This window comes from Pedobacter immunditicola, assembly GCF_037482985.1.
GTDB lineage: Bacteria > Bacteroidota > Bacteroidia > Sphingobacteriales > Sphingobacteriaceae > Pedobacter > Pedobacter immunditicola.
In genome coordinates this window covers 1-57,671 of sequence record NZ_JBBHKC010000002.1, presented here as the reverse complement: position 1 = coordinate 57,671, position 57,671 = coordinate 1, and the positions used below count along the sequence as shown (strand labels likewise).

Annotated in this window: 47 protein-coding genes and 2 tRNA genes (1 of these 49 running past the window's edge); 16 read left to right on the top strand and 33 right to left on the bottom strand. The window is 40.9% G+C overall.

Annotated elements, in window-relative coordinates:
• Nucleotides 1-1,733, bottom strand: the 5' portion of a protein-coding gene (locus tag WG905_RS02810) for a glycoside hydrolase family 97 protein (protein WP_339590178.1). The gene continues 409 nt to the left of window position 1, outside the view; 1,733 of the gene's 2,142 nt are visible here — the first part of the coding sequence; the start codon lies at nt 1,731-1,733; the stop codon falls past the left edge of the window.
• Nucleotides 1,734-2,040: 307 nt separating this feature from the next.
• Between WG905_RS02810 and WG905_RS02805 the strand changes: the two genes are divergently transcribed.
• Together WG905_RS02805 and WG905_RS02800 are read left to right on the top strand one after the other, a co-directional pair.
• Nucleotides 2,041-2,205 (top strand): hypothetical protein, encoded by a 165-nt coding sequence (locus WG905_RS02805; protein WP_339590177.1) that lies wholly within the window; start codon nt 2,041-2,043, stop codon nt 2,203-2,205.
• Nucleotides 2,206-2,577: 372 nt separating this feature from the next.
• Entirely contained in the window at nt 2,578-3,330 is a 753-nt protein-coding gene (locus WG905_RS02800; protein ID WP_339590176.1) for a carbonic anhydrase family protein, read from the top strand.
• 75 nt (nt 3,331-3,405) lie between these two features.
• Here WG905_RS02800 and WG905_RS02795 read toward each other — a convergent pair.
• Nucleotides 3,406-3,479, bottom strand: a tRNA-Asp gene (locus WG905_RS02795).
• A gap of 289 nt (nt 3,480-3,768) precedes the next feature.
• On the opposite strand from WG905_RS02795, the gene WG905_RS02790 reads away from it, so the two are divergent.
• A complete protein-coding gene (locus WG905_RS02790) occupies nt 3,769-5,937 on the top strand; it encodes a DUF5916 domain-containing protein (protein ID WP_339590175.1) in 2,169 nt (722 codons plus the stop codon).
• Nucleotides 5,938-6,309: 372 nt separating this feature from the next.
• A complete protein-coding gene (locus tag WG905_RS02785) occupies nt 6,310-8,865 on the top strand; it encodes a TonB-dependent receptor (RefSeq protein WP_339590174.1) in 2,556 nt (851 codons plus the stop codon).
• A gap of 54 nt (nt 8,866-8,919) precedes the next feature.
• On the opposite strand, the gene WG905_RS02780 is transcribed toward WG905_RS02785, so the two are convergent.
• The 4 genes from WG905_RS02780 to WG905_RS02765 all read right to left on the bottom strand — a co-directional run bounded on the left by WG905_RS02780 (nt 8,920) and on the right by WG905_RS02765 (nt 12,611).
• On the bottom strand, nt 8,920-10,341 hold the full coding sequence (locus WG905_RS02780; protein ID WP_339590173.1) for a Gfo/Idh/MocA family protein: 1,422 nt from the start codon (nt 10,339-10,341) through the stop codon (nt 8,920-8,922).
• A 168-nt stretch (nt 10,342-10,509) separates the two neighbouring features.
• Nucleotides 10,510-10,583, bottom strand: a tRNA-Asp gene (locus WG905_RS02775).
• A gap of 94 nt (nt 10,584-10,677) precedes the next feature.
• Nucleotides 10,678-11,751: a peptide chain release factor 1 gene (gene prfA, locus WG905_RS02770; RefSeq protein WP_339590172.1), complete on the bottom strand. Its 1,074-nt coding sequence runs from the start codon at nt 11,749-11,751 to the stop codon at nt 10,678-10,680.
• Nucleotides 11,752-11,861: 110 nt separating this feature from the next.
• Nucleotides 11,862-12,611, bottom strand: a complete 750-nt coding sequence (locus tag WG905_RS02765; RefSeq protein ID WP_339590171.1) for a UDP-2,3-diacylglucosamine diphosphatase — start codon at nt 12,609-12,611, stop codon at nt 11,862-11,864.
• A 127-nt stretch (nt 12,612-12,738) separates the two neighbouring features.
• Between WG905_RS02765 and WG905_RS02760 the strand changes: the two genes are divergently transcribed.
• Together WG905_RS02760 and WG905_RS02755 are read left to right on the top strand one after the other, a co-directional pair.
• A complete protein-coding gene (locus tag WG905_RS02760) occupies nt 12,739-13,749 on the top strand; it encodes an NAD(P)/FAD-dependent oxidoreductase (RefSeq protein WP_339590170.1) in 1,011 nt (336 codons plus the stop codon).
• A 2-nt stretch (nt 13,750-13,751) separates the two neighbouring features.
• Nucleotides 13,752-14,084 carry a 2Fe-2S iron-sulfur cluster-binding protein gene (locus tag WG905_RS02755; RefSeq protein WP_339590169.1) on the top strand — a complete coding sequence of 111 codons (333 nt, stop codon included), beginning with the start codon at nt 13,752-13,754 and terminating at the stop codon, nt 14,082-14,084.
• A gap of 195 nt (nt 14,085-14,279) precedes the next feature.
• On the opposite strand, the gene WG905_RS02750 is transcribed toward WG905_RS02755, so the two are convergent.
• From WG905_RS02750 to WG905_RS02730, 5 genes are all read right to left on the bottom strand, one after another.
• Nucleotides 14,280-14,495 carry a hypothetical protein gene (locus WG905_RS02750; protein WP_339590168.1) on the bottom strand — a complete coding sequence of 72 codons (216 nt, stop codon included), beginning with the start codon at nt 14,493-14,495 and terminating at the stop codon, nt 14,280-14,282.
• A gap of 182 nt (nt 14,496-14,677) precedes the next feature.
• Complete coding sequence (locus tag WG905_RS02745; protein WP_339590167.1) at nt 14,678-16,126, bottom strand: glycoside hydrolase family 10-like protein; 1,449 nt, start codon at nt 16,124-16,126, stop codon at nt 14,678-14,680.
• Between the two features lie 115 nt (nt 16,127-16,241).
• Complete coding sequence (locus WG905_RS02740; RefSeq protein WP_339590166.1) at nt 16,242-17,669, bottom strand: DUF4623 domain-containing protein; 1,428 nt, start codon at nt 17,667-17,669, stop codon at nt 16,242-16,244.
• Nucleotides 17,670-17,708: 39 nt separating this feature from the next.
• Nucleotides 17,709-19,517, bottom strand: coding sequence for a RagB/SusD family nutrient uptake outer membrane protein (locus WG905_RS02735; RefSeq protein ID WP_339590165.1), 1,809 nt, complete (start codon nt 19,515-19,517; stop codon nt 17,709-17,711).
• Between the two features lie 17 nt (nt 19,518-19,534).
• On the bottom strand, nt 19,535-22,936 hold the full coding sequence (locus WG905_RS02730; RefSeq protein ID WP_339590164.1) for a SusC/RagA family TonB-linked outer membrane protein: 3,402 nt from the start codon (nt 22,934-22,936) through the stop codon (nt 19,535-19,537).
• Nucleotides 22,937-23,175: 239 nt separating this feature from the next.
• On the opposite strand from WG905_RS02730, the gene WG905_RS02725 reads away from it, so the two are divergent.
• Both WG905_RS02725 and WG905_RS02720 read left to right on the top strand, forming a co-directional pair.
• The gene (locus WG905_RS02725) at nt 23,176-23,922 is read left to right on the top strand and encodes a DeoR/GlpR family DNA-binding transcription regulator (protein ID WP_339590163.1); all 747 of its coding nucleotides are present in this window, start codon (nt 23,176-23,178) and stop codon (nt 23,920-23,922) included.
• Between the two features lie 112 nt (nt 23,923-24,034).
• Nucleotides 24,035-25,177, top strand: coding sequence for an acyltransferase family protein (locus WG905_RS02720; RefSeq protein ID WP_339590162.1), 1,143 nt, complete (start codon nt 24,035-24,037; stop codon nt 25,175-25,177).
• A gap of 90 nt (nt 25,178-25,267) precedes the next feature.
• On the opposite strand, the gene WG905_RS02715 is transcribed toward WG905_RS02720, so the two are convergent.
• Entirely contained in the window at nt 25,268-26,803 is a 1,536-nt protein-coding gene (locus tag WG905_RS02715; protein ID WP_339590161.1) for a glycoside hydrolase family 10-like protein, read from the bottom strand.
• A gap of 175 nt (nt 26,804-26,978) precedes the next feature.
• Between WG905_RS02715 and WG905_RS02710 the strand changes: the two genes are divergently transcribed.
• Nucleotides 26,979-27,887, top strand: a complete 909-nt coding sequence (locus tag WG905_RS02710) for a DUF8428 domain-containing protein (protein WP_339590160.1) — start codon at nt 26,979-26,981, stop codon at nt 27,885-27,887.
• A gap of 21 nt (nt 27,888-27,908) precedes the next feature.
• Here the strand turns inward: WG905_RS02710 and WG905_RS02705 are convergent, their stop codons facing one another.
• The 4 genes from WG905_RS02705 to WG905_RS02690 all read right to left on the bottom strand — a co-directional run bounded on the left by WG905_RS02705 (nt 27,909) and on the right by WG905_RS02690 (nt 33,587).
• Entirely contained in the window at nt 27,909-31,550 is a 3,642-nt protein-coding gene (locus WG905_RS02705; protein ID WP_339590159.1) for a sensor histidine kinase, read from the bottom strand.
• A gap of 92 nt (nt 31,551-31,642) precedes the next feature.
• Nucleotides 31,643-32,527, bottom strand: a complete 885-nt coding sequence (gene fabD, locus WG905_RS02700) for an ACP S-malonyltransferase (protein WP_339590158.1) — start codon at nt 32,525-32,527, stop codon at nt 31,643-31,645.
• A gap of 6 nt (nt 32,528-32,533) precedes the next feature.
• The gene (gene folE / locus WG905_RS02695) at nt 32,534-33,196 is read right to left on the bottom strand and encodes a GTP cyclohydrolase I FolE (protein ID WP_339590157.1); all 663 of its coding nucleotides are present in this window, start codon (nt 33,194-33,196) and stop codon (nt 32,534-32,536) included.
• On the bottom strand, nt 33,177-33,587 hold the full coding sequence (locus tag WG905_RS02690) for a 6-pyruvoyl trahydropterin synthase family protein (protein WP_339590156.1): 411 nt from the start codon (nt 33,585-33,587) through the stop codon (nt 33,177-33,179). Before WG905_RS02690 ends, folE begins: the two co-directional genes overlap by 20 nt.
• Before the next feature lie 74 nt (nt 33,588-33,661).
• Here WG905_RS02690 and mqnB point away from each other — a divergent pair, with 74 nt between their 5' ends.
• Nucleotides 33,662-34,294 (top strand): futalosine hydrolase, encoded by a 633-nt coding sequence (gene mqnB, locus WG905_RS02685; RefSeq protein WP_339590155.1) that lies wholly within the window; start codon nt 33,662-33,664, stop codon nt 34,292-34,294.
• A gap of 34 nt (nt 34,295-34,328) precedes the next feature.
• A complete protein-coding gene (locus WG905_RS02680; protein ID WP_339590154.1) occupies nt 34,329-35,180 on the top strand; it encodes a menaquinone biosynthesis family protein in 852 nt (283 codons plus the stop codon).
• On the opposite strand, the gene WG905_RS02675 is transcribed toward WG905_RS02680, so the two are convergent.
• From WG905_RS02675 to WG905_RS02650, 6 genes are all read right to left on the bottom strand, one after another.
• Complete coding sequence (locus WG905_RS02675) at nt 35,177-35,554, bottom strand: hypothetical protein (protein WP_339590153.1); 378 nt, start codon at nt 35,552-35,554, stop codon at nt 35,177-35,179. The genes WG905_RS02680 and WG905_RS02675 overlap by 4 nt on opposite strands.
• Before the next feature lie 2 nt (nt 35,555-35,556).
• On the bottom strand, nt 35,557-36,789 hold the full coding sequence (locus tag WG905_RS02670; RefSeq protein WP_339590152.1) for an ABC transporter permease: 1,233 nt from the start codon (nt 36,787-36,789) through the stop codon (nt 35,557-35,559).
• A gap of 23 nt (nt 36,790-36,812) precedes the next feature.
• Nucleotides 36,813-37,448, bottom strand: coding sequence for an MBL fold metallo-hydrolase (locus tag WG905_RS02665; RefSeq protein WP_339590151.1), 636 nt, complete (start codon nt 37,446-37,448; stop codon nt 36,813-36,815).
• An 11-nt stretch (nt 37,449-37,459) separates the two neighbouring features.
• On the bottom strand, nt 37,460-38,218 hold the full coding sequence (locus WG905_RS02660) for a shikimate dehydrogenase family protein (protein ID WP_339590150.1): 759 nt from the start codon (nt 38,216-38,218) through the stop codon (nt 37,460-37,462).
• Between the two features lie 8 nt (nt 38,219-38,226).
• Nucleotides 38,227-38,994, bottom strand: coding sequence for a phosphosulfolactate synthase (locus WG905_RS02655; RefSeq protein ID WP_339590149.1), 768 nt, complete (start codon nt 38,992-38,994; stop codon nt 38,227-38,229).
• A 64-nt stretch (nt 38,995-39,058) separates the two neighbouring features.
• Nucleotides 39,059-40,462: a tetratricopeptide repeat protein gene (locus tag WG905_RS02650; RefSeq protein ID WP_339590148.1), complete on the bottom strand. Its 1,404-nt coding sequence runs from the start codon at nt 40,460-40,462 to the stop codon at nt 39,059-39,061.
• A 327-nt stretch (nt 40,463-40,789) separates the two neighbouring features.
• Here WG905_RS02650 and amaB point away from each other — a divergent pair, with 327 nt between their 5' ends.
• Entirely contained in the window at nt 40,790-42,328 is a 1,539-nt protein-coding gene (gene amaB / locus WG905_RS02645; RefSeq protein WP_339590147.1) for an L-piperidine-6-carboxylate dehydrogenase, read from the top strand.
• 354 nt (nt 42,329-42,682) lie between these two features.
• Entirely contained in the window at nt 42,683-45,580 is a 2,898-nt protein-coding gene (locus WG905_RS02640; protein ID WP_339590146.1) for a DEAD/DEAH box helicase, read from the top strand.
• Here the strand turns inward: WG905_RS02640 and aat are convergent.
• Nucleotides 45,573-46,217, bottom strand: a complete 645-nt coding sequence (aat, locus tag WG905_RS02635; protein ID WP_339590145.1) for a leucyl/phenylalanyl-tRNA--protein transferase — start codon at nt 46,215-46,217, stop codon at nt 45,573-45,575. The genes WG905_RS02640 and aat overlap by 8 nt on opposite strands.
• 77 nt (nt 46,218-46,294) lie before the next feature.
• Here aat and WG905_RS02630 point away from each other — a divergent pair, with 77 nt between their 5' ends.
• Both WG905_RS02630 and WG905_RS02625 read left to right on the top strand, forming a co-directional pair.
• Nucleotides 46,295-47,725 (top strand): DUF1800 domain-containing protein, encoded by a 1,431-nt coding sequence (locus WG905_RS02630; RefSeq protein WP_339590144.1) that lies wholly within the window; start codon nt 46,295-46,297, stop codon nt 47,723-47,725.
• 18 nt (nt 47,726-47,743) lie between these two features.
• Nucleotides 47,744-48,946 carry a DUF1501 domain-containing protein gene (locus WG905_RS02625; RefSeq protein ID WP_339590143.1) on the top strand — a complete coding sequence of 401 codons (1,203 nt, stop codon included), beginning with the start codon at nt 47,744-47,746 and terminating at the stop codon, nt 48,944-48,946.
• A 2-nt stretch (nt 48,947-48,948) separates the two neighbouring features.
• Here WG905_RS02625 and WG905_RS02620 read toward each other — a convergent pair whose 3' ends face one another.
• Entirely contained in the window at nt 48,949-49,923 is a 975-nt protein-coding gene (locus WG905_RS02620; RefSeq protein WP_339590142.1) for an App1 family protein phosphatidate phosphatase, read from the bottom strand.
• Between the two features lie 60 nt (nt 49,924-49,983).
• Between WG905_RS02620 and WG905_RS02615 the strand changes: the two genes are divergently transcribed.
• The gene (locus WG905_RS02615; RefSeq protein ID WP_339590141.1) at nt 49,984-50,862 is read left to right on the top strand and encodes a diacylglycerol/lipid kinase family protein; all 879 of its coding nucleotides are present in this window, start codon (nt 49,984-49,986) and stop codon (nt 50,860-50,862) included.
• Here the strand turns inward: WG905_RS02615 and WG905_RS02610 are convergent.
• The 9 genes from WG905_RS02610 to WG905_RS02570 all read right to left on the bottom strand — a co-directional run bounded on the left by WG905_RS02610 (nt 50,859) and on the right by WG905_RS02570 (nt 57,595).
• The gene (locus WG905_RS02610; RefSeq protein ID WP_339590140.1) at nt 50,859-51,509 is read right to left on the bottom strand and encodes an energy transducer TonB; all 651 of its coding nucleotides are present in this window, start codon (nt 51,507-51,509) and stop codon (nt 50,859-50,861) included. The genes WG905_RS02615 and WG905_RS02610 overlap by 4 nt on opposite strands.
• Before the next feature lie 17 nt (nt 51,510-51,526).
• Entirely contained in the window at nt 51,527-52,174 is a 648-nt protein-coding gene (locus WG905_RS02605) for a peptidoglycan DD-metalloendopeptidase family protein (RefSeq protein ID WP_339590139.1), read from the bottom strand.
• 71 nt (nt 52,175-52,245) lie between these two features.
• A complete protein-coding gene (gene rbfA / locus WG905_RS02600; RefSeq protein ID WP_339590138.1) occupies nt 52,246-52,620 on the bottom strand; it encodes a 30S ribosome-binding factor RbfA in 375 nt (124 codons plus the stop codon).
• An 18-nt stretch (nt 52,621-52,638) separates the two neighbouring features.
• Nucleotides 52,639-53,829: a GTPase HflX gene (hflX, locus tag WG905_RS02595; RefSeq protein WP_339590137.1), complete on the bottom strand. Its 1,191-nt coding sequence runs from the start codon at nt 53,827-53,829 to the stop codon at nt 52,639-52,641.
• A gap of 23 nt (nt 53,830-53,852) precedes the next feature.
• The gene (gene trpC, locus WG905_RS02590; RefSeq protein ID WP_339590136.1) at nt 53,853-54,644 is read right to left on the bottom strand and encodes an indole-3-glycerol phosphate synthase TrpC; all 792 of its coding nucleotides are present in this window, start codon (nt 54,642-54,644) and stop codon (nt 53,853-53,855) included.
• Nucleotides 54,628-55,212, bottom strand: coding sequence for an anthranilate synthase component II (locus tag WG905_RS02585; protein ID WP_339590135.1), 585 nt, complete (start codon nt 55,210-55,212; stop codon nt 54,628-54,630). The genes trpC and WG905_RS02585 overlap by 17 nt, the downstream gene beginning before the upstream one ends.
• 60 nt (nt 55,213-55,272) lie before the next feature.
• Nucleotides 55,273-56,679: an anthranilate synthase component I family protein gene (locus WG905_RS02580; protein WP_339590134.1), complete on the bottom strand. Its 1,407-nt coding sequence runs from the start codon at nt 56,677-56,679 to the stop codon at nt 55,273-55,275.
• 219 nt (nt 56,680-56,898) lie between these two features.
• Nucleotides 56,899-57,342 carry a cytochrome B gene (locus WG905_RS02575; protein WP_339590133.1) on the bottom strand — a complete coding sequence of 148 codons (444 nt, stop codon included), beginning with the start codon at nt 57,340-57,342 and terminating at the stop codon, nt 56,899-56,901.
• Nucleotides 57,343-57,379: 37 nt separating this feature from the next.
• Nucleotides 57,380-57,595 carry a hypothetical protein gene (locus WG905_RS02570; protein WP_339590132.1) on the bottom strand — a complete coding sequence of 72 codons (216 nt, stop codon included), beginning with the start codon at nt 57,593-57,595 and terminating at the stop codon, nt 57,380-57,382.
• Between the last annotated feature and the right edge of the window lie 76 nt (nt 57,596-57,671).

Below are 57,671 nucleotides of genomic sequence, written 5' to 3'. Positions count from 1 at the left end.
TCCGCAGCCATTTGAAGGGGACTATACATGGTTAAGTACAAAGCCAACTGATTGGCGATGGTGCTGTTCACATGTGAATTATTAGCTGGATTAATTTTAGTCATATCCATTTCAAAGATGCCAGGTGTATAATCCATTGGCCCACCTATTTGACGGGTAAAAGGTAAAACAGTCACATGGTTAGGCTTAGAACCACCGAAAGCCTGGTATTCAGTGCCCCTTGCAGATTCATTACTGATCAAATTAGGGTAAGTACGACCAATGCCAGTCGGCCGAACTGCCTCATGTGCATTCACCATAATTTTATAAGCCGCCGCTTTTTCCAGTGCATACTGGTAATGGTTCACAATCCACTGGCTATAATGATTTTCACCTCGCGGAAGGATATCACCCACATAACCACTCTTTACCGCATCGTAACCATTATCCTTCATGAATTGATAAGCCTGATCCATGTGGCGTTCGTAATTACGGATCGAAGATGAAGTTTCATGGTGCATGATCATTTTTACGCCTTTAGATTTGGCATAATCCCTGATCCCTTTTAAATCAAAATCCGGGTAAGGAGTAACGAAATCAAAAACATAGTCTTTCGAATTGCCAAACCAATCTTCCCATCCAATGTTCCAGCCTTCCACTAAAACACCATCAAAACCATGTTTAGCCGCGAAATCTATATATTTTTTAACATTAACGGTCGTAGCGCCATGCTTGCCATTAGGTTTTGCTTTTGTATAATCAGTAACACCCAACTGTACCGAAGGATATTCATCTGTATAAGCCCATGAACTTTTACCAACAATCATTTCCCACCATACACCAACATATTTCGTTGGTTTAATCCAGGAAGGATCTTCTATTTTACTGGGCGCATTCAGGTTATAGGTCATTTTTGAGGCAAGGATGTTACGGGCATCATCACTTACGATAACGGTGCGCCAGGGAGTGGTAAAAGGAGCCTGCATGTAACCTTTATCACCATTCACATCTGGGGTAAGCCATGACTCAAAAATCATATTTTTATCATCGAGGTTAAGGTGCATCACCGCATAATCCAACAAGGCAGCTTCATGCAAATTGATGTACAAACCATTGTCGGTTTTCATCATCAATGAGGTTTGAACACCTGTAGGAGAAAATGAAGTCTGGGAAATATTTGCTGTTACTGCTTTGGTAGTCAGGCCCCTGATTTCAGATAACTTCGAAGTGGTATAATCATACTCCTGGGTATCATAATCGCCAGCGATCCAGAAAGCAGTATGGTCACCAGCCATCGCAAACTGCGTTTTTTCTTCCTTGATCACAAAGTAAGTAAGGTTTTTTTGTGATGGAAATTCATAGCGAAAACCTAGTCCGTCGTTAAACAGCCGGAAACGGATGATCATTTTTCTGCCCGTTTCTTTTTGATCAAGGGTTACCGCCAGTTCATTGTAATGATTGCGGATGGTTTTCACTTCGCCCCATACGGGGCTCCATGATTCATCAAAAGTGACTGTTTTAGCGTCTGTGATGGTAAAATCGTTTAACAAGGACTTTTTATCGTTTTTTAACTCCAGTCCGAGTTTACTGGTTTTTACCACCGCTTTATCTTTATAGGTGAGGCTGTAGCTGGGCACACCGCCGCTTTGCAGAGAGAAAGTCATGGACTGTTTCCCATCTGGAGATTGGAGTTGCTGTGCTATTGCTATACCAAAGGAGCATGATAAAAATGCGATGAGGATAAGTTTCTTCATATTTATTTTATTGAGTGTTTATTCGTTTTGGGACCCCTGCTTGTTGACCAGGGTATAAAAGGCAAAGCTAAGGGAATTTTAATCGCTAGTTGTTAAACGGAAAAAATTCCTTTGTAACACTTGATCATCAGGTAAAGGTGGAAGCATATTGGGTGAAGGGTGAATGTAGGGTGGACTCAAGGTAGATCCACCGTAGATTCATTAGGGGCCGAGGTTCATGTTATGCTAATAACGCTTCAGTTACCATAGCAAGGCACAAGAAACCGAGACTACTGCTAGTCTGGACAACACTGCCATAAACGAAGCGATGATGGTACGGGAAGAGCAGCAGAAAAGGATTGATTCACTAGTCAAAGTACAATTGCAGCGGGAACTGGCAACGGTATCCGGGAATTTGAAACGGACAGCGGAACTAGAGGCCAGGCTGCGTAAAATTACAGCGAGCGACTCCTTGCGGGCTATTTCACAATAGTAAAATCTGAACGCGAAGATCGTATTTCCATACTGCTGCCTTGCTTAGCTAGCGTAATATCAGTGGTAATATAATTGTAGTGGGTAAAAATTTTACCATAAATTCCATTCTTCTAAAGTGCTAAAGGTCTCGAATAATTATCACCTAAGATTCTTCCTACAATTTGCTCATGCCGTGGAACAAAGTTCAACCATTCCATCCAATTGATCATACTGTAGTTGCTACATGAACACATACTGGATGAAAGTTTTAGAACACACCTGGGAAAATGGTCTATTTATTTCTTTGCAATGCGTTGACAATTAGGTAATTTGCAGAGGAATAACAACCATCACCTGACCAGCTAGATTTCTCTTTATCTTAAAAAAATCTATGAAAAAGTCACCGAAAAACACCCTGCTGCATCTTGGTCTACTGCTCTTATTTTTTTGTGTATCCTGCACAGGAGCCTCAAATCAGGAAAACGGCAGCATCACCTTATCTGAAGATGACGTTATAGAGGACCAGTTCCTCACTGAAACGTTCCAGTCAAAGCTTACGCCAGATACGGTGCTAGCCATTCTGAAGATGCGCAACGGAGAATATGTAGAAGATAATCTTACTGTGCGCAATACGTCAGAAAGGATAAGAAAGGCCTCACTCGGCCAATATCCTGCTGCTGTTATCCTTTCATGCCTGGATTCCAGGGTTCCTGTAGAGGATGTGTTCCATTCTGGTATAGGTGACCTTTTCGTGGCCAGGGTAGCGGGGAACATTTCTAATGAAGATATTCTGGGTAGTATGGAGTACGGTTGTAAGGTTGCAAAAGCAAAACTGATCGTAGTGCTGGGACACGAGCACTGTGGAGCGATAAAATCAGCTGTTGAAGGTGTCGAGCTTGGAAATATCACCGCTCTGTTGGCCAAAATCAAACCCGCCATTGAATCACTGAAGGATTTTGAAGGAGAACGGAGTTCCAAGAATCCGGCTTACCTGGAGGCCGTGACCAAACAGAATGTCAGGGCTACCGTAGCAAACATCCGCAGCAACAGTCCGATACTGAAGGAGATGGAAGCCAATGGCGAGCTGAAGATCGTCGGGGCAGAATATCATATGGAAACGGGTAAAGTAGAATTCTTGCAATAGAGAAATATTTTCGGTGAGCCGGTAAAACGAAAAGCCTGCAATCTTGTGATTGCAGGCTTTTCTAATGTTAGTTAGCGGACCGGACGGGACTCGAACCCGCGACCTCCGCCGTGACAGGGCGGCATTCTAACCAACTGAACTACCGGTCCGTTGATCTTATTAAGATCTTTTGTCCCTTTCGGGATTGCAAATATATGGCGAATATCTCAATAACAAGCTCTTTTCTTAATTTTTATTTTCAGCCTCAAAATTACTTCTCTACCATCTTCCCTGCGTACAAGTGTATCAATCGACAACAACTTCAATAATTACGAAAATCAAATATTTCTGATTTTAAAGAATTAACGCTACGCTATTTACTTCCCTTAAATTTAAAAGGATTGGATAGAAATTTCATGGTAATAGTTATATTGTGATACCAATATAAACCCTCCCTTCATGATGTTGCGAATTTTTTGCCTGCTCTCCTTTTGCCTATTTATAAATGTTTCTGTATTTGCGCAAAAGAAGAATGCCGGCTACCGCTATTTGATCAAACGGGCAACCTCATCGATCAATATTGATGGCGTATTGGATGAGCAGGCCTGGCTACAGGCAGATTCTGCAGATAATTTTTACATGGTACTGCCCATGGATACCAGTGCTGCCAGGGTACGTACGCATGTGCGTATGACTTATGATGATCATAACTTATACATCATTGCTGTTTGTTACAACCTGGTTCCGGGCCCTTATATGGTGGAATCCCTGAAAAGAGATTTCAACTTTTCAAAGAACGATAACTTCCTGTTGTTTATGGATCCTTTTGATGCCCGTACCGATGGCTTTAGTTTCGGGGCAAATGCTGCTGGCGGCCAATGGGACGGCAGCATGTATGAGGGCAGCAAGGTTGACCTCAGTTGGGATAACAGGTGGTTTTCTACAGTAAAAAATGATGCTGAAAAATGGGTATGGGAAGCTGCAATTCCCTTTAAGAGCATCCGTTATAAAAAAGGAATTCGTGAATGGGGAATTAACTTTAGCAGAAACGACCTTAAAACTGCTGAAAAGTCTAGCTGGACACCTGTTCCACGCCAGTTTCCAACAGCTTCACTTGCCTACACAGGAACCTTGGTCTGGGACGAAGCACCCCCAACGGCCACCAGCAATGTTTCCATCATTCCTTATGCCCTTACCGGCTTTTCTAAAGACTATGAGCATAATGGCAGCAGTGATTTCCCTTATGACTTTGGTGGTGATGCAAAAATATCTTTAACTCCCTCCCTTAATGTTGATTTAACGGTAAACCCCGATTTTTCCCAGGTAGATGTAGACCAGCAAGTAACGAACCTCGACCGCTATGAACTGTTTTTCCCGGAGAAAAGACAGTTCTTCCTGGAGAATGGCGACCTGTTTTCAAACTTTGGCTATGCTGGTATACGCCCTTTCTTTTCCCGGCGCATTGGTTTAAATGCCCCAATTGCATTTGGCGCTCGCATTTCAGGGAAGATCAATCAAAACTGGCGCATTGGCGCCATGAATATGCAAACCCGCAGCGATGCCGCCATTTCACAAGCCGCACAAAACTATAGTGTGGTTACCTTGCAACGGCGGGTTTTTGCAAGATCTAATATCGGCCTGCTGTTTGTAAACAGAAATGCCACCGGCTCTTTGGCTAATGCGGACGATAATAATCCTTATAACCGGAACATTGGACTGGAATACAACCTTGCTTCATCAAATAACCTCTGGACAGGTAAACTCTTAGGGTTAAAATCTTTTTCACCGGGTCTTAAAGGTAATGACGCAGTCGTATCCGGGCATTTACAGTATTTAAGCAAGCACTGGACGTTGTACCTCCAGCAAGAATATGTCGGTAAAAATTACAATGCGGAAGTTGGTTATGTACCAAGAAAAGGCTATATAAAGTTGAGCCCCATCGTGCAACGCAACTTTTTCCCCAAGAGTGGAAATATTCTGGCGCATAGTTTGCAAATCGCCTCCACCTACTTTTTTGATCCATCCTTTAACCGTACCGACAACCAGAGTACGCTCTCTTATTTGCTTACCTTCCGTAACCAGAGCACCCTGACCTTCTCGGGGATCAATGATTATGTGATGTTGCTGCAGCCTTTTGATCCAGTGAGGATAGGCAGCGGGATGCTTCCTGTAGGTTCAAAACATAACTGGAACTCGGCGGCAGTCAAATTTGTTTCTAAACCACAAAATGTTTTTACTTACTTGATCGATGCAAGCTATGGGGGATACTATGCTGATGGCATCCGTAAAAGCCTGACCAGTCAGGTCGGCTACCGCTTCCAGCCTTACGTAAATATAGCACTAAACGCCTCCTATAATGACCTTCGCCTGCCTGAACCTTTTGGTCATCATACTTTCTGGTTAGTCGGGCCACGGGTAGATGTAACCTTTAGCAACAAGCTGTACCTCACCAATTTTATTCAGTACAATGAACAAATCAAAAACATGAATATCAATACACGCCTGCAGTGGCGGTATAAACCTGCTTCTGACTTCTTTATTGTTTATAGTGATAACTCATTACCCTCTCCCTTTACGGTGAAATACAGGCAACTGGTCGTCAAATGGACTTATTGGTGGAATATTTAAATTTCTTCAAAAATAATTTGATTTTACAAATATATCTCTACATTTGTAATGTCTACCAAAATGGTAGACATTAATCATATGACTCAAAGGCAACACCGATTTCCCGTATCCCGAATGCGAATGCCCAGCCCCAAAGGGGCATGTTGTTGCTGTTGTTAGTCCATAACTCCGCAAGCTAAAAAGCAACATCCGCAGCGGGCTTAACTCAACATTCTATTTCATTTTAAAAAGTCACTAATGGGGGATTTACATCCTTAAAACCTAGTGAAGAGCTACCATTATGCCTATAATTTATTAACAGTTTTTCATATTAACACAACTGGATGTCTGGCAAAAACAGGCATCAACCATCAACCCATAAAATCTAAAATCATGAAACAAAGTATACTTACTGTCTTCTTCATCGTACTCTCGGCAGGCTACGCTTTTAGTCAAAACATCGTAAATGGCATCATTAAGGATAGTAAAGGGGTTACGATACCACATTCAACGGTGCTGATCAGGGGTACTAACATTTCTGTAAGTGCAGATAATAACGGTGCTTTTAGTATTGATCCAAAGCAAGAGGCACCATTCTACCTTCAGGTCAGCTCCGTTGGTTTTAAGCCTCAGGATTTTCAAATTCTGAAGTTTCAGGACACCCCAGTAGAGCTGGTGCTCATTGAAGATGCGTTGCTGGCTGAAATCGTAGTAACGTCAAGAAGGCGTTCAGAGAGTTTACAGGCGGTACCTATTGCTGTTTCTGTGGTCGGTGGCCCCCAGATCGAACAGTCGGGCGCATTCAACGTTAACCGCGTTAAAGAACTCATCCCATCGGTGCAGCTGTACACCTCGAATCCACGTAATACGGGTATCAATATCCGCGGGATTGGCTCACCGTTCGGACTTACCAATGATGGCCTGGATCCTGGGGTAGGTTTTTACGTAGATGGGGTTTATTATGCCCGCCCCGCAGCGGCAACGCTAGACTTTCTAGATGTGGAGCGCATTGAAGTATTGCGTGGCCCCCAAGGCACGTTGTTTGGTAAAAACACCAGTGCAGGTGCTTTCAATATCATCACCCGTAAAGCCAGCTTTATACCGGAAGCTACCTTCGAAACCAGTTTCGGAAATTACGGATATATCCAGGCTAAGGCTTCGGTATCTGGTCCGTTGAGTAAAAAATTTGCCGGACGGATTTCCTTTTCGGGAACACAGCGCGATGGTTTAATTGATAATGTAAGGACAGGCAGAGCGACCAACGACCTTAACAACCTCGGCTTTCGTGGTCAATTACTTTACAAGCCCGTGGAGAATGTTTCCATTACACTTGCAGGGGATTTTACCGACCAGAAGCCTGATGGTTATGCCCAGGTTGTTGCTGGCGTTGTTCCTACCTTGCGCCCGGCCTATCGCCAGTTCAACGCCATCATTGCGGATCTTAATTATTCCTTGCCAAGCCTGAATGCTTTCGACCGTAAAATAGATCACGATACGCCCTGGAGATCTGGTAATCAATTGGGTGGTGTTTCTTTGAATGTTGACGCAAAATTAGGCCCGGGAACGCTGACATCCACTTCGGCCTGGCGCTATTGGAATTGGGATCCATCAAACGACAGGGATTTTACAGGGTTACAAGCGCTGGCAAAATCGCAAAACCCTGCCGAACACAAAAACTGGTCACAGGAAGTTCGCTATGCAGGTGAGTTCTCCTCTAAATTAAGTGGTGTTGCGGGTTTATTTTTTATGGACCAGGAAGTTGAAATCAATGGTACTGAGGAATCGGGTTCCGATCAATGGCGGTTTTCGCAAAGCTCTACCAGCGCCTTATGGAAAACACCGGATCTATTTGAAGGATATGGTATCTATACCAATGCTTCCATCAAATCGCAAAGTGCTGCAGTATTTGGTAGCCTTGACTGGCGGGCGTTAGAAGGCTTACATATTTTGCCGGGTATTCGCTTAAATTACGACAAAAAAGTTGTTGACTATAACCGTGTTGCTCGTGGAGGCCTTGAGACTACTGATCCTGCCCTGCTTGCTTTAAAGAACGGCGTTTATAGCAACCAGTCGTATCTGGCAGATGCAGATGAAAAGAATTTCACCTATCAGCTTACTGTAGCCTACAAACCTTCCAGACGTTTGAATGCCTTTGCAACCTACGCCACAAGTTTCAAACCTGTAGGTGTTAATGTGGCCGGCCTGCCCACAGTGAATGGTGCCGCAGCAACAGATCTTGCAGTGATCAAGCCTGAGGATACCAAGCACTATCAATTTGGCATTAAAAGTACACCATTTGATAACCTGACAGTGAACCTGACCTTCCATAATTCGGATATTAAAGATTACCAGACTAACGTTCAGTCACCGGAATTGGGTGTAAATCGGGGGTACATTGCAAATGCCGAAAAGGTAAATGTGAAAGGACTGGAACTTGATGCTTACCTCAAGGTAAATGAATTCTTATCTCTATATGGCGCTGCAGCTTATACTGACGCCAAGTATGTTCGCTTTGCAAACGCGCCGCTTCCGTTAGAGGAAACAGGAAAAACAGAAGGTGGCGTACAAGTTGCATTTAAAGATATATCAGGCGGCGTTTTACCCGGAGTATCTAAATGGGCAGGATCATTTGGCGGCGAGTTTGCAACTGCAACTAAAGCTGTGGGTAAAGACGCAAAATTCTTTGTTGCGGTAGAAGGGTCGTTTCGCTCAACTTTCTCTTCAAGCCCATCTCCTTCCACGTATTTGAATATTGAGGGCTATAGCCTGCTCAATGCACGCACAGGGATCAAGACGCCTTACGGTATTTCGGCTTTTGTATGGGCCCGTAATATACTCAACAAGGACTATTTTGAGCAGTTATTGCCTGCAGGTGGTAATGCAGGTCATTATGCCGCTGTACTCGGCGATCAAAGGACTTTCGGTGTGACCTTGCGTTATGCCTTGTAAATGAAATTTCAACGGCCATACCGCTATTGGTATGGCCGTTGAAATTTTCGCAAGTTACTTCACCTGTCTTACCGTTGTATTTCCACCCCCATTTAAAGTCAGATCTAGAGGCTTGTTATTTTTCCAGGCGCCTCTGGTAAAATCAGGGATATCAACACTCGCAGATCTTTTGGTAGCGGACTGATGGCTCAGCGGAACAATACAACTCCAGGAAGCCGCATCATACACATCCTGATCCAAAGGTAATCCATTGCGCAAACAATCAATTAAGCGCCAGTCCATGATAAAATCCATCCCACCGTGACCACCGATTTTCTTTCCAATTTCACCGACATGTTTGATGATCGGTGGGCTATAAGTATCATAAAGCTTTTTCATTTCAGTTTCTTTCACCCATTCTTCGTTAAAAGCAATTCGCTCAGGTTCAGGATATTTACTCACAAAACCTTTGGTCCCGCTGAGTAAATGGATTCTTGAATAAGGTCTTGGTGTAGTTACATCATGCTGAACCATCATCGTTTTTCCGTTGGCCGTTTTAATGGTGGTGGTATTCATATTACCACGAAATTTCTTTCCAACAAACTGCTTATAGAAATCATCTTTTTCCGCACGCTTAGCCGCTTCGGGTCCCATTTGGAAATCATTGGTTGACATAGACACCATATAGTCCATTTTATCACCCCTATTGATGTTTAAACACTGTGCAATCGGGCCTAAACCATGCGTAGGATATAAATCACCGTTGAAGTTGATGTTCTCTTTCAGCCTCCACATGTCCTGGTAGCCATTTTTAGCGAAGTTCAAACCTAATAGATCATGAATATAAGCCCCTTCGGCGTGTACAATCTCTCCTAACATCCCATTGCGCGTCATGTTTAGGGTGAGCATTTCAAAGAAATCATAGCAGCAGTTTTCAAGCATCATGCAATGCTTACGTGTTTTTTCAGAAGTTTCAACCAACTTCCAACAATCTTCTACCGTTAAAGCTGCCGGAACTTCAGTAGCGGCATGTTTACCATGTTCCATGGCATAAACAGCCATAGGGGTATGTAAACTCCAGGGTGTACAGATATAAACCAGATCGAGATCTTCTTTATCAATCATTTCCTTCCATCCATTCTGTCCCGAGTACTCCTTTGCTTTTGGAAGACCTTTATTAGTGAGGTATTTTTGAGCGGCAGACGCCCTTTCAGGCAATAAGTCACAAAGTGCCTTGATTTCAACACCTTCAATAAATGACATTCTTCCTACGGCGCCTGGTCCACGCATGCCTAAGCCGATAAAGCCAATTTTAACTTTATCAATTTTAGGTGCTGCATAGCCGCACATATTAAAGCGCTTTTTTCCGATTAAAGGGCTAAATGAATCGCCTGCTGCTGCGTTTGGGCCTTGACTTGCATAAGATGGAAGACCGATTGCTAAGGCCCCGGAACCGATGGCCAATTGATTTAAAAATTTTCTACGATTTGCGTTCATATATTTATAGTTGGTTAATAGCCGATAACTGAAATCAGAAGTAATTATACCCAATTATAAGTAAATGTTTTTTGAATAGGCTACGCAAACGATTGTCTAAAAAATAGAGGCTTTTGCGGGCGATTTAGGCTGAAAGCAAAAAAGCCACTCGACATGAGCAGCTTTTTGCGGACCGGACGGGACTCGAACCCGCGACCTCCGCCGTGACAGGGCGGCATTCTAACCAACTGAACTACCGGTCCGTAGATCTTTGTAATATCTATTACCCTTTCGGGAATGCAAATATAGGGTGATTATCTATACTTCCAAACTTTATTTTAATTAATTTTCAAGTGCTTAATTACCAGCGCCTTCTTTCATCTTTTCTGCATTTTCTGCAAACTGGAGCGCATCAATCAGCTCCTGTACACCACCATCAAGCACATTATTCAGGTTATATAAAGTTAATCCAATGCGGTGATCAGTTACCCTTCCCTGCGGATAATTGTAAGTTCTCACCTTCGCTGAGCGGTCTCCTGTAGACACCATCGTTTTACGACGGGCAGCAATGTCACCGTTTTTCTTTTGCACTTCGATATCATATAACTTGCTACGCAACATCTCCATGGCAATAACCCTGTTTCCTAATTGAGAACGTTCCTGCTGACAAACGACAACGATTCCAGATGGCTTATGCGTCAACTGCACTTTAGTTTCCACCTTATTTACGTTCTGTCCACCAGCACCACCTGAGCGTGACGTCTGCAGTTCTATATCCGCCGGATTAATAAAAAGGTCTATCTCTTCCGCTTCCGGTAAAACAGCTACTGATGCTGCTGAAGTATGCACACGGCCCTGGGTTTCTGTATCAGGCACACGTTGCACACGGTGTACACCCGATTCATATTTCAATTGTCCGTACACATCTTCACCGCTCACTTTAAGGATCACCTCTTTGTAACCACCGGCAGAACCTTCAGTTACATCTACGGTTTCTACTTTCCAGCCTTTTTGTTCAAAATAACGGCTGTACATTCTATATAAGTCGCCGGCAAATAAAGCAGCTTCATCACCACCTGTACCACCTCTGATCTCAAAGACAGCGTTTTTAGCATCCTCTGGATCAACAGGGATCAGCATCAGACGAACTTTTTCTTCCAGTTCTTCCTGCTCCTTTAAAAGCATGTCTAATTCTTCCCTGGCCATATCCCGCATTTCTGCGTCTTTCTCATTATTCAGAATTTCTTTGTTGGCCTCTATATTACTCATTACATTCTTATAGATCTTATATTGATCTACAATTTTGCCTAAGTCTTTGTATTCTTTATTTAACGTTGCAAAACGCTTCATATCCTGCATCGTATCAGGATTACTCAACTGCTCTTCTACATCTTCCCACCGCAGTTTAATTGCTTCTAATTTTTCTAACATATCTTGTTTTCAGATAATTAAATTCATTCGCTACTCAGCAGGAAGGCTATTTGCCTGTAACCCAGAAGAAGGAATGTGATTTATTTGGACACAAAAATAGGTTTTTTAGCTTAATTATTTGCGTCAAAATAATTAAGGCATAGCTCTTTGCCGTCAAATACAGCATAAGAATTATAAGTCAGCCATTCACCAAGATTCACATAGCGGCTCTTTTCATTTAACTGAAGGTCTAATGGCAGGTGACGGTGACCATAAATAAAATAGTCATAATGAGATTTTTTTAATATTTCTTTTGAGTAAATGGCCAACCATTCATTCTCTTCGCCCTGGAAAACTTCAGGCCCTTGATTGGCCGCACGACTGTTTAAAGACCAGGCATTACCAATGCCTAAACCAATTCTAGGCGGTACAATAGAAAATAACCACTGGCAAACGGGGTTCCTGAAAACTTTTCTTAATAATTTATATTTGCGGTCGCCGGGTCCTAAGCCATCCCCATGGTGTAAATAGAAAGTCTTTCCATTCCTTTCCATCACATATTCATTACTGATGATTTGTATCCCCATCTCGGTCTTGAAGTAATCATTTACCCACATATCGTGGTTCCCTTTAAAAAAATAAATCTTTATACCTTGATCTGACATTTGGGCAAGCTTACCTTGCAAACGGATAAAACCTTTGGGAACAACCATGCGGTATTCAAACCAGAAGTCGAAGATGTCGCCCATTAAAAAAAGTTCAGAACAGCTTGATTCTATTTCATTTAGCCATTTTACGATGCGATTTTCACGGGCCCGGCTTTGCTCGTGATCAGGAGATCCTAAATGAAAATCAGAGGCGAAATATATTTTTTTTGTCATCAATAAAACAAAGATAAACTAATTTCATTTGCTTCAATTTAAAAAAGTACTACAAGTTATGTAGATTATTTCTTAACAAGACTGTTTTTAAAGACAATTTTTGTAAATTCGCAGCAAATTTAAATACATGATTTCTACAGATATAGCCATCATTGGCGCGGGCCCCGTAGGTTTATTCGCAATTTTTGAAGCAGGATTACTTAAAATGCGCTGCCATTTAATTGATTATTTACCACAAGTTGGCGGTCAACTTTCAGAAATATACCCTAAAAAACCAATATATGACATCCCAGGCTATCCTACTGTTTTGGCCCAGGAACTTATAGATAACCTAATGGAACAGGCTAAACCTTTTCATCCTGGCTTTACTTTAGGTGAACGTATTGAAGGTTTGGAGAAACGTGCAGAGGGTGACTTTGTTTTAACTACGAATATGGGTACCATCATAGAATCCAAAGTTGTAGTTATTGCTGGCGGCCTTGGTTGTTTTGAACCGCGTAAGCCTGCAGTTGCTGGTTTAGATCAGTTTGAAAACGGACGTGGTGTAAACTATATGATCCTTGACCCGGAACAATACCGCGGACAAAAGATGGTCATTGCCGGAGGTGGTGATTCTGCTTTAGACTGGACTATTTTCTTAGCTGATATTGTGGAGGAACTGACCTTGGTACACCGTAGCGAAAGCTTCCGTGGTGCACCGGATTCTGTAAATAAAGTAATGGCTTTAGCTGAAAGCGGCCGCATTAACCTTATTTTGAACAGTAACCTGAGTTCTGTTTCAGGAGCAGGCAAATTGGAAAATGTAGAGATCATTCATAATAAAACCCTTGAAACTACCAATGTAGCCTCAGATCATTTAATTCCTTTATTTGGATTGAGCCCTAAATTAGGTCCGATAGAACAATGGAACCTTAACATCAACAAAAGCGCGATAGAAGTTAATACAGATGACTATTCTACAAATATTCCGGGTATTTATGCTATTGGCGATATCAACACCTACACCAATAAATTGAAGTTAATCCTGTGCGGATTTCATGAGGCTGCTTTAATGAGCCACAGTGCTTATCAATACATGAACCCTGGTATTAAATATACCATGAAATATACTACTGTTAATGGCGTAAGTGAATTTTAATTATGGAAGCGAATAACATTAATATACACGTACAAAATCCTGATGGTACCCTGACTACGCTTGAAGCGCCTGTTGATATGGGTTTAAGCTTAATGGAGTACTTAAAAGCTTGCGAATATGATATCCTTGCCACCTGTGGTGGTATGGCTTTATGTGCTACCTGCTGCGTTGACGTTTTGGAAGGCGAAGACAATCTTCATGAAATGTCTGATGATGAGTATGCCATGCTGGATACTTTGCCAGATGTACTGCCAAATTCAAGATTGGCTTGCCAGTTGAAGCTGAGCCCTGAAATGGATGGCCTCACCGTTAAATTACACGGCGGATTAGACTAATCTAATTCCAACCTTATATAAAACAAGCATTTCGGCCATTCTGATTAGATCAGTAAAGTCAAAATGCTTGTTTTTTTTATGCTGCTTTTTAAAGCTTCTGTTTCGAAAGCTTGTATACTATCTTGCCATGGCTATGTTGTTGGCTTTGATACTTCATGTTGCTACGATGTAACTAAGCTTTCATGAAGCAGTTTATTACAGCCTGTTGCCTCCAGGATCAGCCAGTGCTTTGTTAATTGTGAACTCTACATAGTTCCTGTCTCTTTTGATTAACTGCATCAACTTAACAACCAGCTCTTCTTCCTGACCAGGAATAAAGGGTAGGTCTTCATTTACCAAATCACGGTACTTTCTTAAAAACTTGATTTTAACTTTTGGTGCTGTTTCAGCGGTAAGTATAAAATTTGCCATGCTGTAAAAATAGGAATAATTGTTAAATGGGGATGACTATCTTCAATTTCACGCATAATAAAAACCTAAGCAAAAAAATGCCCCCAAATAGTGTTAACCTTTTTTGAGGGCAATGTATGATGATCCAGCTCTTTTAATTATTTTGTAAATTCAGGAAACAGTTTACAAATTGAGCTGATTCATTATTTTATTTCTGCTACAGCAGAAGGCTTGCTCTCCTGGCTATCTGAGTTTAATGTTGAGACAGAATAATACCCCTTGGTATTAATTGAAATCGTATTTGCTTTAGTTATTGATAACACTTTTCCTTCCTTCTTTAAATCAGAAAAATAGTATACAACAGATTTTGCATTTCCTGAAGCACTCCACTTTAATTCTCCATTTTCTATCCTGACATTAGTTGCGGCAGTTGGAGCAGGGGCTACAGCACGGCCTAAAAACGGCATAACAGCAGGATCTTTGTAAATGGCAGTAAGCTTATCTGTAATACCTACCTTATTCGAATTAAGATATTTAGCACTGTACATTACACTGCCTACTACTTTCTTGTTCAGCTTAGTAAGGTCAAATTGTCTTTGTAATTCTCCTGATGACTGAAAAGCCGAAGGCATAGTCGGATCACCAAATTTATAAAAGCCATGGCCCACCATTAAAGCGGCTTTAAAGCTATTCTGAGACCATTCAGAGAGTCGTAATTGAAAATCGTTGAATTGGTTCCCAATCTCTTGATATAATTGAGGGATCACTACATCTATCCATCCTTCCTGATTCCATTTCTTAACGTCGGCATATAAAGTATTATAGTTTTTAGTGATTTCAGGAGCTGGTGAAACAGAAAATACAACGCCCGGTTTGGTAGCCACTATGACATCATACACCCCCTTAATTGCTTTATTAACATTATCTCTTCTAAAATCTTGAACCGTGCTTATGCCTGCACCGTACTTTATAAAATCGGCCTGATCAGTAAATGTTTGACCTTCCGGATAAAAATAATCGTCAAAATGTATCCCGTCCACATCGTATTTCGTGATCGTTTCTTTCACAATATCAACTAAGCGTTGCCTAACTTCGGGTAGTGCAGGATTATATATCTGTATTGTTGGGAAGTCTACCACCCAATTTGGATTAACAGTAGAATGAAGTGCAGGAAATGAACTGCTGGTTCCAGAACGAGTTGCTATACGATAGGGATTCATCCAGGCATGAAACTCAATATCTCTCGCATGAGCTTCATCAATCATAAATTTGAGCACATCATATCCTGGATCTACACCCCGGGTCCCAGTTATAGATGCGCTCCATGGTTCGTAACTTGATTTATAAAACGCATCTCCCATTCCTTTTACTTGGAAATATATGGCGTTTATATTTAGTGCTTTAAACTTTTCAAGATAGTTGATGTACTGTTGTTTCTGACTTTCCACGCTGTACACACTCTGTGGCCAGTCTAAACCATACACTGAGGCTATCCAAACCGCTCTCATTTCTTTTTTAGGAAAAATAGGAGCATCAGCTTCTACTGGTGGCTTAGTTGGTTCAGGTTTCATCTCATCACCACCTTTTTTACAGGCATTTAAAAAGAGTACCAATGCCAGCAACACCGCTAGGTGTAATGGGATTTTTTTCATTGATTTAAATTATATTTTAATTAGATTTTAGCTTAGCGTGCTATATAATTAGATTAAAATTGGATAGGTAAATTCATTATCTATTACCTACCCAATTTTTGACTTCTTTAACTGATTAATCTAAAACTTTCGCTGGAAATTCAAAAAACACGAAGCCCGCATCACTTGCTGCAGCATAAAGCATTAAGGATACATCCTTACCCATCGCGTCTTTTTTAACATAAAAACCTGTTTGAGATGCTGGCGATGTATTTACAGGGCCCATTAATGAAAACTGAAATAATGAAGCAACAATAGGTTGATTATTCAAGTTGGTTAAAGCATCTTTTACAGTTGCGCCTTTTGTAATATCATACACAATGAAATTAGTAGCCTCCGAACCAGTTCTCGCCGCAGTGGTTACTATAAGATAACGCTCGCTATTAAAGTTAACTATGCGGGCATCTGATGCTCTTATAGGGATAGCCGTTCTACTCATGGTAAATGCAGACGAACCTCCTTCTGACACCAGTGCAACAGGTGCATCGTGACCTGTAAACAAATACTCGCTAGTATTACCAATTCGGTTAAATGAAGTCCAGGCTCCAGCTCCTGTAACTGGTATTGCAAAAACAGTTGGCTTACTTACAGTTGTATAATTAGCAACGTCGAATCTTAATATTTTACCACCGGCATTGTCTCCAAAAAAGAAATAGCCATTCCCTTGATCATTTAAACTTGCTGAAAAATTGTCGCCATGTCTAACACCGGCTCCAGTTATAGTTCCTACATTTATATTAGCGATTATCTCAGGAGCAACGTTAGGATCAGTCCAATGATAAACTTTTAATGGGCTGGCAGCGGTATTACCAGACAGATTTGCGATATAGGTATGACCATTTACTTGGGCACTCATATTAAGAATAAAGGTTCCTCCTACAACTCCAGTCATATTTAACGGAATTTTATTGATTACCCCTGCCTTCAGATCGGACACATTTAGCAAGTGTGGCGCTTCTCTCCTGGCAATTAACACCTTTTGTCCGTCAAACCCGCTTCCTCTAGTTAATGCCCCTGTAAAGGCTTCGTAAATTGGCTTCCCTAATGGATTGCTTGTAAAATCATGAGTAGTCCCTTTTTCAAAATCAGCACCGAAAACAGGCACATTTAACCTTAACTTAACCAAGTACTCGCGGTAACGAGGGGAATTTAAGACTTTAATAACAATAACTTTCTCCGATTGTCCTTGTTCAAATGTAACCGGATACGTTTCTTGATTCAACTTACCACCAGCTGACAAATCCGCCTCAAATTTGAGATTAGAAAAATTAGTGAGCGTGTCAATTCTAGGGAACCACACTGTTTTAGCAACTTCATCAACAACTCCCTCCAGTACTGTAGTTCCGTTCCCGCCAGCATTTACTATTTTAATTGAATTTAAAACAGTTTCATTGGCGGATGTATCAAGCGCCTGTGGGAAGTCATCCTTACATGAAGCTAGGATTAGCAAAGCCATAAAGGTTGCCAAGAGCCCTATTTTTGATGTTTTATATTTTAGTTTCATATTATATTTGTCTCTTATCAATAATATAGATTATAAAATTTAGTTCTGTGGCCATCCTTGTGTCTGCAACAATTTATATCCTCTGGCCGCATAATCGTCGATTTGTACAAGACCAACGGGCAATAAATATGGATTAATATTTGCTTGATTCAGGAATGGCAAACGGCCTTTATTATCAGGGCTTTTGTAAAAACCGACCATGGCTGCACCGTTGGTTCCATTGTAAACGGTCTGCGTTCCAGTTAAGCTTACGACAGCAATTTTACCAATATTTGCAGCAGTTAAAACGCCTGGGAGTTGTGAAGGAAAATTAACCCATCCGCCAGATATTAAATCCGTGTTCAGGTTATTGTCCATATATTCCAATTTAGACCATCTCTTTAAATCTGCCAAACGCAAAATCTCAAAGGCAAACTCCATTCGTCGCTCCCTTCTGATCTCCCATAATAAAGCAGAAACTTCTGGATCTCTACTTGGATCTGCTGGAATAGCTGCTAAACTAAGTGCGGCAGTTTTTGTTACGCCTTTAGCTATCGCCTCTGGCGCCAAAGGCCTACTTCTGATTTTATTGATTGATCTATCTATATCACCTTGTGTGATTGCAGCGCCACCTAGATTATCCAATTCAGCCTTAGCTTCTATCCAATTTAACAACACTTCTGCATAGCGTAATACCGGGGCATCAGTTTCATTTTTATCCCCTGTAAATTCAGGTGGCATCCCAAGTAGGTCCACTTGTGTGCGTTTTTCTACTTCTCGAGGTAAAAATTTCGTAATGTAGTAATACGAACCTTTATTGAGTGCACTAGGTTTACTGTAAAAAGTCGCTTCAAATCTGGAATCACGCGTTACGATCATATTATCCAAACTAAAAGATGCATTTGCAGTACTTGCATTTTGCCACACTTCGCCAGTAGTAAGAATATATGATTTAATTAAGTCTGAAGTAGGACCGTTAAGCGTCGATTCTGCTAAATTGCCGTAAGATGCAATTGCGTGTGTAACGCCCGCAGCAGGATCATAATTTCTATATAATATACATTCTTTATTACCCTTTAGCTCTTTAGAAGTAAACAGCGTTTTATAATCGGTGTTAATATCGTATTTGCCACTTGAAATATTCAATTCAGCAGCTTCTACAGCCAGCTCTAAAAATTTTTTGGCCTGTTCGTTATTCTTGTAATAATATTTTTGCCAAGTTCCTTCTGTTAACGCCAATCTAGAGATAAAACCTGCAACAATATATCTGTTTACGTTTTGGCTTCCATCCTCTAAACGAACGTTTTGAAGTGCAAATTTAAAATCGTCATACACCCCGTCCATTACTTCATTACGCGATGTTCTCGGCTTGTACAATTCCTCAAGTTCTGTATTATTTACCTCTCTTGTATAGTAAGGAACATCTCCGTAGGCCTGCACCAACTCTGAATACCTAAATGCTCTGAAAAACCGGCCAATACCTGTCCAATGTGCCTTGGCGCTAGGTGACAAAACATCTGACATTTCAGTTTCTACTCGATCTAACATGATGTTAATCGAGCGGATAATCGTATAGCTCCAAATAGAACTATTAGGAACTGCACGTGTAAAATTAATTTGATTTCCTTGAACAACCATATCATCACTGTTGGTATAACCTACTAGTGGTGCACCAGCGGTATTGAAACCATTTCCATACCCGTCAAAAAAATCTGTATAATATTTGTTTGCGTAAAGACGCAGTTTTTCTTCGCTCGTCCAAGCGGTGTCATCCGTTTCGGAAGTTAATGGTGGCCGGTCTAAAAATTTCTTACAACCCGCAAATACGATTACTATAAATACGAATACTATTTTAAATGCTATTTTCATTTCTTTCTTCCTTTAAATTAAAAACCAACTTGAAGCCCCGCAGAAGCCGACTTAAATGCAGGATTTGAAGTACCTGTACGACCTAAATTATAATTTCCACTAGAACGTAACATAGAATGTCCTGAAATCGCTTCTGGATCAATCGGTAGTCCTCTCAAATTATCAAACGTGATAAAATTTTCTAACGAAACGTATACTCGAGCGCTCGCAACCTTAACCCTTTTAAGTAAAGAAGTAGGCATGTTATAACCAAAAGTGATATTCTTTATTTTCAAGTAAGACATGTCTAGCATATATCTGGTTTGAGCTCTCATCACGTATCCTTCATCGGCACCATTCATATTCCACGCTCTTGGATAAAAGGCATCGGTACGATCTGCTTTCCAATAATTCCCAGCAATTGCCTGTGGCATTGCACCTTCTTTGGCAAAATATCCAGGTATAGCCAGCTGTCCACTACCCCAAATTTTTCTGGCACCCACACCTTGTAAGAAAACGGATAAGTCAAATCCTTTGAAATCGGCACCAAAACGCAATCCATATTGATACCTCGGTGTTATATTTCCAATCACAACTCTATCACCAAGATCACCATTAGTGCCTTTTCCTGCATCGATGTAACCATCGCCATTCACGTCCACAAACTTTACATCTCCAGGGCTGATCAACATCGTCTGGTTACCATCTTCGAAATAAGTTTGATAAACTGGGTTATTTCCAGCGAGCTGATTTGTTGTCTTACTAGTGCCATTATATACAATATTTGTTTGCACGAAGTTGCCGTCAGCATCATAAACAAAATCGTCTTTTTGATATAACCGATCGGTTACAAAACCGTACACATCACCATATCTTCGTCCCGTTGAAAAAGCTGAACTGAGTAATCTATTCTCCCAAGCAGATTGATGATCAGGGCCTTTTGTAATAAAGGTCACGGCATCGGCAATATTTGCATCAACGCTTAAACGGAGCCCATTATCAAATTGATGATTAAAATCCAAATTCAGTTCCCATCCCCGAGTTCTTAAATCTCCATAATTACCCTGAGGTGCGCTGGCACCATAGGTAGCAGGCAATGCTTCACCTCCCATAATCATATTTTTAGTGTACCGCTGAAACACTTCAGCTGTGATACCTAACTTGTTATTAAAGAATCGAAAGTCAGCACCTAGGTTGATATGCTCGATATCTTGCCATGCAATATCAGGCGTAATAGGAGCAGGAGTGCCCATTTGATAATAAGGAAGGCCTCCACTATCTAACCATGAGTTTTTGGCAATACCCATCTGTGCTAAATACAAGGAATTTGGTACCGATTGATCTCCAATTGAACCCCATGAAGCTCGAAGTTTTGCAAAGCTCAACACAGGGTTTAGACCTTCCATAAAACTTTCGTTAGATATCACCCAACCTCCAGAAACCGATGGATAAGTTCTCCATCTCAAATGTGTTGGAAATTTAGAAGTCGCATCACGTCTTAAACTTGTTTCAAAAAGGTATTTACCTTTAAAGGCATAATTAATCCTTCCAAAAAAACCAGCTTGTGAGTCCCAGTTTGCTCCTCCTCCTGAGGTTTGAGTTCCAACAGCAAAATTATACTGCGGATTTTCATTGTTTAACAGGTTACCCCGAGTTGAAAATTGACTAGAAAAATCGTAAGAAACAATGTTACTACCTAGCAAAAACTTTAACTGATGACTACCTAAATTTAAATTGTAATTTGTTAGGACATTTAATGTGTTTTGATTTGACCTAAAATTATTTTGAGAGAAATAAGTATCTGCTTTTACGGTATGATCTGTTAAAGGAAACCGGTAAGCGATCATGCCACTCGCATCGGTAACATTACCATTTTCATCAACATAAACTTGACCATTTTCATCTCTAAGAGCCTCAACACCATACCAATGTGTCCGACCCTTCACATAAGGAACAGACGAAGTTGTTAAATTATTTTCCGTACTGTATGCATAATCAGCTTGCACATCCCAGGCATTGGTGATTTTGAGTGTAGCCCCTAAATTCAAACTTAAATACTTTTCTGCACGAATTTGATCGTTCGACATTCTCGCGGAAAAGGCAGGGTCGATGAGATCTTCACCTTGTTCTTGCACACCAATTGGAAATAAGCGGCTCCAGCGATACATATATAACCAAGGATCTGCTGCGAAAGAATCTGCATTTAGAGAATTTGGATTTCGTTTAGTTGCATCTGCATATCTTACTCCACCACGAAGCGTTAAATAATCGGTAGCTTTAGTAGTCAAATTTAGCGCTGGGGTAAATCTTTTGTAATCATCATGCTTGGCAGGTTTCATCATGCCCTCTTGCCCTAAATACCCTACGCTTAAATTATAGCTTGTATTCCCACTTTTTCCGTTTAAGCCGAGGTTATGCATTTGCGAGAAATTATTCTCTTTAACCATTGCCGCTACTGGATCATAAATCCGATATCCGAATTTTTGAGCTCCATCCCAAGACCAGTCACGTCCGTAAACAATAGGGTCATCATTACCGATCACGCCGGCATAGTTTGTCTGCCATTCTTTAATCTTATCGAAACTCGTTCTGTCAATGCGCCAAAAACCACCAGCAGGGCCAGGTTGTTTCATGTTTTCATGAGCATCTAAGGTGTATTCTAAACCATCAATGCCAGCAATATCAATAGCTTTAAATGGAGATTGCCAAACAAAATTGTTTGAGTAGGTAAATTTATTTCCATCTATATTAGCTCCTTTCTTGGTGGTGATTAACACCACACCAAAAGCAGCTTTTGAACCATAAATGGAGGTCGAGGCAGCATCTTTTAACACGCTGATGTTCTCGATATCATTTGGATTTATATATTGAATGCTAGGGATCTCTACGTTATCTACCAAGATTAAGGGATTACTCGATCCTACGATTGAACCTATTTGACCACGAATCTTAATGATTGGATCTGAGCCAACCTCGCCACTAGGAACAACTACCGAGAGGCCCGGAACTGCTCCCTGTAGACCTCTACCTACGTCCGTTATCGGGCGGTTACCAAATACCTTAGCAACATTTACAGAGGTGACTGAACCCGTTAAACTTTCTTTCTTTTGCGTACCGAATCCAACCACAACCACTTGTTCAAGTGACTCAGAATCTTCAACTAAGGTTACATTAATTGTGGTGCTGCCTCCAACACTTTTCTCTAAAGTAGTATAACCTATATAACTAAAAACCAAAACATCATTTGTTGAGGCTTTAATAGTGTAGGTTCCGTTGGTAGTGGTTTGGCTTACCACATTTGTTCCCTTTATTTTAACAGAAACGCCTGGCAGTGGACCATCTGAAGAATTAACTTTTCCCGTAACAGTAAGTTGCTGGGCAAACGCTTGGCTTGCGAGCAAAATAATACTACAGAATAATAGGAGTAGCTTTTTTTTCATAAATGAATAAATTGGTTAGAATAAATTGTTGTTTTGGTAAACCTACAAACACGCACTAAAACGCAGTCTTAAGTTTTACGAAGTAAATATGATAAATGTTTTTTACTAAATAGAACAAAGAATGAACTATTTTAACCCGAGTGAACAAAATTTAATTGCATAAACACGCAAAAAGATGCAACATATCGCATTAGTAGTTATTTTAGCCACAATTATTACATTAGCTAAAACTTAAAACAATGTTGAAAAGAGAACGACATGATTTGATTATGCGTCAAATTAACCTACACAATAGAGTATTGACCTCAGATCTTGTGCAGTTATTAAATGTTTCGGAAGATACGATCAGAAGAGATCTTCAGGAATTAAGCGAACACGACCGGCTGATTAAAGTGCACGGCGGCGCACTTTCAAAGTCTTACCAGAGTTCTTTTGATGATGTTAACGTCTATGCAAAGGATGCCAAAATCATCATTGCAAAAAAAGCAAACCAACTGATCAAGGACGGAATGGTGATCCTGACTGGTGGCGGAACCTCCATCATTGAGCTGGCCAAGCTTTTACCGCCCAACCTGGAAGCCACTTTCTTCACCATCAGTCCTTTTGTGGCCATTGAACTCGCCAAATATGAAAAGATTGAAGTGATCCTGATCGGGGGCTTATTTTCTAAAAACTCTCAGGTTACTTACGGAGGTCACGTGATCAACCAGTTAGCAGAAATACAGGCAGATTTATGTTTCCTGGGTACCAGCGCTCTCCACCCGGAAGATGGTTTAACAGATACCGACTGGGAGATCAACCAGCTTAAAAAAACCATGCTCAATTCCTGCAGAAATGCAGCTGTATTATGCATCTCCGAAAAATTGAATACCTCCCAAAGGCTAAAAGTGGCCCCACTGGATAAAATTAACTTCCTGATCACCGAATTAGATGTAGACAATCAGCTGTTAGATGCCTATCATTTGAAGTCATTAAAAATTATGTAATTTCAGGACTCATCGTTTTCTATCCTATATTTACCACACAACCAAATAACCTAATCAATGCCTCCACGCCACTTTGGTCCGCAGGAACTTTAAAAGAAGAACTTAAATACGCATGCACAATAACACACAACGATTACTATCATTAGACTATTTCAGGGGATTTACGGTAGCAGCCATGATCCTGGTTAACAATCCGGGAAGCTGGGGAGATATTTATGCACCATTAAAACATGCCCCATGGCATGGATGTACACCAACGGACCTAATCTTCCCCTTCTTTCTATTCATTGTAGGGGTTTCCATTGCTTATGCCATGGGCAGCAAAAAAGCTGATCCCGCATTGCATAGGCAACTGATCTTAAAGGCTTTAAAACGTGCCCTCATCTTATTTGGCCTTGGCTTGTTCCTTTCGCTATACCCGAAGATTTTCACCGATCCTATAGAGGCCTTAAAAGTCGTAAGGATCCCAGGGGTGCTGCAACGCATCGGTTTGGTGTTCTTCTTTGCTACTTTGATCTTCCTCAAAAGTTCAGAGAAAAACATCTTTAAAATCTTTATTGGATTACTCGCCTTTTACTGGATCATGATGACTTTTGTGCCTGTGCCTGGTGTAGGTTATCCCAACCTGGAAAAGGAAACCAATCTTGGTGCTTGGATTGACCGCTCCATACTTACGGAAGCACATCTATATAAATCAGCGAAAACATGGGATCCTGAAGGTTTGTTTAGCACCATCCCTGCCATTGCCACGGCATTATTTGGAGTACTCACAGGACTTTACCTGAGACGTAAAGACATTGAAGCACCCACAAAAGTAGCGTGGTTGTTCACTGCAGGAACTTCTGCCATCATTGCCGGCCTGTTATGGGACTTGCAGTTCCCCATCAACAAAGCCTTATGGACCAGTTCTTTCGTGCTGTATACAGGAGGTATGGCAACGGTAATTTTAGCTTTATGCTACTGGATGATTGACGTGCAGCGCTATACCCGGTTCACTATTCCATTTGTGGTTTATGGTGTAAATGCCATCACCGTATTTTTTCTATCAGGCTTATTGCCGCGAACTTTAAATATGATCAAGGTAACAATGCCCGACGGAACAGAAACAGGTGCACAATCCTGGTTATACCAGAGTTTTTATACCCCTTATTTTTCTCCGGTCAATGCGTCCCTCGCATGGGCAGTTACTCAAATCTTATTCTGGTTTGTGATCCTTTACATCATGTACCGGAAAAAAATCTTTATTAAAGTTTAACGTTTGGAAATTTAGCAGGAAACAAAATTACCCAACAACTAAAGGAGGTTGTATCATCAATTATATTCGACCAATGATACAACCTTCTTTTTATAATAACGCCTCTACCCCTACCGGACCACTTTCAATGCTCTCATTCTTTAACCTGTCTAAAGCAGTAACCAGGTAAGTATACCTTTTTCCTTTTTCTATATCGGTATCAATGTAAGAGGTATAGTCCTCGAAACTTATTTTAAGAATATTCTTCGGATTAAGGATCCCGACCTTCTCGCCTTCATCAAAGCGATAGATTACATAGCCTGAAGCAGTTTCCCCGTCCAGGGCATGCAAAGGTGCCTCCCATTCCAGGTAGATACCGTCATTTTTAGCTTGAATGCTCAGGTTTTGTGGCACATTGGGTACTACATCATCCAACCAGGGCATTTGAGGTGGCAATGACGGGTATTTGTAAAGGTCATTACGTAAAGAATCAGCTGTTGCACGGGCAACCGTAGAGAAAGATTTCGAACTGAAGAAAACACTGCCCTGCACGCGGTTATTTTTCCGGAGATACCTTACCTGGTCAGGTATCTGATTAGGTAAGCGCCAGGCTGCTTCCATTTTTTGGTTGACGAGGTAAGCCGCCTGTCCGATGTACAAGTGCCGGCCATAAGTGTTATTGCTCCACCAGTCTATCAAAGTAGCAAAAGGTGCTGCTTTTCTTGAAAAGCTAAAATAAACCTGTGGGTTAATGTAATCTACCCATCCCTCCATTACCCATTTCCTGGAATCTGCAAATAGCGCAGAATAATTAGAAAGACCATTTGTTGCTGAGCCTAAATTATCTTCCGCCTTATTTTTCCAGATCCCAAAAGGGCTGATTCCGAATTTAACATGCTTTTTATAATGGTGAATGCTGTCGTCAAGCATCTTGATTAATAAGTCCACATTATGGCGGCGCCAGTCATTTACATTAGGAAACTCCTGGCCATACTTTTTAAATGTTTCCGCATCTTTTATGGTCTGCCCCGCAACAGGATAGGGATAGAAATAATCATCGAAATGTATACCATCAACATCATACCCCTTTACAACATCTAAAATTACCTGCACAATATGTTCCCTGACCTCAGGCAAACCCGGGTCAAATTGTTTTTTACCGCCATAGGTGAAAAACATTTCCGGATGCTTGATCGTCATGTGGTCACTATGAATGTAGGAGCTTGAGTTCATTGTAGCACGGTATGGATTAAACCAGGCATGTAGTTCCATGCCCCTGAAATGTGCTTCCTTAATGGCGAACTCCAGCGGGTCGTAACCTTCAGCAGGAGCTACACCTTGACGGCCCATGAGCCACTGGCTCCAGGGTTCTCTTGATTTAGCATAAAAAGCATCTGCTGCAGGTCTTACCTGCAAAACAATGGCGTTCATGCCATTGCTTTTATGCTGTTCCAATAGGCCGATAAATTCCTGTTTTTGCTGATCTACACTTAACCCTGCTCTGGAGGGCCAGTCGATATTCGATACTGTAGCCACCCAAACCCCTCTGAACTCTCTTTTTGGAGCACTTTTTGTTGTTTCCTGGGCTGACAGGGTAAAAGGCAAGATCAATGCAACGGTGATTGCATAAACGATGTTCTTAAGCATTTAAAATAATTTAGGATTTCTTGTGTGTGTGATATTAGCAATTAAACGATTTTTTTATAAACCTGTTACAAATTTGGGGTTTTTTTAACCATTTATTATATTTTTATCTTATGTTAGACTTTTCTTTGACCAAACAAAGGAAAGCCTACGCGTAATAACTGACTATAAATTTGAAATGTTAGACCAAAAAGTTTCCGGTAATTCAGGCGACCGAAATAAGATTTATTTTCTTATCATCGTAATTGTAGCATTATTAGGTACGAATGCCTATCTCTATTTTAGAGATAAACACGAGAACGAACGCTTTGTAACGGTAAACACCGAGAAAGACAGGCTAAAATTAGAAGTAGAAAAAATTGAAGTAGAACTGGATAAGGTTAACGTCATCAACACTACACTTACAGAAAAACTTCTGGAGGAACAAAAACTGGCTAGAGGAAAAATTGCTGAATTAAAGTATGCCTTACAAAAGAGTCAATTTACACAGCGTGAACTGGTCAATGCCCAGGAACAAGTAATGAAATTAAGACAGTTTGTGAAAAACTTCAGCGAGGAAATAGCCCAGCTGCATGCAGAAAACGATCTTTTAAAAACTGAACGGGATAGCTTGATCAACTCTGTGAATATCATCAGTGAAAAAGCCAGAAAGCTTGAAAAGAAAAACACAGAACTCCATAAAAAGGTAAAAACCAGCTCCACACTTAAGGCTATCAACATGGAGGTTTCGGCCTATCGGGTTAGAAATAATGGTAAGCAGGTTGAAGTGAGCCAGGCAAAATCAGCCAAAAAATTAGTTGTTAAATTTCATATCGCACCTAACCCCCTGGCAGAAAAAGACTTTCACAAAATTTATTTAAGGGTTTTCGATCCCGCAGGAAACCTTATTGCTGACGCCCATAACATGTTCCAGGCCAATAACCAGCAAATGCAGTTCAGCGAGATGATTACACTGGATTTTAAGGACGATGACGCGGCTTATAATATCGCCTGGGTAAATCCCAAAGAATTTATTAAAGGTACCTATACCGTTATCTTATATGCAGATGACGCCACTATGGGCCAATCATCTCTCCAGTTGAAATAAACACCAGCTTACACCAGTGACTTAAACCAGAGAAAAACTCAGGTAAAAAGTTGTTCCTTTATCAATAACCGATTTAAACTCAACGGTTCCCCCGGCATTTTCAACAGCTTGTTTTACAAACGCCAATCCTAACCCGGTACCAGAAGATTTGGTGGTGAAATTGGGCGCAAATATCTTATCCTGTAAATAATAGTCAATGCCTTTCCCATTGTCAGACAATTCTATCCATACCCTTTTCTGGTCATTTCTAAGCTTAATGTAGATCATACATTCCTTACTCGCATTTGAGGCTTCGATGGCATTCTTTAACAGGTTGTTAAAAGTACGCAGCAACTGATCCTTATCACCCATAATGAAGATATCGGTGTTCGTTTGGTCTACAATATAAATGTCGACATTCTTATTGCTGATGAATACATCGCTCGCCTGCTGCACCACGGGGATCAGTTTCAACTTTTGAAGTTTGGTATCCGGCATCTTCGCGAAATTTGAAAATTCGGACGCAATGGTGGCAAGGCTGTCAATTTGTTCAACAAAGGATTTATTGAACCTTTCAAATTTTTTCTCAAAATTAGGATCTTTCTCTTTCCAGGATTTCTCCAGTAACTGAACGCCTAATTTTAAGGGTGTAAGCGGGTTTTTAATCTCGTGCGCCACTTGTTTGGCCATTTCACGCCAGGCACTTTCCCTTTCAGATTTGGCCAGCTTAATGGCACTTTCCTCCAGCGCAGCAATCATTTTATTGTATTCCTTAATTAAGGAGCCTATTTCATCATGCCTTGACCAGAAGATGGGCTGGTTCTTTTGCCCTAACTTGGTTTTCTTTATACTCTCCTGGATAAAGGTAAGTGGATTGGTGATCTGGTTGGCAAGGAAAACAGCCAGGATGCCAATAGCTACAAAAACCAATGCATAAATATTGATCAGGGTATTGATAAATAAGCCGATTTTACTCTGGTAGTCGCTTTCATTGCCATAGTAAGGTACACCAATATAGGCAATGGTTTGATTCTGCGAATTCCTGATCGCCGCATAGGCAGCAGAGTACTTAAAGTCGCCAAGCGTCTGATCCGGACTAAAATATTCTGACCGCTGAAAATGACTTAACTGAATGTAAGCATCGGGCGCCATTATTCTTGCCTGGATGCCGTAATCATATATTTTCGGGATCGAGGTGTAAAGGAGTTTGCCTTTTAAATCAAAGAGATTCAGATAGGTAGAATTGATGTCCGAAAACTGATTAAACTCTTTTATAGATTCGTCAGTAACAGGCGGTATTCCAGTAAGGTACATCTTTTTACCATAAGAAAACTGGACTTTACGCAGCGTTTCCCTGATGATTTCATCCTGCTGGTTACGGTATTCAGAACTGATATAAAAAAAGGTAGTCCAGCCTACGATCAGCAAGGTAGCCACCACGGATAACACAATTGAAAATTGTATACGGGTTTTGTATAAAATCTTGTTCGCATTGATCATCAGTGATCGGTTAATGTTGAACCAGCCACCCCAGCTTTCGTCAAGGTTTTTAACCAGCCAGATTAAGATATATAAGGCTACCGAGAACAGGATGAAAACGAGCAAAAAGAAAGACAATATGGCCAGACGGGAAACATAAGATACTTTTTCCTTACTAATCACAATGGTAGTAAAATTACTTTGCTTGTAAACCATATGGTTATAGCCAAGCTTATCATTGATATAAACCGGTTCACCCAGTTTACCTTTAACGTCTATATCTGTTAATTTATAGGTGAATTTCCCCGACTGGTTGATCAGCTCACCATGGTTATAAAAGGCGAAGGAATACGCTTTGAAATCCTCATCACTTTTAACTTTTCCATCTACCAATAGTTCAGGAAACTGGTTATTGTAGTCATATTTCTGTGATTTTAATTCGATCACTAGCGTTCCCAAAATGTTATTATTGCCAAAAACGGGAATTATACCAAAATAACTCTGGTAGCCGAAGGTATCATTCAGCCGGTAAAAGAAATTGGATACTTTAACAGATCCCGACTGTACTAAATCTTTATAGTGTACCAGGGGTACCGTTTCATTCAGCTTTAAAGATGAATTATTATCATTAAATGTATAAAGGTTATATTCAAACTGAGCCAGGTAACTATCTAGATATTTCTTGTTGATCAGTTTTTCCAGCGCTGGAACTTTGCTGAAAGTAGGGCTTCTGAAATAACTAAGTACATATTGATCGGTAGACACCCCTCTTTCCAAACTTTCAATAGAGCTGAGGATCCGGGGATTGTCGGTCGACTGCAGCTTTTGCGCAATGTTATACCGCTTATTGCGTTCCTTGATATCCTGGTATTTAATATGCTTAATAGATGAAATCATCGCCAGGCAGAAAAAGATAATTGCATAGATCCTGATCGAGAATTTCCCTTTCTGGATATAGATATTCCATCCTAAAACATACAAAAACAAGGCGTAGATCATAAAGAATACAGTGAAGTCTACGCTGAGCCGATAAATCAAATAAACCACAAAAAGCGAAAGAAATAAAATTACCCGCTCCTTATTGGTCACATTTAACTTCATGCTAATGAACATGCATGTACTGCAGATCAAATAGATGTTGAACCACACCAAACATAAGATGATAATACTTACCCAACTCGGATAGCTCAGGTTGATGATATTGGTAATATCAAAATTGATTTTGGAATTATAAATTAAGCCGGAGAATACCCGGTCGAGCAGGAAAGCCAAACCCGAAAACACCAGAATCATGATGACGTGGACCGCCATTCCGGCCACCTTATTCTTGCTTAGCCAGGAAGGAAACTGGTATTTATCTTTGTAGGTGTATATGTAGAGGCATATCCATGTGATAGAAAGTACGTTTAAGAAAAAATCCCCAAGAGAAGGCAGCCAGAAACTTTCGCCATAAATTGTCGGACTGAAAATTTCCAGGTCAAACTGGTAATTAAACCATCCATACTCCAGATCGCTGATCCGTACAACTAAAAAGAACAGAATCAACAGCAGGGTAGATAACATCAAACGGCCTTTTTTTGCCAGCCATGAGCAAAAAGCATTAAAAAAGAGGGAAAGGCAAAACAAACCAATGACCCATAGCCATACCTCTACAGAAGCATATAAACTTTTAGAATAATCAGGCTTGAGTTTCACCTCAAAAAGAAGCTTGCCGGTAATGCTTTTTATACCATAAACATCGGTATCTGAAAAAGAAGCTAAACTTAAAGAGTTTGAAGGAAGCAATTCTTCAGAGAAATTGTTTTGAAGGAATTTATTTTCTATCAGAAACTGGTTTTTGATGCTGATTAAGAAAACGTAAATTAAATCCCCCTCAGTTTTCTTGATCACTTCATACCAGCCATTGGAGAGCTGCATAAAGGAAGCACCCTCCCTGATCAGGTATACAGGGGGAGGCGACATCATGTAAGAGCTCCAGAAGTTCAGCTCATTGTTCTTATAAGTAAAAACATTGATGCCCCTGGAAGCATAGGTATCAATAAAGCTTAACCCTAAATCTTCATTGGCATGAAATTGCTTGATTTTTTGAACCTCTTGTTTCTTAGACAAGAGGTCAAACACTACCTTCTCGTTCTTGGAAAGGTTTTCCTGAAGTTGAAGGGCTTCGTGTTGCAACAGGTCTTTCTTTGAAACAGAATGCTTCAAGGTTATGGCAGTAACTACACAGCACACTCCCATAATCAAGAGAAGAATCCTAATTTTTATCCCTATGCTCACAGCAATTAATTTAATGAATTTTAAACGGTAATTGTAGCGGAACTGGTTTTTACTTCCCTGCTTACTTTCTTAACCAACCCTTGTAATACATTCCCTGGCCCTACTTCTACAAATTCATCTGCACCATTGGCAATCATATTGGTGACGGTTTGTGTCCACCTTACGGCCCCTGTTAACTGTGTAATCAAATTCAATTTAATCAGTGCCGGATCTGTATTTGGATTTGGATCCACGTTTTGATAGATCGGGCACAAAGGTGCCAGAATAGTCGTGTTTTCGATAGCAGCCTGTAGTTCCACCCTTGCTGGCTCCATTAAAGGAGAGTGAAAAGCACCACCTACATTTAATTTCAAAGCTCTTTTAGCACCTGCCTCAGTTAACCGCTGACAAGCAATATCTATACCTTCAATACTTCCGGAGATCACCAGCTGCCCAGGGCAATTGTAATTTGCCGGCACGACTATTTCAGGTATTTCAGCGCAGATTCTCTCTACTACTTCATCTGCAAGGCCAAGAATGGCGGCCATGGTAGAAGGCTCAATTTCACAGGCTTTCTGCATCGCATTGGCACGGGCAATTACTAACCTTAAACCGTCTTCGAACGAAAGGGCCGATGCAGCAACCAGTGCAGAAAATTCACCTAAAGAATGTCCCGCAACCATATCAGGTTTAAAATCGCCGTTAATAGATTTAGCTAAAATTACAGAATGTAAAAAAATCGCCGGTTGAGTAACATTGGTTTGTTTCAGTTCTTCATCAGATCCCGAAAACATGATATCGCTAATGCGAAAACCAATAATCTCGTTTGCTTGTTCAAATAATTCACGGGCTTCTTTATTTTCATAAAGCTCTTTCCCCATTCCAGAAAATTGTGCGCCTTGGCCCGGAAATATATATGCTTTCATAAAGTACTAATGTAAGTTTGCTGTAATTAATCTTAAAAATTCTGCTCTCGTTTTTTCTTTGGCAAATTCTCCGGTAAATGCGGAGGTAGTGGTTACCGAATTCTGTTTTTGAATACCACGCATGGCCATGCACAGGTGTTTACATTCCATCACAATAGCCACACCAGCAGGAGCCAGTGTTTCCTGGATACAATCCCTGATTTCATTGGTCAGCCTTTCCTGCACCTGTAAGCGGCGCGCAAAAGCATCAACTACCCTTGGAATTTTACTTAAACCTACAATATGTCCGTTGGGTATATAAGCAATATGTGCCTTGCCAAAAAATGGCAACATGTGGTGCTCACACATAGAGAAGACTTCAATGTCTTTAACGACAACCATCTGACTGTAATCTTCCTTAAACATGGCTGACTTCAGCATTTCTACAGGATTTGCATCGTAACCATGCGTAAGAAACTGCAAGGCCTTTGCCACACGTTCCGGTGTTTTATGCAACCCTTCCCTTTCAGGATCCTCGCCGATCTGGGACAAAATATCCTTGTAATGCGCAGCGATTGACGTTATTTTACTTTCATTGTAACGGTCAATTTTTATATAACCTTCCTGCTCTTCCTCAGCGAACTTCAGGTTTTTATTGTCTATTGTGGTTTTATCCGAAGTATTCAACATAATTATTTTCAGTTTCAAAAATTTTAATACTATGTAATTGTGCCCCACCTTGTTGAATATGAGGCAATAACTCATCCCAAACAGCTATAGCCAGGTTTTCTGTAGAAGCAAGCTTGCCTTCCATAAAGTCCACATCAATATTAAGATTTTTGTGGTCAATCTTGTCGACTACAACCGTATTGGTAATCTCTTTCAACCATTTTAGATCAACAAGAAACCCTGTTTCGGGATTAATTTCCCCTTTAACAGTAACATATAGCTGGTAATTATGTCCGTGCCAGTTTGGATTAGCACACTTACCAAATACCGCTGCATTTTCCTCATCAGACCAATCGGGTCTGGCTAATTTATGTGCAGCATTAAAAGATGCTTTGCGTGTTATATAAATCATTTTTTCTAAATTGATTACAAATATACACAGAAAGGTTTAACTATGATTTATAAGCAATTTAATACCTTAGATAAATGAAGACACTTGTTGTTGCTGCAACCATTAATGAAATTGCAGGGGTTTATAAACATTTCGACCTGCCACCCGCTGCCTTTGTTCAAGCACCCGCCTTTGATATTTTAATTACAGGGGTGGGGATGACCGCTACGGCTTTTGCGCTTGGCAAACACCTGTCTGCGGATTATAACCTGGTCCTCAATTTGGGCATAGCGGGTTGTTTTGACCCTACTGTACCACTGGGAACGGTCCTGAACATCATTGCTGATGAATTTTCTGAACTTGGGGCAGAAGATAAAGAGGCTTTCCTATCTATCGACCAGCTTGGCCTGGGTAAGAGCAAATTTGAAAGCAGCCTTGGGCCTGATTATGAAGCGTTGAGCCACCTTCCCTGGGGAAATGGAATCACGGTGAATACGGTTCACGGCAACCTTGAGCACATCAGGAAAGTAAAAGAGCGGCTAAACCCCATTACAGAAAGTATGGAGGGAGCGGCGGTGTTTTATGCCTGCGAACAAGCTTTTATACCCTGCATACAGGTGAGGAGCATCTCCAATTACGTGGAGGAACGCAATAAAGCGGCCTGGAATATAGGTCTGGCCCTGAAAAACCTCGATGATTGGGCAATTGAATTTTTGACAAATGAATAACGGTCCCGCTTATTTCAATCCTTAAATTTACCCAATGAAACTTACGCTAGGATTCTCCCCATGCCCAAATGATACTTTTATATTTGATGCACTGATTCACCACAAAATAGATACCGAAGGTTTAACATTTGAAGTGTCCTTTGATGATGTGGAAACGTTGAACCATAAAGCCATGAAGGGGCAGCTGGATGTAACTAAATTAAGTTTCCATGCCATGGCTTATGTCCTGGAACAATATGCCCTGCTGGACGCGGGCAGTGCGCTTGGTTTTGGTGTTGGCCCTTTGTTAATCTGTAAAAATAAAGAACTGCTGCAAATGGAGGAACTTCCGGCCGACTTAAAAGTCGGTATTCCCGGTCAGTACACAACGGCAAATTTCTTATTGGGCATTGCCTATCCTCAGCTCACCAATAAGCAGGAGCTGGTTTTCTCAGAAATTGAAGATGCTGTGTTAAACGACAGGATAGATGCAGGGCTGATCATCCACGAAAACAGGTTTACCTACGGAAACAAAGGTTTGCACAAAATTGTTGACCTGGGCAATTACTGGGAAGGGCTCACTGGCTGTGCCATCCCCCTGGGTGGAATTGTAGTCAATAGAAACCTTGATTGGGAAATACAGGATAAAGTGAACCGCGTCCTGCGCAAATCTGTAGAATATGCTTTTGCCAACCCTAAATCAGGCATTGATTTTATTCGTGAACATTCACAGGAAATGGAGGAATCAGTTATGTACCAGCACATTGAACTGTATGTCAACCAATATTCTGTTAATTTGGGTGCTGAAGGCCGTAAAGCCATAAATACCCTGTTTGAAATGGCACAGGCGAAAAATGTAATCCCCCGGATTCCAGCAAATATATACGTTAACCAGGAAACAGTTTAGTTACAGGCACCATCAGGAATTTCCTTTGTAATTTTGAGCACTTTAGTCACTACAAGCGTAGAGTCAAAATTTGCATTCACCGTTAAGCTGTCAGATTTCACAATCCGGCCTTCTACCTCTATGTAAACAGGTAAATATGGTTTTTCGAAGTTAAGTTCTGTGTAGGCTAATTCAAGGGTCTTTGCACTGTCTGTTACCCAAAATTCCCTGCCATCTACACAATCAGTAAATGATTTAATTTCCGGCCCATAACTATATAAACCTTTGATGATCATGGTATCACTTTCCGTATTTTCGTCAACATTAGCTGTACATGCTGCAACTACAATGGAAACAACAATCGACAATATTGTTATGATTCTGATGTTCTTCATGATTAAAGGTCTTTATTAATTTGATTGATCTTCTTTACGCTCAGGTTTGCAGACAAAGCTGAAGCTACAAAAGAAAATATAGTTACGGTAAAAAATACAAGTAATAAATCTATCCATTTAATTGCTACAGGGTAAGCATTAGGTATCATCAAATTATCTTCTGACATTTTTACGAAGCCATATTCCTGTTGGGCTACACAAAAGAGCAATCCCACCAGCAGACCAAATATACAGCCTGTCATTGTAATCATCATTCCCTCAAATAGAAATATACGCTTAATTAAGGTCTTGCCGGCTCCCAGGCTGCTTAAAATAGCAATATCTTTTAATTTATCGAGAACGAGCATCGTTAAAGATCCAATAATATTGAAAATAGCTATAATTAATACGAATGTAAGTATGATATATACAGCCCATTTTTCAGAACCTAAAATATTATAAAGCACCTGGTTCTGTTGCAGCCTGTCTTTAACAACAAAACCTTTATTAATCTGTTTTTCGATCTCTTGCTTAAAGGAATCTGCGTTTATGCCGTTGTTGAGGTTAATTTCAATATAGGAAACATTGCTATCCTCCTGGAGCAACTCCCTTGCAAAAGATAAAGGTACGATGGTGATGTTATCAAAGTCCTGCTGCACTTCAAAAACACCGGACACAGGAATGGTAGCCACCGTAAAATCATCTGCAGGATTTGGAGAACTTGTCTTGCGGCCTTTTTTAGGTGAAAATATCTGCAGCGGAGTAAAAGGATCATTGGTATTGATCATGAGGTAGTTCTGAATAGCAGAACCAATCACTGCATTTGAGCCGCTTTTGTTATTCAGCACAAACTCACCCTGTATGGTGATGGTGTCCAGGCTGGGATTTTTTAAATAGCCCGCACTCACTCCTTTTACTAAACCCACAGACTGCCTATCGCCATACCTTAACAAGGCATTTTCAGCGAGCACCTCCGTATAAGAAAATATTCTCGGATCCTTTTCAAGCCGCTGAAACTCCGGCGTGCGGGGGTCAAAGGTTTTGCCTTGGGCCGGCGCAATCACCAGGTGAGGTGTAAATGTGTTATACATTTTTAGCACCACCTCTTCAAAACCATTAAAAACAGAAAGGATAATAAAAAGCGCCGCACTCCCTACAAATACACCCAGTACCGAAATAGTAGAGATGATATTAATCGCATTTGTCGATTTTTTAGCAAAAAGATACCTGCGAGCAATATAAAATGGTGTATTCACGATAAGGTGTGGCTTAACAACTGTTAGAAAAACGGATTATTTTCTTTCTCATAACCGATGAGCGTGGAATTTCCATGACCAGGATAAACCTTGCAATCAGCAGGTAAGATAAATAATTTTTCTCTGATACTTTGCAGCAATTGTGCATGATTTCCTCCGGGCAGGTCGGTTCTACCAATGCTGCCGTAGAATAAAACATCTCCGCCTATCAAAAAGTTCTCTTCCCTGGCGTAAAAGCATAAATGCGCTGGAGAATGGCCGGGAGCAAGAATAATTTCCAACTCGCTGTTGCCAAATTTAACAACATCCGTTTCTTCCAGAAACACCTCAGGATCCGGCGATAAATCATAACGGAAACCCATGCCCGGGGCATAACCCGGAATGGCATGAAGGATCTGTAATTCACCGTGGTGGAACCGGGGTTTTAAGCCCCATTGCTCAAACACAAATTTATTACCGAATACATGATCCAAGTGACAATGGGTGTTCAACAAGGCTACGGGTGTTAATTGCTGCTGTTTAACAAAGGCGACAAGTTCGTTCTGTTCAAATGACTCGTACATTCCAGGATCAATGATCACACATTCTCCTGTTTCATCATAGAGTACATAGGAGTTCTCCTGATAAGCATTAAAAGTAAATTGTTTGATATTGATCATTTGTTGTTCTTCTAATAGGTTGATTCATTCCAAATAGCCCAGGAGCGTTCTGCCTGTAATTCCAGCATTTCCATTCCATTTTTAGTCACAGCACCCCTTTCTTTCGACAGCTGCAGGAATTGAGTTTCCTCAGGATTGTACACTAAATCATAGGACAAATGCCGGTGATCCAGGAATTGATAGGGAATAGCGGGAAAGCTATTTACATTTGGAGCCATCCCCAAAGGTGTAGTATTTATTAAAACGCTGTATTCCTGTAATATTTCTTCTGTAACATCCTCATAACCAATAGACGTTACAGTTGTCGCCCTGGTAACTACAAGGAAAGGGATACCCAGTTTCTGCAGCACATATTTAACCGCTTTAGCCGCACCGCCATTGCCAAAAATTAAAGCTTTCTGGTGATGGGAGGCCAACAAAGGCTTGAGGGATTCTTCAAAACCGTAAGCATCGGTGTTAAACCCCTTCAAGAAAGGACGCTCACCCTTGCGCTGTATGGAAATACAATTCACCGCGCCAATAAATGCAGCTGCTTCTTCCAGCTCATCCAGAAAGGGGATAACGGTTACTTTATAAGGAATGGTAACATTTAAGCCTTCAAGCTGGCTGTTTTCCTGTTGCAAGTTTACAATCAAGTCAACAGATTCAATAGGAAACAGTTCATATTGGCACCCGGAAATCCCTTCACGAACAAATTTTTCTGTAAAATACTTTTTAGAAAAAGAATGTGATAATGGATAACCGATCAGTCCAAATGTTCTTGAAACCATTGTATGGCTTATTTAGTTAAATTAAGGAAATAATCAAATGTGTCTCCCCTCAACCCTAAACGAATGGTTTCTAATGGAATAACTTCTGAGGGGGCAATATTACCCAGGTTTACATTACTGCCAATCAGCTTAATAAACCAAACCTGTTGTTCTTTTTGAGGTGCTTCCCAGATAATCGTTTCTTCAGGAATTTGCGTAAGAATTTCGTCTACAAGACCTTCTCTCACTTCACCTGAATCCCTGTAGATACCTACATTTCCACCTTCTCTGGCTTCAGCGATAACTTTCCAGGAACCAGCTTCAATTTCGGCACTCATCAGTTTGATCCATTTATAGGGAGCAAAAACTTTCTTTGCATCTTTAGAACCTACTTCAGAGATCACCGTTACTTGTTTAGCCAGTTTGGCAATAAACTCTAGTTTTTCTTCATGCTCAATATTGATTGAACCGTCAGACACTTCAGCGTATTCCATTCCAAATTGATCCAACACCCTGCAATAATCATCAAATTGGTTCCTGATTACAAAAGCTTCGAATAAGGTACCACCAAAATAAGTAGGGATGCCTGCACTTTTATAGATGGCTAATTTTTCTTTTAAATTGGGCGTAACGAAAGAAGTTGCCCAACCTAATTTAACAATATCGGTATGTAAACCCGCTACATCAATAAAATCTTCTGTCTGTCTTAAGCTTAAGCCTTTGTCCATTACCATGGTTATCCCTTTTTGACGAGGTTTAACTGGACGTTCTGGTATATTATTTAAAGGATAGTTCATATATTCTGCAAAGGTGAAAAAAAATAGGCTGTTTTTACAGGCTGATTCAATAAAAGAATGCTTTTTATTTTATATACCTGTTAATGACCTCTAAAATCAGCCCATTATCTTGTAATTGAGGGAGGTACTCAAACAAAATATAATGTTTTTCAGGCTCAATACTCAATGCAGTCTCCAGGTAAATGAAACCATCATCACCTTGTTTTAAAGCAAATAAATAGGCTACCATTCTATAGTAAAGCTCTGCAGCATCAGGATTATTTTTGATACCATCCGCTATAATTTCTGATGCTTCCAGCAGTCTGCCCTGCTCATAAAGCACGGTAGAATAATCCAGCCAGGCTTCTACATCCAGGGGATTATGCTCCAGGACCTTATCATAACACTCGATGGATTTTTCTATCTGACCTAATTTATAATAGGCATCTGCCATGGCAAACCAGAAATCAGGATTCTCCGCATCAAGGTCAAGGGCTTTTTTGTAAAAATGCAGTGACTCAAAGAAACGCTCCTCAAAATTAAGCGTTACACCAATTCCAAACCAGGCATCAGCCATCTTCGGATCCATCTTTACAGATTTTTTATAATAAGAACGGGCCTCATCCATGAGCTCTAGCTTCTCATAACATTCGCCGATGGCACAATAAGTATCGGCATTGGGTTTCTCGTATTCGAAAGTTTGCTTGTAAACTTCAATGGCCTCGGCAAAACGATCCAGTTGCACCAAAGCATTACCCTTATTATAATAAGCGGATGCAAAATTATCTTTAATTAAAATTGCATAGTCATAAGCATCGATCGCTTTCTCAAACAAATCCATCTTATGGTATGAATTGGCTAAATTGTACCATGCCGCATAGGAATAAGGATCATTGTCTATATATTCCTTATAGAACTGGATGCTTTCCTCCTGCTTGTCCAGAATGTCATAACAAAAAGCCAGTTCATACAAACCGTCTTTGTTTTCCATATTCTGTTCCAGGCTTTGCTTGATATAAACAATAGCATTTTCATAGTCCAGCATATTCTGATAGACATAAGCTATTTGCAATAGAATATCATCTGTGGCTTCAGCAAATTCCAGTGCCTTCTGGAAATTTTCCAGGGCAAGGGGATGCTGATCCAGACTACTGTATATATTTCCTCTTAAGATATAAATTTCGGCTTCAGAAGGCTCCAGCATTTCTGCCTTTTCCAGTGCTACAAATGCACGGTCTATCTGGTCGATAATAAAAAATAACTGCGCTTGTTTTACCAGAAACACAGCGGCATAAGGATGTTGATTTAGGGCATATTCAATTACCTGAAGCGCTTTAACAGGATCACTTTTATCAATATAATTATCAATAATATTTTCAAAAGCCTGGGCATCAAAAAAATACTGATCCTGGTTCCGTATCATCTCCTCATAACGTTCAACAGAACGCTGCGCATCATCACTAAAATCAAAGTAATATTCCTCTTCCATGTATAAGACTAATTAAAGAACAGATCCTCTTTTTTTAAAAACTCATTATAAGTTTACGTTATTTAAACGTAAAATGGTGAATTAATTTTCAACAATTAAACGCCCCCTCAGACAGGTTACTGTTAAAATCGTAATTTACAGCCGCTTAAATGTTTGTCACATTATTATTAACGCACACAGATTGTTCAGAATTAGGTACAAAAGAACAAAACTTAATCTTAAATAGGGTAATTCAGGGGTCAAGAAAATAAGCTATCTATTTTTTTATAGGCCACAAAAGAGCATCTTTGTTTATATCATTTTGTTTGTAAAAACCACTCCATAACTATGCAAAAAGAGATCAGTAGAGTATTAAAAAATTTAGGTATTTTAGAAAATAATCCTGCTTACAGCACTGGCAGTGACACTGGTACAGCTCCAAATGCGGAGACCATCACTAGTTATTCGCCAGTTGATGGAAAAAAAATTGCAAGCATCAGCGTTGCTACGGCAGAAAACTATGAAAGTGTAATAAAAACAGCTGAACAGGCGTATTTGTTCTGGCGTCATGTACCTGCACCAAAGCGCGGTGATATCATTCGCCAGCTAGGCGATGCCCTTCGCAAAAACAAGGAAGACCTTGGCACCCTGGTATCTTATGAGATGGGAAAAAGCCTGCAGGAAGGCCTGGGAGAAGTGCAGGAGATGATTGACATTTGTGATTTTGCTGTTGGCTTGTCCAGACAATTGTATGGTTTGACCATGCACTCTGAGCGCCCTAACCATAGGATGTATGAGCAATGGCACCCACTGGGCATTGTAGGGATTATTTCCGCTTTCAATTTCCCTGTGGCGGTGTGGAGCTGGAACACCGCGCTGGCGCTGGTTTGTGGAAACGTATGTGTTTGGAAGCCTTCCTCAAAAACACCAGTATGTGCTATTGCCTGCCAGAAGATTCTGGCAGATGTGCTTGCAGCAAACGAAATGCCCGAAGGCGTTAGCAGTCTGCTGATTGGCAACGCCATCGGTGACCAGCTTAACCACGATAAACGTATATCATTAATATCATTTACCGGCTCCACCCGCATTGGCCGCATCGTTGCTGGGGCCGTAGCTAGCCGCTTTGGAAAGTCCATTTTAGAACTTGGCGGAAACAATGCCATTATCATTTCCAAGGATGCCGACCTGGACATGTCCTTAATTGGTGCTGTTTTTGGTGCAGTTGGAACTGCTGGTCAGCGCTGTACCTCCACCAGGCGCTTAATTATTCACGAGGATATCTATGATACTTTCAGAGATAAAATAGTGAAGGCGTACGGGCAGTTAAAAATCGGCGATCCTTTGGATCAGAATAACCATGTTGGGCCGCTCATCGATACTGCAGCGGTCGATATGTATTTGAAAGCGATAGAAAAAGGTAAAAAAGAAGGCGCCAACTTTATTGTAGAAGGCGGCGTGCTGGAGGGCGGAGCCTATACCTCAGGCTGTTATGTGAAACCTTGCGTAGCCGAAGTAGAAAATCATTTCGATATTGTGCAGGAGGAAACCTTTGCCCCTATTTTATATTTGATTAAGTACAAAACCCTGGACGAAGCGATTGCTTTACAAAATGGTGTACCACAGGGCTTATCATCAGCCATTATGACTTTAAACCTGAGGGAAGCCGAGCAGTTTCTTTCTGTAGCAGGCGCTGATTGCGGGATTGCTAACGTGAATATAGGCACTTCAGGGGCTGAAATAGGTGGCGCTTTTGGTGGCGAAAAGGAAACCGGTGGTGGTAGGGAGAGTGGCTCTGATGCCTGGAAAGGCTATATGCGTAGACAAACAAATACCATTAATTACTCAAACACTTTACCCCTTGCACAAGGGATAAAATTCCATATCTAATAATTTATCGTACCATCGCTGTAACATTAAGGAACAGTGATGGTACGATTACAGGTAACGCTGCGCTAACGGCGACCTGCGAGGGACCTGTTACCGACCTCCTACCGGAAAAGCCATTCCAGGCCGGTGTCAATTACCTGTCAAATCCCTCCTTCTCCCAACTTATCTGTATTGTCTCTGTATTGTTCAGCCAATCATCCCCTCATTTACAGTTAATGTGTAAAAAATGAGCTAAAGCTGAACAATTAGACATAGCGATTACATTTTACCTCCCTTAGTTTTTTGAAAGCCTGCCATTTTGATGTATGTTTAAAGGTTTCAATTTGCTTAGCCGCTTTATTATAACTCTTCTTTATGTTACGTGTAGATAGTGCCAAACCATGCAAAATTGTATATTCCTTATGTAAGCATGAGTACCTGGGTTATTTAATTGAACCCCATATGGTGCAGCTTAATCCGCATGGTGATTTTTCATTAACCTACCAGCGATTGTTTAGTCATACTGCAGAAGAGTTCTCCAGGCACCTTACGCCTAACGACCTGAAGCTGATTAAACTGCTGGACGAGATGGAGCAGGATTTTATCATTAAGAAGCATCATAAAAAGCAAATCAGGCCGATGGAGTTTTTCAGCAAGTTTTTTGATGATAAATTCTACGATAAAGTACGCCCTAAACTAGAGAAAAAACTGGCTGAAGTGTTGGCAATCATTGTGGTCACAGACTCGCTGTACCTGATGGGTAAAGATGGCTGGCCCGCAGAAAGGAAACTTGAAATAGCTACCGAGCCAGCAACAGTGCTCTTCCACTTTCGCAAAAACAACTTTGAAACGCGGTATTTCCCAACCCTAAAATATAAGGGCTTACGCATAGATTTCATGTTTAAGGATGCCCAGGTAGTGAGCAACCAACCGGCATGGCTCCTGCTGGATGAAATATTGTATTTTTTCGAGAACAACATTGAAGGAAAAAAATTGCAGCCCTTTCTGAACAAGCGCTTCATCACCATTCCGAAAGCCACAGAAGAAGCCTATTTTGAAAAGTTTGTCGGTCCTTTGATCGAAAAGTACCATGTCTATGCAGAAGGGTTCGAAATCAACACCGAACAATATGATCCTATACCGGTTCTGGAAGTGGTTTATGTGGAAGGCGGTATTTCTCAGTTGCAACTTTGCTTCAAATATGGCCCTTACACCTTTCCAATGAATGTGGAGCGGAAGGTTACGGTCAGGGTGGTTAAAACCGATGATAATTATGTATTTAGCCGCATTAAGCGGAAAAACGACTGGGAGAAAGGCAAGTTCAGTGAGTTATTGAAATCTGGCTTAAAGAAAATCAATCCCCATACCTATCACCTGGAGCTTAGTCAGGCGCATGAAGACGAAGATCAATCTTACGGCGTCATCAACTGGGTAAATGAACATTTGGAAGAACTGCAGAACAACGGTTATGAAATCATACAAACTTCGGGCGCAAAGAAATTTTTATTTGCGGTAAACACAATCAACTTCGAGATCAGTGAAAAAAATGATTGGTTTGATATCGATGCTATTGTTTATTTCGGTGCACATCCCGTTCCTTTTTTAGCATTAAAACATCATATCCTGCATAAGAAAAGAGAATTTTCATTGCCCGACGGATCCATTGCCATCATTCCCGAGCAGTGGTTTAGTAAGTATGGCAGCCTGTTCATGCTCTCTGACGGAACGAAATCTTTAAAATTAAAAAAACACCATATTGGCTTATTGAGCGACCTGGGTGAAGACAGCCTTGCTAATGTAACCTTAAACAGGAAACTGGAAAAGTTAAATGATTTTGAGAACATTGCTGATGTGAAGATGCCGGTTCACTTTAATGGCGATTTAAGGACTTACCAAAAAGCAGGATACAATTGGTTTAGTTTTTTAAGAGAATATAATTTTGGTGGTTGCCTTGCCGATGATATGGGTTTAGGTAAAACCATTCAAACGCTGGCCTTGCTGCAAAAACTAAAGGAAGATAATGAAGATCATGCCACCATAGGCACCTCTTTAATCGTTATGCCTACTTCTTTAATTTACAACTGGCTGAGTGAGGCGCAAAAGTTTACGCCACAGCTTAAAATACTGGCACATACAGGGACAACCAGAAACAAAGACATCAGTAAATTTATCGACTATGATGTGGTCATTACTACCTATGGGATCACCCGGGTGGATGTAAGCTTATTAAAGGATTTTTATTTCAATTACATCATTCTCGATGAAAGTCAGAACATCAAAAATCCTTCATCAAAGTCTTTTAAATCCGTAAGGGTGCTAAAATCAAAACACCGGCTTATCCTGAGCGGTACACCGGTAGAGAATACTGTAGGTGATTTATGGACACAGCTTACTTTTTTAAATCCAGGTTTGTTAGGTACCCAATCCTATTTCAATGAAGAGTTTGTACAGGCCATAGAAAGAAAAAAAGACGAGGAGAAATCAAGAAAACTGCAGGCAATTATCAAACCTTTTGTGTTGAGAAGGACCAAAGAGCAGGTGGCTGAAGAATTGCCTCCTAAAACGGAGCAAATTATCTATTGCAGCATGAGCGAAGACCAAGCTACTTATTATGAGGAAACAAAATCTGCCTATCGCAATGATTTGCTGAGCAGTATGGATGATGGCACTTATACTAAAAAACAAGTGCAGCTTTTACAGGGATTAACAGCTTTGCGCCAACTGGCCAACCACCCGGTCATGATTGACAAGGGTTATGATTCTGACTCTGGTAAATTCGAAAATGTAATCAATACGCTGGATAATGTACTGAAGGGAGGTCATAAAGTGTTGATCTTTTCACAGTTTGTTAAACACCTGAGCATCTTTAAAGATTACCTGGAACAGGAGCAAATCAACTTTTCTTACCTGGACGGAGCTACAAAAAACCGCGGAGAAGTGGTGGCAGAATTTCAAAATGACGTTAATCTCAAGGTTTTTCTGATCTCTATCAAGGCGGGTGGTGTAGGCTTAAACCTTACCGAAGCAGACTATGTTTTCATTCTGGACCCCTGGTGGAATCCGGCGGTTGAACAACAGGCTATTGACCGTACGCACCGTATCGGACAGGAAAAGAAGGTATTCATTTATAAATTCATTGCTAAAGACACGGTGGAAGAAAAGATTCTTTCCCTCCAGAACCGGAAAAAGAAACTGGCCAGCTCACTCATTACCACGGAAGAAAGTTTCTTTAAATCATTAAGCAAGGAAGACATCAACGAACTACTTAACTAGCAGGCACTTGCCTTAAGATATCAAGATATGCTGCTCTTGGAATCATTTCTGCACCCAGGCTTAGCAAATGATCATTTGGCAGCTGGCAATCGATCATTTTGATGGAAGGATGCTGACTCAGCCAAATCAAGGCTGCTTTTGAGGCATTGCTTACCAAACTGAACATACTTTCGCCACAGAACACCTGGTTGACTTTTACCCCATACAGGCCGCCTACCAGCCGCCCTTCCTGCCAAACCTCTACACTGTGTGCATGGCCACTTTCATGAAGCCTGATATAGGCCTTTCGCATATCTCTGGTAATCCAGGTACCGTCCTGCATATTGCGGCTTACCGATGCGCAGTTTCTGATCACTTCTGAAAAGGCAAGATTAGTGGTGATGGTAAACACCTGATCCTTAAGCACCTTTTTCATACTTTTGCTTATCTTAATGTGCTCAGGAAATATGACACAGCGCTCATGGGGTGCAAACCAGCAAATCGGATCTCCCTCACTAAACCAGGGAAAGATACCGTTATGATAAGCCAGTAACAAACGCTCCTTGCTCAGATCACCACCAACAGCCAAAAGGCCATCAGGATCAGCAAGGGAACAATCAGGAAAAGAGATTACATTCTTTTGCAACCGAAAAACCATGTACAATATTACGAACAAAATTTAAATTAAACCTATTTGGCAAAGTACAGTCTTACCAGAATTCAATACATAAATTAATGGAGCGAAAAGAAAATTTCTTCAAGATAAAACACTTATATCACAGAGCAGGTTTTGGTATAGCTTTCCAGGATTTACACAAAGCAAGCAACAGAAATTTTCATAAAGCTGTTAATCATTTATTTTCACAGGCGGCTGCAGCTGATGCCGGATTGACTACGGTTGACCAGAGTGAAACCAGGCAGCAACTGCTTCGGCAGGCCGGTTTAGGTGCTAAAAAAGAATTAACCCCGGCAGAGAGCGAACAGCGGAAAACCATCATCAGGATGCAAAATGCGAAAAGCAGGGACCTGAACATTGCCTGGATCCAAAAGATGATCGATTCTGAATCCCCTTTACTGGAAAAGATGACCTTGTTTTGGCATGGCCATTTCGCCTGTCGCTCCAATAACCCCTATTACGCACAGCAGTTGAACAACATCCAAAGAAAAAATGCTTTAGGAAGTTTCAAAATGCTGGTCATGGAGGTCTCGCAATCGCCTGCCATGCTTCAATACCTCAATAACCAGCAAAACCGAAAGAACCGCCCCAATGAGAATTTTGCGCGGGAGCTGATGGAGCTGTTTACACTGGGCCGTGGAAATTATACAGAAAAAGATGTTAAAGAAGCCGCAAGGGCTTTTACCGGCTGGAGCTACAATAAGGAAGGTGAGTTTGAATTCAGGAGAAACTTACATGATGAAGGGAGCAAAACTTTTTTAGGCAAGACAGGAAATTTTGATGGTGAAGCTATTATCGATATCATCCTGGAGCAACCTGCTGCAGCCGAGTTTATTTGTAAGAAATTGTATACTTTCTTTGTTAACGATCAGCCAAACGAAATACACATTAAAGAACTGGCCAGGCATTTTGACGCTAAAAGCTATAACATAGCTGCTGTGATGGAGCAGATTTTTAAGTCTGATTGGTTTTATGATTCCGCAAATACAGGCAATAAAATTAAGTCTCCTGCCGAGTTCCTGGTCAGCCTGAGCAAGACCTTTTATGTAAATTTCCAAAAACCCCAGGTATTGATACAACTGCAAAGCAGTTTAGGCCAGTACTTGTTTAACCCGCCCAATGTGGCTGGCTGGCCCGGCGGTAAAAACTGGATCGACAGTTCTTCACTGATGTTGAGGATGAAGATCCCTTCGCTGGTTTTGAATGATGGCCTTATTGATTTTAGCGGCAAGGCCGACCCTGAAGATGAAGCCTTATTGGCCATCAACAGAAAAGGTAAAGCCAGGCCAGTAAAATCTTACATCAATGCATCGGCCGACTGGACCAGGTTTTTAGCTTCTTTACCTAAAGATTGCAGTGCAGAACAACTGGCTTCTTTTCTATTGCAGCCCGGGCTGAATGCCAAGATTAAAAGTTTAATTGATCACAAGGCTACCCTTAAAAATGTAGCGATAGAAATAACCAGCACCCCGGAATACCAGTTGTGTTAAGCTAGCGGATAAAATATCATGAAGAGAAGAGATTTTTTAAGAAACACCATTTTTACCTCCGCAGGCGCAATCATGGTTCCTGCCTTTCTTAAGCCTTTTGAAGCATTTGCTTTAGAGGAGTTAAGCAGTTATAAAAACCTGGTGGTGATACAGCTTTCAGGCGGTAACGATGGGCTGAATACCGTTGTGCCCTATGGTAATGATATTTACTACCAGAAAAGGAGAAGCATTGCGATTAGACCACAGGAACTGATTAAGCTGAATGACATGCAGGGACTTCACCCACAGCTGTCGGCACTTAAAGAAATTTATGACCAGGGTTGGATGACGATCATCAATGATGTGGGTTACCCAAATCCCGACAGGTCTCATTTCCGTTCCATGGACATCTGGCAAACAGCCAGTGATGCTAACCAGTTCCTGACCACAGGCTGGATAGGCCGATACCTGGATTCAGACTGCAATACTTGCAAATTCCCTTATACAGCTATTGAAGTGGACGACAGCCTTTCGCTGGCCATGAAAGGACAGACTAAAAAAGGGATCGCCCTGAAAGATCCGGCAGTTTTATTCAGAAACACCAATGAGCCCTTTTTCAAGGAAATGATTCGTCAGGAGGAGAAGGAACACCTGGATGAGGATAATTTAGGTTATCTGTATAAAACAATGATAGAAACATCTTCCTCGGCAAATTATATCCACCATACCTCAAAAACTTTTCAAAATAAATCAGTTTACCCCAGTACGGCATTTTCCAATCAGCTGAAAACCATTTCGAGGTTTATCTCCTCCGGATTAAAAACCAGGATCTACTATGTTTCGCTGAGTGGCTTTGACACGCATGTGAACCAGAAGCAGCAGCAGGGAAATTTGCTGAAGCAGTATGCTGAAGGGATTAATTCGTTTGTAAAAGACCTTAAAGAAAATGATAAACTGGATGATACATTGGTAATGACCTTCTCCGAGTTTGGGCGGAGGGTGGAACAGAATGCCAGCAACGGGACTGACCACGGCACGGCAAATAACATGTTCCTTTTCGGTGGGAAATTAAAGAAGCAAGGGATCTTTAATCCGGCACCTCATCTTGGTGATCTGGATGCCGGTGATTTAAAATACCAGGTGGATTTCAGACAGGTTTATGCAACGGTTTTAGATAAGTGGCTGGATGTGAATAACGGTGATATCCTTAGCAGGAAATTCAATACGCTTGATTTCATATAATTTTATTCCAGCAAACCGATTTGTTTGGAATGCTCAATAGCTTCTTTACTGCTTTTGAACAGACAGGTCTTTATGCCCTTAGCTTCCGCCTCTTCCAATAAGGCCCTGGTAGCGGCTTCTTTTTTATGAACAACCTGCCGGATATAAATCGCCTTGATGTTTTGCGGGTATTTATGGGCAATGGTGGTATAAATATGTGGGTCTTGTTGTGAATTGTCGCCGAAAAAAACAAACTTCTGGTTAGGAAAAGCATGCAAGATTCGCATTACCCTTAATAGCTTCCCCTCATGGCCTGTTTTACCTGTTTTAAAAAGGTTCTTCCATTGTTTGATCTGGTTAAGGAGGAACGCCCCTTCGGGGAGTTCATTGTACCTGAAAGTCTCCACGAGGTAATCGTACAGGTTCCATTCACTGCTTGATACATAAAAAAACGGATTTGGTTGACCAGGTTCTGTTTGTGCGTTGGCTAATAATTCATAATGCTGCTGCGCATCTGCAAAGGTTTTCCTGGTACGTGGGTTTTTAATGAACAATTCGCGTAATCTTCTCCAGATGGTCGCCGAATGTGAAATCATAATGGTATCATCTACATCTGATATGAAGGCATATTGAGTAATGTGTGGCACATAAATTTCACCGGTACTCTCGGCAATCACATCATCGCCCTCACCCAATGCTTCTACCTTTACAGGGTGCCAGCCTGCGTTCACCTTCTGGCCGGCTACCCATTCAAATTTAAAAAAGCCATCATATTCAGTGGTTTGTTCCACTACATCATCAAGAAATGATAATCTTACCCGGGTAAAGGGGAATGGTTTCAGTACAAATAATTTAAACAGGTGAACAATATTAACCAGGAGATTATTGCTGAAAACCTGGTTAGCCCTGGCTTTATATTTAAATACATGTCCGTATACCACCAGGTCGTGCCTGTGCCCGTACCCGTGGTATACTTTTACACTTACAGATTTATTCATTAAAAGTAAAACAGAGATTGGGCAACGGTTGTTTGTATTATTAAACAATAACGCTATCCATTGGAAGAAAAATTACTTTTTATCGTGAATCCTGGTTCAGGAAGTCACGGTACCGATTACACAGAACTTATCAAAGAGTTTTTCCAGTCGCGGGATGACCTGTACGAGATTTTTAACCTGCCAAGTAATTGTTCCATCCCCAAAATTAAAGAAGCCATCGGCGCTTCTAATGCTACAAAAGTAATTGCTGTAGGCGGAGATGGTACACTACGGTTAGTAGCAGAATGCTTGTTAAACACCAATATGCCAATCGGACTAATCCCTGCAGGCTCTGCTAACGGGATGGCCAGGGAATTGGGAATACCTGCAGATGGGAATGAAGCCCTGGAGCTGGTACTAAATGGAATACCGAAAAGCATTCACGCGGTCATTGTAAACGGGGAGTTATGTATCCACCTGGCAGATATTGGTTATAATGCCTATGTGGTTAAAAAATTTGATGACCTGCCAGAAAGGGGGATGTGGGGCTATGCAAAAGCGGCATGGCAGGCTTTTTTACGGCAGCATAAAATGGAGGTTGTTTTTAAAACCGACAAGGAAGAAGTTAAATCAAGTGCCGCCATGGTGGTGATTGCCAATGCCACGATGTATGGCACGGGTGTTAAAATCAATCCGGAAGGACAATTAGATGATGATTTCTTTGAAGTGATCCTTATTAAGGAATATTCTGTGATGGAGATCCTGAAGATCAGGTTTACCTCGCTTCCTTTTAATCCGGATAAGATCGAGATCTTCAAAACCAGGGAACTGAGTATCAGGACCCGGCACCGTGTTCATTTCCAGGTAGATGGGGAATATATGGGAAAAGTGAACCGCATTGCGGCAGAAATTATTCCTGCGGCTTTAAAAATCATTGTTCCGCCGGAAGAAGATGTTTAGGGACAGTATTTTTTGATGTACTGATCGGCAAGGTCAAAGCCCATGTGTTTAACAAACTGAAAGTCTTCACAGGCGCCTTGATTGTCATTCTGCTTGAGCTTTTTCATGCCTGCGGCTATCTTCCTTTCCATAAAAGCTTTGTCATAGCCCAGTTCTTCCTTCAATTGTAAGAACCTGGCTTCTTCCTCTTTTTTAAACGTGCCGGCTTCCTTATTCTTATAAAAATTTAAAATGGCCTCGGTAAGCCCTTCACTGGCCTGGTAAGCAGCAATAGCTCTTTGTTTGTCGGCCTTTGTGCGGTTACCACAGTTATAGCCTTCCAATTTGAAATTTACAGGGGCAATGACAACAACGGAGGTATCATAACTGGCAGGCATGATCCATTTGCCGGTACTCCTGCGGATGAGCCGCAGTGCTTCATCATCCAGATCGGTGCCTATACCTGATTGTACTGAAGATTGGTAAACTTCACCATCTTTGGTCAGTTTAAAAGCAACTGTCACGTTCCCTTCCAGGCAGTTTTGCAAAGAGTAGGGCGGATAAACCAGGTTAGACTTGATAAATGCTTCCAACCCTCCTTTAATTTGAGGTTGAGCAAAGGCTGAAAAAGTGATGCAAAGAAAAAATATGACTAAGATTTTCCTCATGTACTAATTTACATAAATTAAACCGAAACCAGTGGAAATGTATGTTTTAGAATTGGTGCCGGATCGGGACTATTTGCCAGGAAACCTGCCCTTTGCGTATACCTGCAAACACCGGGATAATCGCCTTTATAACTTTTGATATCAAAGATCAGTTGGAAATGAAGGTGAGGCGGCCAGTGGCCATTTTCTTCTGGTATTCCGAAAGTGGCAAACTGCTGACCTGCAGCAATCAGCTGTCCTTCTTTTAAATGATGTAAGGAATCTAAACTCAAATGACCATATAGCCCATAAACAACGAGGTCATCGAGCTGATACTTTAAAATGATGGTAGCACCATAATCACCAAAGTGATCATTAAATTTAAAGCTATGTACGGTTGCAGGAAGGAAATTATAGACTGGGGTGCCTGCCTTGCCCCAGATATCAACACCGAGATGTAAGCGTCGAGGCTCTTCGCCGGCATCGAAGTGCGCACTTCTGGCATAGATGGTCCGGTGTTCATTGTAACCACCTATACCATACCGGGCCTGTTTTTCCTGAAGATTTTTGTCTATCCAAGTGGAAAACTGTGCTGTATCTGCTAGAACAGCAGGATTCAGGTCTTTATTGTTAATCGTGAAATCGAAAGGGTACAGGCGGTCTGCAGCGCTATCAAAATCTACCACTGGGGCTAAGTTAACAGCTGACTTATGAAAATAGTTGGCAAATTTCTCTGAGGGCGACATAGATAACCTGGCTATTCTTCTTCTCCGTTTTCTTTTCTTTCCTTGGTAATCTTATCGAAGATCTTATCCATTTGTTCTACATAGGTATTCGTGTCATCCAGGAAGAAGTTAAGTGTCGGAACAATACGCGCCTGGTGGCGAATCCTTGAACCAAGTTTATACCTGATCTCTCCTGCATGTGAGTTGACTTCTGCAATGGCTAATGCAGTATTGTTAGCGTTTAAAAAGCTCAAATATATCTTTGCGACGCCAAGATCAGAAGATACCCTTACCTTTGTGATGGTAACGAGTGTATTTGGTAAATATACTGCCCCTTCACGTTGAAATATTGCTGCCAGCTCTTCTTGCAGCATGCCCGCAAATTTCCTTTGTCTTTTACTTTCCATAATAATCCTGATCTTATATTAATATAACAATTTATCATAAGGATAACGCTGTTTGTGCAGCACCACGACCTTATCATAGAGTAATTGTTTAAGTTCTTCTAAATTTTCTTTGTGTAGGGCCGAGATAAACAACGCAGGGTCGTTATGCTGGGCCATCCAGCTTTTCTTAAAATCTTCAAGGGTAAATGGACGCTTTTCCTCCCCTTCTTCCTGTACCTCCGGGCTCACATAGGCGTCAATCTTATTGAAAACCATGATGATTTCTTTATCCCTTGCGTCCAGATCTTTCAGGGTTTCATTGACCACGCCGATCTGATCTTCAAAATTAGGGTGTGATACATCTACCACGTGAATCAGAATATCTGCTTCGCGAACTTCATCTAATGTAGACTTAAAACATTCCACCAAATGATGCGGTAATTTGCGGATAAATCCAACGGTGTCCGACAAGAGAAAAGGTAAGTTTTCAATAACGACTTTTCTCACTGTGGTATCCAGTGTAGCGAAGAGTTTGTTCTCTGCAAATACTTCTGATTTGGAGAGCATATTCATGATGGTAGATTTACCAACGTTAGTATAGCCCACTAAGGCAACCCTGATGAGTTGTGTACGGTTTTTACGTTGCGTTTCGTTCTGCTTATCGATCAGCTTTAACCTTTCTTTCAGCAGGGCTATCTTTTCAAGGATCATCCTTCTATCACTCTCAATTTGGGTTTCACCGGGACCACGCATCCCGATACCACCTTTCTGGCGTTCAAGGTGTGTCCATAATCTGGTTAATCGAGGTAACAGGTATTGCAGCTGTGCCAACTCCACCTGCGTTTTTGCCTGTGCAGTTTGCGCTCTTCCGGCAAAAATATCCAGGATGAGGTTACTTCTGTCAAGTACTTTAACCTGTAACTCACGTTCAATGTTTCTCAGCTGAGAGGGGGAAAGCTCATCGTCAAAAACGACCATATCAATCTCTTCAGATTTAACATAAGCCTGTATTTCAATTAGTTTACCCGTACCTACGAAGGTTGACCTTTCCGGGCGCAGCATTTTCTGTGTAAAAACCTGTTCCACCTTTCCACCCGCCGTATCTACGAGAAATGCCAGCTCATCAAGATATTCTTTCGTCTCTTCCTGAGTCTCGCCCGGTCTGATTACACCAACAAGTACAGCGCGTTCCTGCTTGACTGCAGTATCATAATATTTCTGTTTTCCCATTCTGTTTTACAAAGATACAAAAGTTATACCGAGATTAATTCACGCACAAATTGATCCATTGCAGCGCCTGGGTCGGCTGTTTTCATGAAATTCTCGCCAATTAAAAAACCATTAAAACCGGCGGTTTTCAGTTCCTTTATGATCGCCGTATTGCTGATGGCGCTTTCAGAAATCTTTAGAAAGTCATTCGGAATCTGATCAACCAGGTCAAAGGAGGTTTGGATATTTACCGAAAAATCTTCCAGGTTTCTATTATTTATGCCAACGGCATCAAGTCCCATACAGATACTGCGTTCTAATTCCGCTAAATTATGCACTTCCAGGAGTACATTTAAACCAAGGCTTTTTGCTAAAGCAACCATTGACTTTATTTCGGCCGGATTAAGGATACCAGCAATCAACAATACGATGTCAGCGCCCATTGCTTTGGCTTCATAAATTTGGTATTCATCAACAATGAAGTCTTTCCTTAGGATGGGAATTTCGTTGACGGCTCTCGCTTTTAAAATATCCTCCTTGTGTCCGCCAAAAAAATCAGCATCTGTCAGTACTGACAAGGCCGATGCACCTGCGGCAGCATAACCTTGGGTAACTTCTTCTACAGTTGAGGTGTCGTTAATGATGCCTTTGGAAGGAGAGCGCCGTTTAAATTCGGCAATAATGCCGCTACGCTTTTCATCCAATAAGAATTTTTTAAAGGAATAGGTTTCACGGTCAAAATTAACAGCAGCCTTTAATTCTCTTACCGAAACCTGTGTTTTGGAAAGTGCAACTTCTTCCCGTTTACGAACTACAATTTTATCTAGGATATTCATACTCTAACCAATTTTTAATGATTTGTTTACCATACTCAGTCAATACACTTTCGGGGTGGAACTGTACACCCCGCACATCATAATCCTTATGAGTTAAGGCCATCACCTGACCATCTTTGTCTTTAGCTGTAACTGTCAAACATTCAGGCAAGCCTTCGTTGTCGACTACCCAGGAATGATAACGCCCTACATTGATAGAATCGGGACACCCGGCAAAGGTAGGTTCGTTTTGATCCAGCACCGAAATGGGCGTGGCGATACCATGCATTGGCCTGCCCAAATTTAAGAGTTTTCCACCAAAAGCTTCTGCTATGGCCTGCTGTCCAAGGCATACACCAAAAATACTCTTCGTTGGGGCATATCTATGGATGACATCCAACAGTAAGCCGGCTTCATCAGGAACACCCGGACCTGGGGAAAGGAGTATTTTATCATACTGTTCCACATCATCAAGGTTAAACTTATCATTGCGCCATACTTCGGCTTCATAACCAAGCTCATTGATCAGGTGGACTAAATTATATGTAAATGAATCGTAATTATCTATTACTAAAACTTTCTTTTGCATCACTCTTATTGTTAAATGTTTTCGGCTGTTCAAATTTCAGCTACTCCTGTTTTTGATCTATTAAATGCTTTCAGCCATTACAATTGCTTTCCTTAACGCGGCAATTTTATTGTTAACCTCATTCAATTCGTTTTCTGAAATAGAATCTGCCACAATTCCAGCACCAGCACGGTAGTGAAGCTCATTGTTTTTACTCATAAAAGTCCTGATCATGATGGCGTGATTAAATGCCTCGTCAAAGCCCATGTAGCCAATGGCGCCACCATAAAAACTCCTTGCCAGACCTTCATATTTGTCGATCAATTGCATCGCTTTATATTTTGGAGCACCACTTAAAGTTCCGGCCGGGTAAGTATCCGCAACGACTTTAATGGCCGAAACATCACTATCTATTTTCCCGCTTACTTTTGATACCAGGTGAATTAAATGAGAATAATACTGAACTTCTTTAAAAGATTTCACCTCCACTTGTTTACAATGTCTGCTTAAGTCATTTCTGGCAAGATCAACGAGCATTACATGTTCTGCACTTTCTTTTGGATCATTTTCCAACCTTTTTGCAATTTCTGCATCTTCAGCATCATTACCGGTACGTTTAAAGGTTCCCGCAATGGGGTAGATATTGGCTGTATCCTTATGGATAGTGATTTGGGCTTCCGGTGATGAACCAAAGAGTTTAAAGTTACCATAATCAAAGTAAAAAAGGTAGGGTGAAGGATTAATGGAACGCAGGCAGCGGTAGACATTAAATTCATCCCCCTTGAAACTTTGTTTAAAAGCTCTTGAAGGTACAATTTGGAAAACATCTCCCCTTAGGATATGTTTTTTTAATTTTTCTACCATCTCGATAAAATCCTCATTTGTTAAATTCGAACTTTCTTCGCCTACACTGGTGAAATCATATTCCGGGAAATTCTTGTTTTGGATGATGTATTCAATCCTTTCCGTATCAACATTTTCACTATCATTAAAAGTGTTGTTAAAGAAAGTGATCTCATTTTTGAAGTGGTCTATTGCAATCGTATATCTGTAAACATGATATTGCATGGAAGGGATTGCTTCATCCTTTTCTGTTTTGGCGTTAAAAACAATATCTTCAAAATATTGAATGGTATCCCAGGTGAAATAACCAAACAAGCCTGAGGAGATATAACGGCTATGATTACTTTCGGGCTGGACAAACCGGGCTTTAAAAGCATCAATCTCATCAATTAACGTAAAATCTGTTTTAACTTCTTCGCTTCCGTCTGGATAGTAACTCGATAATACACCATCCTGCAGTATAATCCCTGCGACAGGGTCAGCACATACGTAACTTACGGAATTCTCCCTGCTATGGTAATCAGAACTTTCCAATAAAATAGTATTTGGAAATACATCACGTAACCGCAGATAGATACTCACAGGAGTAGTGGTATCAGCTAATCTTGTTTTGGAAGTGGTATGAATCGAAAATTTATCTAACATATTTTTATATTTTTCTTTTAAACAAAAAACCCGGCGTGGTTACGTCGGGTTTAAGTTGTGAAATGGTTTAGGTTGATAAACTATAAGGTACACAAAGCAACGACGAAACTCTTTTGAGAATTACCACGCCACTGCCAAGTATGTAATTTATTGATCATGTGTAACAAATATATACTTTATTATTATATTATTATAAAGAAACAAATAAAATTTGTAATACTAAGACACACCCCAGAAAGAGCGGGAAGGATCTGCATTTACCATGGCATAAATGGCACCGAATATGATGACAAGGGCTAGGGTAAAATAAATGGCTACGTTTTTATGTTTGGCCAGGGCACTATCAAACCTTTTAGTACGGGCATTACCAACTGTAATAAGGATCACAGCAAATATCATCATGCTGATGTGTTCCATTTTCCAGTAACGTCCCATAGCAACCGAACTATCAACTTTATACCAACTGTTCATGAAATATAAGACCAAACCTAATAACAATTGTATATGCGCACTGATTAATGTAAACAAGTTTAGTTTCCTGTTTCCTTCTGTATAAGGTTTTTTACCCAGCCAGCCTGAAATAGCAGTAATTAAAGCCAGCACTAACAAAACGATTACGATATAACGCCATCCGGAGTGGGCACTTTTCAATATTTCATTCATAATTGATCTTTTAATTAATTTGTTTTTTAAAGATTTGTTAAAAATAGAAATTAAAACTTTCATTGTCTAATCTAAATTTAGAAAGACAAGCATCATCTAAGTTTCTATTGATGTACTTAAGGTGCTGTTGCAAGACATCACCAGCTATAGCTCCGAAGCCCTTATAAATGACTCCAAGACTGATACGTTGATCACCCAGGAAATTCTGCAGCAGCGGGCTTAAAACGTCATGGTAATTAACTTGTAAGGGCAAGAAGAAAATCTCCGGTTAGAAGTAACTGTGGGGAACTCACCGGGAGGACAAGCCGGCTATGTATAAAACAAGCATT

What these genes read in the sequence shown, in the direction of transcription:
- WG905_RS02805 (WP_339590177.1), top strand. Translation starts at nt 2,041, where the DNA reads ATGATGGTACGGGAAGAGCAGCAGAAAAGGATTGATTCACTAGTCAAA.
- WG905_RS02800 (WP_339590176.1), top strand. Translation starts at nt 2,578, where the DNA reads ATGAAAAAGTCACCGAAAAACACCCTGCTGCATCTTGGTCTACTGCTC.
- WG905_RS02790 (WP_339590175.1), top strand. Translation starts at nt 3,769, where the DNA reads ATGATGTTGCGAATTTTTTGCCTGCTCTCCTTTTGCCTATTTATAAAT.
- WG905_RS02785 (WP_339590174.1), top strand. Translation starts at nt 6,310, where the DNA reads ATGAAACAAAGTATACTTACTGTCTTCTTCATCGTACTCTCGGCAGGC.
- WG905_RS02780 (WP_339590173.1), bottom strand. Translation starts at nt 10,341, where the DNA reads ATGAACGCAAATCGTAGAAAATTTTTAAATCAATTGGCCATCGGTTCC.
- prfA (WP_339590172.1), bottom strand. Translation starts at nt 11,751, where the DNA reads ATGTTAGAAAAATTAGAAGCAATTAAACTGCGGTGGGAAGATGTAGAA.
- WG905_RS02765 (WP_339590171.1), bottom strand. Translation starts at nt 12,611, where the DNA reads ATGACAAAAAAAATATATTTCGCCTCTGATTTTCATTTAGGATCTCCT.
- WG905_RS02760 (WP_339590170.1), top strand. Translation starts at nt 12,739, where the DNA reads ATGATTTCTACAGATATAGCCATCATTGGCGCGGGCCCCGTAGGTTTA.
- WG905_RS02755 (WP_339590169.1), top strand. Translation starts at nt 13,752, where the DNA reads ATGGAAGCGAATAACATTAATATACACGTACAAAATCCTGATGGTACC.
- WG905_RS02750 (WP_339590168.1), bottom strand. Translation starts at nt 14,495, where the DNA reads ATGGCAAATTTTATACTTACCGCTGAAACAGCACCAAAAGTTAAAATC.
- WG905_RS02745 (WP_339590167.1), bottom strand. Translation starts at nt 16,126, where the DNA reads ATGAAAAAAATCCCATTACACCTAGCGGTGTTGCTGGCATTGGTACTC.
- WG905_RS02740 (WP_339590166.1), bottom strand. Translation starts at nt 17,669, where the DNA reads ATGAAACTAAAATATAAAACATCAAAAATAGGGCTCTTGGCAACCTTT.
- WG905_RS02735 (WP_339590165.1), bottom strand. Translation starts at nt 19,517, where the DNA reads ATGAAAATAGCATTTAAAATAGTATTCGTATTTATAGTAATCGTATTT.
- WG905_RS02730 (WP_339590164.1), bottom strand. Translation starts at nt 22,936, where the DNA reads ATGAAAAAAAAGCTACTCCTATTATTCTGTAGTATTATTTTGCTCGCA.
- WG905_RS02725 (WP_339590163.1), top strand. Translation starts at nt 23,176, where the DNA reads ATGTTGAAAAGAGAACGACATGATTTGATTATGCGTCAAATTAACCTA.
- WG905_RS02720 (WP_339590162.1), top strand. Translation starts at nt 24,035, where the DNA reads ATGCACAATAACACACAACGATTACTATCATTAGACTATTTCAGGGGA.
- WG905_RS02715 (WP_339590161.1), bottom strand. Translation starts at nt 26,803, where the DNA reads ATGCTTAAGAACATCGTTTATGCAATCACCGTTGCATTGATCTTGCCT.
- WG905_RS02710 (WP_339590160.1), top strand. Translation starts at nt 26,979, where the DNA reads ATGTTAGACCAAAAAGTTTCCGGTAATTCAGGCGACCGAAATAAGATT.
- fabD (WP_339590158.1), bottom strand. Translation starts at nt 32,527, where the DNA reads ATGAAAGCATATATATTTCCGGGCCAAGGCGCACAATTTTCTGGAATG.
- folE (WP_339590157.1), bottom strand. Translation starts at nt 33,196, where the DNA reads ATGTTGAATACTTCGGATAAAACCACAATAGACAATAAAAACCTGAAG.
- WG905_RS02690 (WP_339590156.1), bottom strand. Translation starts at nt 33,587, where the DNA reads ATGATTTATATAACACGCAAAGCATCTTTTAATGCTGCACATAAATTA.
- mqnB (WP_339590155.1), top strand. Translation starts at nt 33,662, where the DNA reads ATGAAGACACTTGTTGTTGCTGCAACCATTAATGAAATTGCAGGGGTT.
- WG905_RS02680 (WP_339590154.1), top strand. Translation starts at nt 34,329, where the DNA reads ATGAAACTTACGCTAGGATTCTCCCCATGCCCAAATGATACTTTTATA.
- WG905_RS02675 (WP_339590153.1), bottom strand. Translation starts at nt 35,554, where the DNA reads ATGAAGAACATCAGAATCATAACAATATTGTCGATTGTTGTTTCCATT.
- WG905_RS02665 (WP_339590151.1), bottom strand. Translation starts at nt 37,448, where the DNA reads ATGATCAATATCAAACAATTTACTTTTAATGCTTATCAGGAGAACTCC.
- WG905_RS02660 (WP_339590150.1), bottom strand. Translation starts at nt 38,218, where the DNA reads ATGGTTTCAAGAACATTTGGACTGATCGGTTATCCATTATCACATTCT.
- WG905_RS02655 (WP_339590149.1), bottom strand. Translation starts at nt 38,994, where the DNA reads ATGAACTATCCTTTAAATAATATACCAGAACGTCCAGTTAAACCTCGT.
- WG905_RS02650 (WP_339590148.1), bottom strand. Translation starts at nt 40,462, where the DNA reads ATGGAAGAGGAATATTACTTTGATTTTAGTGATGATGCGCAGCGTTCT.
- amaB (WP_339590147.1), top strand. Translation starts at nt 40,790, where the DNA reads ATGCAAAAAGAGATCAGTAGAGTATTAAAAAATTTAGGTATTTTAGAA.
- WG905_RS02640 (WP_339590146.1), top strand. Translation starts at nt 42,683, where the DNA reads ATGTTACGTGTAGATAGTGCCAAACCATGCAAAATTGTATATTCCTTA.
- aat (WP_339590145.1), bottom strand. Translation starts at nt 46,217, where the DNA reads ATGGTTTTTCGGTTGCAAAAGAATGTAATCTCTTTTCCTGATTGTTCC.
- WG905_RS02630 (WP_339590144.1), top strand. Translation starts at nt 46,295, where the DNA reads ATGGAGCGAAAAGAAAATTTCTTCAAGATAAAACACTTATATCACAGA.
- WG905_RS02625 (WP_339590143.1), top strand. Translation starts at nt 47,744, where the DNA reads ATGAAGAGAAGAGATTTTTTAAGAAACACCATTTTTACCTCCGCAGGC.
- WG905_RS02620 (WP_339590142.1), bottom strand. Translation starts at nt 49,923, where the DNA reads ATGAATAAATCTGTAAGTGTAAAAGTATACCACGGGTACGGGCACAGG.
- WG905_RS02610 (WP_339590140.1), bottom strand. Translation starts at nt 51,509, where the DNA reads ATGAGGAAAATCTTAGTCATATTTTTTCTTTGCATCACTTTTTCAGCC.
- rbfA (WP_339590138.1), bottom strand. Translation starts at nt 52,620, where the DNA reads ATGGAAAGTAAAAGACAAAGGAAATTTGCGGGCATGCTGCAAGAAGAG.
- hflX (WP_339590137.1), bottom strand. Translation starts at nt 53,829, where the DNA reads ATGGGAAAACAGAAATATTATGATACTGCAGTCAAGCAGGAACGCGCT.
- trpC (WP_339590136.1), bottom strand. Translation starts at nt 54,644, where the DNA reads ATGAATATCCTAGATAAAATTGTAGTTCGTAAACGGGAAGAAGTTGCA.
- WG905_RS02585 (WP_339590135.1), bottom strand. Translation starts at nt 55,212, where the DNA reads ATGCAAAAGAAAGTTTTAGTAATAGATAATTACGATTCATTTACATAT.
- WG905_RS02580 (WP_339590134.1), bottom strand. Translation starts at nt 56,679, where the DNA reads ATGTTAGATAAATTTTCGATTCATACCACTTCCAAAACAAGATTAGCT.
- WG905_RS02575 (WP_339590133.1), bottom strand. Translation starts at nt 57,342, where the DNA reads ATGAATGAAATATTGAAAAGTGCCCACTCCGGATGGCGTTATATCGTA.